The organism is Pseudomonas sp. 10S5, from assembly GCF_035019745.1.
In the GTDB taxonomy this organism is placed as follows: Bacteria; Pseudomonadota; Gammaproteobacteria; order Pseudomonadales; family Pseudomonadaceae; genus Aquipseudomonas.
In genome coordinates, this window is record NZ_JASJVL010000011.1 from 115344 (window position 1) to 172820 (window position 57477).

Here is a 57477-nt window from a genome sequence, read left to right on the forward strand (position 1 = left end):
CCTAAGTTCGAAACCGGCACCGTCGACACCGACAAAGAACTGCTGCGCAACCTGATCGCCTACTACTGCGTACTGGAAGGCATCTTCTTCTACTGCGGCTTCACCCAAATCCTCTCCATGGGCCGCCGCAACAAAATGACCGGCGTCGCCGAGCAGTTCCAATACATCCTGCGCGACGAATCCATGCACCTGAACTTCGGCATCGACGTGATCAACCAGATCAAAATCGAAAACCCACACCTGTGGGACGCTGAGATGAAGGAAGAAGCGTCGCAGATGATTCTGCAGGGCACGCAGCTTGAGATCGAATACGCTCGCGACACCATGCCTCGCGGAGTATTGGGCATGAACGCGGCGATGATGGAAGACTATCTGAAGTTCATCGCGAACCGTCGTTTGAGCCAGATTGGTTTGAAGGAAGAGTATCCAGGGACGACTAACCCGTTCCCTTGGATGAGCGAGATTATGGATTTGAAGAAAGAGAAGAATTTCTTTGAGACTCGGGTTATTGAGTATCAGACGGGTGGGGCGTTGAGCTGGGATTAATTTCTGGGGCTTAATTGCTTAGCTGATGTTTGAAATTGAAAAGCCAGGAGCGTGATGCTTCCTGGCTTTTTTGTTTGGGTTGTCCCGTCCTGATCAGGTGGCTTTGCGGGGACTGTGACCAACATCATAGAGTAGCTCTTAAACTGCTGCCAATAAGGCAGCAGTATTCAAGCACTTCAACTAGTTACCTAGTTCTTCGAAGCTCTTTACCCCGGGCCTCGTTAATAGCCAGACTTATGGAACTACCCTCCCCCGATACCCCTCAATCATCTCCTTCGAAATGTCCTCTTTAAAACAAAGCGGCGCATACCCACCCGGTCGGTTGTAAGCGCTACGTTTACCGCAACGGCTACCATTCTTCGCCGCATTGTAAGGGCACGGACAATTGCCGGGGTACGAAGCGATAGAGTCATTAATAAGAATTTGGACGATGGCTGAATCAGTCAGCCTCGCCTCTTTGCCTGACACAGAAAACGCGCCAAGCAGCGCCAGCATTGCTATGAAACCTATCCCTATTTTTCTCACGGCCTTTCCTTGCGTTCACGGAAGAAATATCAAATCTTCTACCATGATGCCTCAAGGCCATCGTTCAAAGTCGTATTATTATGTAGGCCATGACCTCCCATAGACACCGAATATTCCTACACGTATCGTCACGCTTGTATTCGATATCGGCGGCGTTATGACGAAGAAAGTTTCTGCCTTATGGACTGATGTAGAGCTTGAAGTGGCTGTGGATGCTTACCTCAGCATGCGACAGATGGAGAACGACGGTCGGCCATTTAACAAAACTGAAATCGGCCTGAAGCTGCGGGAAGGCGTGTTGTCTGCTCGAAGCAAATCAGCCATCGAATTGCGGATGCAGAATATTTCCAGTGTGATGGTCGGCTTGGGGCAACAGCGCATCAAAGGCTACGTGCCTGCGAAGAACGTGGGCGTGAACGTCAGCAGTAAGCTTCAAAAAATGCTTAACGATAAAGGTGTTTTCAGAGTAACTGGCGAGGTCGCGACAGCTAGTAATACGTCGATCGGTCAAAAATTCGAAGAATCCACGGCCGACTACCTGGACCCACCGCTGGGAATCAAACATCCAAAGCACTTTAACTCAACAGTCACCACATTTTCCCGTGACGATAAGGTTCGAGAGTGGGTGCTAACGCAAGCGAACGGCACGTGCGAAGGTTGCGGACAAAGTGCGCCGTTTTTAGGTGTGGACGGCAGGCCATTTCTGGAAGTACATCATGTTCATCCGCTCGCGATGGCGGGTAGCGACAGAATCGAGAACGCAGCAGCGCTTTGCCCAAATTGTCATCGTCGCTGCCATTTGGCTGAGGATAAAAATGCCTTTACCGAGTCGCTCTATGCACGGGTCAAGCGCCTCAAAGAAGAACGCCTTGACCTTGTGGTGAAGTGAGCATTTGTTCATTGCTGATGAACGATTTTTTCATTGGGTTTTTCTGGGTTTACAACTGCTGCGCAGTCAATCGCGAACACGTTCGTGCCCTGGTTTTGCGTTTGGCATAAAACCTGTGGAAGCCGCCGAAAGCTGCGATCGGCCGGGAACCGGGCGTCTGCTTTATCGCGACCTTCGGCAGCGCTCACAGGCGCGTTTAGCCTATGGCTACACCATGTGCCTCTGCCAACGGTTTCAAACCGCCGGTGAAGCCTTGTCCAATGGCTTTGAACTTGAACTCTTCGCCGGAACGGTACAGCTCGCCAAAGATCATCGCCGTTTCACTGGAGGCGTCTTCTGAAAGGTCGTAACGAGCGAGTTCTTTGCCGTCGGCTTTGTTCACCACGCGGATGAACGCGTTAGCGACTTGGCCGAAGTTTTGTTTACGCTGATCAGCCGAGTGGATGGTGACGGCGAACACCAGCTTTTTCACCGAAGCGGCCAGGCCACTGAGTTTGACTGTGACTTGTTCATCATCGCCTTCGCCCGCACCGGAGCGGTTGTCGCCCATATGTTCCACTGAACCGTCTGCGCTTTTTTTGTTGTTGTAGAAAATGAAGCTGGCGTCGTCGAGGACTTTTCCACTTTCGCCAACGATGAAGACCGACGCGTCCAGGTCGAACTCGGTGCCGTCGGTAACCCGCGGATCCCAGCCCAAACCTACGACAATCTCCGTAAGCCCAGGGGCTTCTTTGGACAGGGAAACGTTACCGCCTTTGTTCAGACTTACAGCCATCGCTAAATCCTTTTTGCTGATTGAATGTGTAGGTTAGAAGTTCATACCGTAAGAATTTGCCAAGGCTTTAAGGCCTCCGGCAAATCCTTGGCCGACTGCACGAAACTTCCATTCCGAGCCGTTGCGGTAAAGTTCGGCGAAGACCATTGCAGTCTCGACCGATGCATCTTCAGCGAGGTCATAACGAACAATTTCGGTGCTGGAAACGTCATTGACCACGCGGATAAACGAGCCGCTTACTTGACCAAAGTTTTGCTTACGGTCTTCAGCGTCGTGAATGGTAACGATGAACACGACCTTGTCGATATCTACTGAAAGGCGACTAAGATCGACAGTCAGGGACTCATCGTCACCCGCACCTTCGCCTGTGCGGTTATCACCGGTGTGTTCGACCGAACCGTCGACACTTTTCAGTTGATTGTAAAAAACAAAGTCTTTCTCGCTACGGACTTTACCGTTTGCACCCACCAATAGAGCGCTAGCGTCTAAATCAAACTCTTGGCCGTTGGTAGCCCGCGGATCCCAGCCCAACCCAACCAAAATTTTGGTCAAAGTCGGGTCCGTTTTTGATAACGAAAGGTTGCCGCCTTTTTGAAGAGTCAAAGCCATTTTTCATTTACTCCCTTTTTGATGTTTGGGCTTTTTTTTCAACCTGCTCTGCCTTCCCGGGTAAGAGCACACTGGCTAAGAGACCGATAGCCAATACCACCATCACAACGAGCAAACTAGTGTTTGCATCAATGTTGTAGCCGTGGTCGAAAAGATGATTAGTTGCGTTCAGACCCAGCTTGGCTGCGATGAAAAACAGCAGGGCAATGACCGCTTTTTCTAGATGAACCAAATACCGTTTCAGTGCTTCAAGAACGAAGTACAGGGTGCGCAAACCCAGGATGGCGAACAGCATTGCTGAATACACAATCAGCGGTTCGCGGCTGACAGCGATCACAGCGGGTACCGAGTCGAAGGCAAACAAGACGTCTGAAATTTCGGCCACCACTAAGCAAAGGAACAATGGCGTAGCGAACAAGGTGCCCTTCGCTGCCAGCGTCATGCCTTTGTTTTCTGGCTTCTGTAATTCATGCTCAAGTTCATGCCGGCGAACGAAGAAGTTATTGCCGTGAAGTTTTGGCCATACCGGGAACAGTTTTTTCGCAAATCGGTAAGCCATGTGTTCCGAATAGTCCGGCTCTGCTTCTTCATCACCACCGCTTCTGAGCATCATGACCGCTGTCCAACCGACGATGACGGCGAAGGCAACTTCGACCCAAGGTCCAAAGGCGAGGAGCCCGGTACCGATAGCGACGAAGACCAAGCGAAAAATGATAGCGCCGATGATGCCCCAGTAGAGAACCCGGTGACGCAGACCATCAGGTACTTTGAACCATGCAAAAATCGCCATGAACACAAACAGATTGTCGACGCTCAGCACTTTTTCCAAGGCATAACCGGTGACGAATAGGCTGGCGATTGTTGGACCATGTTCGACGTATAGAAACCCTGCAAACCCAAGTGATATGAAGACCCAGAACACCGACCAGACGGCTGCCTGTGTAAGCGAAACAGGTTTGTTGCCTCGGTGAGAGAACATATCAATGAGCATTGCCGAGACAGCCAGACCAACAAAGACGGCTGTCGTCAGGGGTGGAAATCCAAGTGAAACGCTCTCCATCGAACTACATTCCTTACGGCCGAAAATTACAGATTGAAATCGGAGGGGCTCAAGCCCGATTCGTTACAAATGGTCCGACATTGCATATTTTTTAGGCCAATCGAACATGCTGAACCCCTGTGAGCTAGATCATGCGCGCAGCGCTCGGACGGCCAATCCCACCAAGTCATCGGCAGTACGGCCATTGGTGACCTCCCCGATGGTGGTGAAGTCCCAACCGGAAGCGGATCGAGTCAGGCAGGCCATCACCACGCCGGTGTGCTGACCTTTCTCAGAGAGATTGAAGCGCGCCAGTTCTTGCCCGTTTTCGGCGTTGAGAACCCGGCAGGTGGCGTTTTCGATGTTTTCGAAATTCTGTCCCGCGAATGAATTCACGGTGAATACCAGGTACTTTACGGTCGCTGGCAACTTATCTAGGTCCACGGCGATGGATTCATCATCCCCGTCTCCCTCGCCGGTGCGATTGTCGCCTGAGTGCCTGATGGAGCCGTCCTTGGATTGAAGCGCGCGGAACCAAACCAGATCGATGGGTTTTTTGTCCTCGTCAAGCACAATGCAGGACGCGTCCAAGTCGATTTCCTGGCTGGCCGTCCCTAATAGTTTTGAAAAAAACCCGGCTGGTTTCGCCGGATCCCAGCCGAGCCCAAGGGTGACTTGCTTGAGGTTGTTGCCGGCGGCTTTCTCAAGAGAGATGGTTTGATTCTTGTCCAAAGTAAGTGTCATGCGACGTTCCTTGTGATGGATCACTGCCCGTTCGAATCATTGGCTTGCTCCGGATATCCGGCTAGCAACCGCTCAAATATTCATGCTTTTGAGCCCCGGAAAACAGGTCTGAAAATCAGGGAAGTAACTCTCTCAGCGAACGGGTAATCGCGATGCCGGGCAAGTCCTCTTTCGGCCGTAAGATCGCTCCGCTACTTCTGTAGGAAAACAACCCATCCGTTGTAGCGAGCTTTAAAATACATATGCGGGGTTCATATGACGCGGGTCATAGACACCCTCATCCGGCACCCGTATCGTCGTCGACGAACTTCTAATATCAGAGCACCATGTCCAGAAAATCCTCGCTTTTTAATGATCTATTTTTTATCGCCAGTAAGCTTCCATGGTGGGTCAGCGTAGCCGTTGCGGTGAGTTCTTATGGCTACCTTCACTCCGTCGCGGCCGCACCTACGCCTCTTTATTCAGACTTAAAAAATTTAAATTCGATGGTCTTTAATACGGCTTTTAAAACGTTCGCCATGTTCGGCCAATACTTACTGCCGCTAATCTTCCTTGGCGGTGCAACGGCCTCGATTTTTGGCCGCCGTAAACGACGCAATCTACTGGCGGCGATGACCATGGCCGGTGGCAACGGCTTGGCCACTATCACTTGGCAGCAGTTCGAGTTATTGGTAGGTGAAGCGCTTCGGCATCAAGGATTTAGCGTGGTCGAAACCGGGGGAAACGGGCCCGACGGTGGTATTGATCTGATTGCGCACAAAGGTGGCGAAAAATACTTGGTGCAGTGCAAGCAATGGCGCTCATTGCAGGTAGGCGTACCGGTGGTTAGGGAGCTGTATGGAGCGATGGCAGCCGAAGGGGCGACGGGCGGATTTGTGATCACAAGCGGCCGATTTACCGGGCCCGCAAAACAGTTCGCTTCGGGACGAAATCTACGCCTTGTGGACGGGGAACAACTGAATAAATGGATCGCAGCAAGCAAACGTTCTGGACCAAAACCAACGTCGGCAGTGGTAGATGCGCAGCCGGGGCCATCGGGTGAAGCGGTGGTTGCAAGCGCGGCCAACGCTGTTCCGGCATCCAAAGCGCTGGTTACACCTGATGCACCCGCATGCCCACATTGCAAACAAAAGATGGTGACCAGGGTTGCCCGCAGTGGGGCCAATGTCGGCGGCGATTTTTGGGGATGCTCTGCTTATCCGAAGTGCCGCGGCATTCGGCCAATATTTAAGACATTGTGATGCGAAAGTTCGCGTGGTTATCACAAAAAAATGTTGGAGCGGGGCCGCAGCAGATTAGGACCGACAGCCTCACTCCCGACCTCAAATTCTGAATTGACGAACCAGCCCACCGAGGCGACTACCCAGTTCCGTCAGGCTCCTTGAAGTCTGTGCGCCGCTTTGTGCATCGCCCGCTACGACATCTGCTGCTTGGGCGATCTGAGTCATGCTGCGACTCACTTCTTCGGCCACGGCAGTCTGTTCCTCCGATGCACTGGCGATCTGGGCGTTCATGTCATTGATGGTCTCGATCAACGCGCCGATGGCGTCCAGCGACACCCCGGCCTGGTTCGCCAGTTCACCTGTGGTTTTGCCGGTTTCACTTGAGCGACCCATGGCAACCACGGCGTCCAGCGTGCCTTTTTGCAGCAAGCTGATCATCTCGTGAATTTCTTGAGTGCTTTTTTGCGTGCGGCTGGCCAGGGCGCGAACTTCGTCGGCAACGACGGCGAACCCTCGACCGGCGTCGCCCGCGCGTGCGGCTTCAATAGCAGCGTTCAGGGCTAGCAAGTTGGTCTGTTCGGCGATGGATCGAATCACGTCCACTACGCTGGCAATCGACTGCACGTCGTTGCGCAGGTTGTCCAGCGATGAGCTACTTTGCCCGATATCGCCGATCAAGGAGTGGATGCTATGGATACTTTTACTCACGACGTCTTTCGCTTGCGCCCCCACTTCGCTGGTTTTCTTGGCGGCCTGCGAAGCACCCTGTGCGCTGACGGCGACCTGCTGAGCGGCGGCCGACATTTCATGGATGGCCGTGGCGACCTGATCCGTTTCCTGGCGCTGCTGATCCATGGCGTGCTCTGAGCGTTGCGCCTGGGATGACATATTGCCCACCAGCGACGTCAGTTGCTCTGTCATCTCCGCGATCTGGCGCACGAGGCCATGGACCTTTTCGACAAATAGATTAAACGAGTTTGCCAGTGCACCGAGCTCGTCGCTGCTGGTGACCGGCAGGCGGCGGGTCAGGTCACCATCACCTGCGGCGATGTCATCGAGGTTCTTTTTGATCGCGAGGACCGGTTTGACGATGCTGTTGCCTAACCACACGCCAATAACAGCAACCAGTAGCAGCAATCCCGCGGCAATGACCAGAATAAACGCGGTGTATGAGCCAATCCGGCCATGGCGGTCACTGGCAATGGTTTGGACCTGCACGGCGATATCGTCGAGGTTCACTTGGGTGCCAAAAACCAGATCCCACTTGTCCAGGTAAACGGTGTAGCCCAGCTTTGGCACTGGCTTGGCACTGCCTGGCGTCTGCCAGTCATAACGGAAATAATGAGTGCCCGACTTACCCGCCTCCACTAACCCACGGATAACATAAACGCCGTTGGCGTCCTGACTGTCGATAAAACTTTTGCCGATATCGAGGTCTTTGTCGGCCCAAAACACTCGAACACTTGCCGAGTTATAGCCGTAGAAGTAACTCTGCTTGTCATAAATCAACGTCCGAAGAACTTTTACGGCGTTGGCTCGCGCCTCAAGATCGCCGGGTTGCGATGCGTCGTAGATCGGTTGAATCGCCGCCATGGCGATTTCCAAATAATGTTTGAGTGAAACTTTTCGCTCCTCGATCAGCAGCGAGCGCGTCTGCTCAACCTCCTCGGACGCCAGCTTTTGCAGGACCACATAAGTGATGCAACTGATTACCGCGGCCAGTAACAGGCTCGGAATGATCGCAAGAAGGATAACTTTACTGCGTAAATTAAGCGCCACGAGGGGGTTCGCCTCAGTCAGGAGATAGTATTTTATAAGAAGGATTGTCCCCGTTTTTTATGAACGTAAATACGTCCGATACGGTTCTAATAAATAGGGAATTAGACGGGAGGTGAATAATGGTTCCAATCATAAAAGACCGGGTAGATAAGTCAACCAGCCATCATCTTAAGAATGATAAATCGAGCATAAAATTGTTGGAGGGACCCAAGGCCGCGACTCGACGGGAAACGGGGTAGCTAGTTAATGGATAACACCGCCGAAAGTTGCTCGACCAGCCCGTGGACTTTGGGCAACGTTTCGCGGCTGCGCGGCCAAGCCAAATACAGCGTCAACCCTTGCGTCGCGAAGTCGGGGAGAATCTCCACCAGCTCGCCGTTGTGCAACTGTTCTTTTATCAGCCAGGTCGCGAATTGTGCGATTCCGCTGCCCGCCATCACCGCCGAGACCAACGCTTCCGCATTTCCTACAACAATCCGGCCAGCGATGGGCCGAGACAGCGTTTTGCCGGCGCCGTCAGCAAAAAACCAAGGACTGCTACTGCCGTCTGCTTTGCCATATAAGACGCAAGCATGCTCGGCCAAATCCTCAATACTCCGCGGACGGCCACGTTGCGCAATATAAGCAGGAGATGCACAAAAAATGACCCGCTCGGTTCCCAAACCCCGATGGTTCAGCGCTCCGGGCCAAGCATCTGGACCCCCGAGGCGCACCGACAGGTCAATACGCTCTTCAAGCAAATCGACAAAGCGATCCGTAAACGAGATGTGCGCTCGCAGGTTAGGGTAGTGCTCGACGAAGGCCAAAATCAGCGGCATTACATGGAGCCGCCCGTAAGAAGTCGGCAGGTCTATACGTAAGTTGCCAGAAGGTTCGGCACGCTGGGCGGCCAGCTCGGTTTCGGCGTCTTCAAGATCTCCAAGGACTCGCGTGCACACGCTGTAATAAGTCGTTCCCGCTTCTGTCAGCGCCAGACTACGAGTGGTGCGTTCAAACAGGCGCGTGCCAAGCCGCTCTTCTAACCGAGCGATTCCTTTGCTAACGGCCGAGTTGCTGAGGTTCAAACGTTCGGCGGCCCCCGTAAAACTGCCTGCGTTGGCAACCGCGACGAACATGGCGATGCCTTTGAGTCGTTCAGTTGTGGACATGGTGAGGGAGGACTATTAGTGAACTGAATTCAACAGTGTACGGAAAAATGACCAGCGATAAGAATTTTATTCTTCAATAGGCTGTCAGCTCTCAATAAACCGGGTGTGTGACATGTCTTCTTTGGATTCGACCGTTTCGCCCACTGCCTTGAACGCCGCGAGCGAGGGCAGCGGTTTGGCGATCCTTATCCTGGCGCTGGCCGGATTCGTCATTGTGACCACCGAATTTTTAATCATCGGTTTGTTGCCCGGTCTGGCCCGCGACCTGCAAATTTCCATCTCCACGGCGGGGCTGCTGGTCACCCTTTTTGCGTTCACGGTGATGCTGTGCGGGCCACCCCTAACCGCGATGCTGTCGCACCTTGACCGCAAACGCATGTTTGTAGCCATCTTGTTGATATTTGCTGCCTCCAGCGCATTGGCTGCGCTTTCAAGCAATATTTGGGTGCTGGCATTGGCGCGGTTCATTCCGGCGTTAGCGCTTCCAGTGTTTTGGGGCACGGCCAGTGAAACCGCTGGGATGTTGGCCGGCCCAGAGCACGCTGGGCGCGCGGTATCACGCATCTACCTGGGTATTTCAGCCGCCATGTTATTTGGCATTCCATTGGGCACCCTGTTTTCCGAAGCGGTAGGCTGGCGTGGAGCGTTCTGGGGCTTGGCCATCCTTTCACTGGTGATGGCGCTGTTGTTGTGGGCGTACATGCCTAAAACGGCATCGACGCAAAAAGTTCGGCTCGCGGAACAAGTCAAGATTCTGGCCGACCCAACGTTCATTGCCCATCTGCTGCTGTCGATTCTGTTGTTCACTTCAATGTTCACGGCCTACACGTACCTGGCCGACACCTTGGAACGCGTCGCCGGTGTCGCTTCTGCGCAAGTGGGCTGGTGGCTGATGGGCTTCGGCGCGGTCGGGTTGATCGGGAATTGGCTGGGAGGACATTTCGTGGATCGCAGTCCGCTAGGCTCGACCTTGGTGTTTGCGCTGTTATTGGGTTTGGGCATGAGCGCAACCGTTCCGGCAGCAGGTTCGTTACCTTTTCTGGGTGTGGTGTTGCTGGTGTGGGGTATAGCCCATACCGCGCTGTTTCCTATTTGCCAGATTCGCGTTATGAAAGCGGCGCCGCAGGCTCAGGCACTGGCAGGTACGCTGAACGTCTCAGCGGCGAATGCAGGTATCGGGCTTGGTTCGATCATCGGCGGTTTCACCATAGAGCAATGGGGGCTGGGCACGATCGGTTATGTCGCGACGGCTGTCGCGGTGTTAGCGCTGATCATGGTCTGGGTCACGTCGCGACTCAGCGAACCCACTCCTGTTGATTTACCCTTTGTTCGTGGGGCTAGCAGGTTATAAATTGGCGGTTAAGTTATCCGAGCATAAAAACCAGTTGGGCATACTAAGTCGCACCGACAGCCTCACCGGCCTGCTCAACCATGGCACTTGGAAAGATCTGTTGCAGCTTGAGTACGGCACCTGCCAGGCAATGAACCGCTCGACTACTATTGCGCTGATTGATATCGACCATTTCAAAACAATTAATGATACCCACGGCCATATTGTCGGCGACAACGTACTCAAACAACTCAGTACCGAACTGGTTAAAAACCTGCGCGACACTGACCTCGCCCGACGTTATGGCGGCGACGAGTTCTGCATCCTTTTGCCCGACACATCTCTCATCCAAGCCACGGAAATCCTTGAACGCTTGCGCCAAACCGTCAACCACCACCATGACCCACTCACCCCCAGCCTGACCATGAGCTTGAGTATCGGCATCGCCGCCTATAAGCCTCACTTCAGTGATGCCGGCGCATGGCTTAACGAAGCTGACAAAGCCCTGTACGCCGCAAAAAGTACCGGGCGCAACAAGATCAACCTCGCGCCGGTTGAATCGATTGTATTTACGTGTGCCCTCGGCACTGAAATAGGTTGATGCCGCATTCCCGGGACGGGTGCATCATTCCTCATATATCGAGCTCGGATTGACACACTCAATAGTGACTATCTGTTCGGATAAAACCGGGGAATAACCCGAACACTTCCACGCCGTCTGAAGTTGCCTGGCCTATGGACACATCAACCCGTCGAGTTTGTTTCTCGGGAGTGCGTCGGTAGTTGACGAAGTGCTGGCCGTTGTCTTCGCTGAGGGCGTCTGGGGGGACGACGATAGCGCTGGGGTTTTGGTAGGTGATGATCGACAATCGGGCGCTCATGCCCAAACGGATGCGTTGTTGCTGCGGCGCGTTCAGGGGAGGCAAGGCAACGGCGAGTTCGTAAGAGGCTCCACTACCTTGCAGCTCGGACTGCAACACTTGCGACCCAACCGAGGTAATCGTGCCGTTGAGAAGGATGCCTGCAAAGCCGTCTCCGACGATGTCCACCGGCTGGCCTTCGCGCAGTTGGTTAATATCGCCCTCATCGACCTTGGCCACCACTTGCAACCGTTCCAGGTTGGCCAGTGCGAACAGCGGCTGACCCGGACTCACGCGGGCGCCTTGTTGCACGGGGCGGGCGTTGGTTTCAGCATCGTTGCCGGGCACACGAACAATGATTCCGGCGAAGGGGGCGCTGACGTCCCGTTGTGCTTCCAATGCCAGCAACGCTTGATATTTTGCTGACGCATTGGCCAGTTGCATATCGGCGATCTGGCGATTCTCACCGAGGGCCTTTGCGCTCACATCCTTTAGCTCGGCGTGGGCCGCCTTCAGGTCCAGGCGCTGCGTCTGCGCCTGCTGGGTCAGGGCGTCGACTTCCATGCGCGGCACAATTCCGCGATCCAGCAGCACGCGGGTTTCTTTGAGTTTGCGTTCGGTGTCATCCAGGCTCAGTTGGCTGGTACTCACAGCCCTTCGCGCTCGCGCCATGTCCTGACCGTGAGCCCAATGCTGCAAATCCTGTACCGCTCGCCGGGCTTTGAGCTGCTCTGCCAGTGCGTCTCGCAATTGGATTTGCAACAGCGTGGTGTCGAGGCGCAGTAGCACCTGACCACGCTCGACACGCTGCCCCTCGACGACATTTTTCTCTGCCACGGTGCCGTCGAACGGTGCGGAAAGTGTCAGCAGCGACCCCGGCGCTATGCGCCCGACCATACCAATCCTTTGTACCAAAGGCGCTGTTGCAACGGGTAGCCAATGTCCTGTGTTTGCGGTCGCGGGTTGCGCACTTATGTACGCAAACAGGCCTAGGGCACTTATTAGCATGCTGCCAACAAGCCCTGCGGTTTTTAACGACCGATAGCGGTTAACGGGTCGATCAGTCATTCAGGGCTATCTCCCAGCTGTGCAACGTCATGCCCAGGCTTTCATCGAGCTGGGTTTGGGCGTTGAGGTAAGCAATTTGGGCGTTGAGCGTGGCGTTATCAGCCCGGCGCAAGTCCGCCTCGAAACTGAGCACCTGAAAGTTGCTGGAACGGCCGAGTTGCAGCTTGTCGCGCTCAATGTCCAGCTTGCGTTGCGAGAGTTGTCGAACCCGCTGGGCGATTTCGTATTGCCGCCATCGCGTGCTCATGTCGCGTATTCCGTTGCTGACGCTCTGCTCCAGCACTTGCCGAGCCTTGGCCCGCTCAATGGCGTGACTCTCCACCGCAACCTGCGCGGTCACCGCTCGCTGGCGGGCGGTCAGATCGCCGATGGGCATGCTCAACTGAATACCCGCGTAGCTGCGCCACGCCCTGTCAACATAGCGTTGCTTGGTACCTGGTCGATTACTTGACTGGCTCGCACCGCCGATTAGCGAAACGTCCCACAACCGTGAGTTCTGGGCGACGCGCAGGTTAATTTCGGCCTGCTCGCCGGCAATCATTAGTTGCAAGTACTTCGGTTGCTGGGCCTGCGCCACGCGCAGTGCCTGCTGTCGGTCCATCTCCAGGCGTTCGACCTTGAGCACTTCACTGGCTCTTAGCCGAGTGCCTTGGTCCAAGGCCAATAATTCCAGCAAAGCCAACCGACTTTGATCCAGTTGATTCGCGGTCTCTTCAACACCCAACTCTTGGCTGGCCAGATCCGCCTCGGTTTGCACACTTTCAAATTCGGCCATTCGCCCGGACGCAATCAGGGCCTTGTTAACCTCCAGCAATTGTCGAGAACGGGTCAAAGCAGTCTGGGCAATTCGCTGCTGTTCCTGGGCCTTCAATAACTCTCGGTAAGCCGAGACGATCTGGGTGACAGTTTGGGAAACCGTCGCTTTCAAAAGGAGCTGATTGTGCTGCTCGCTCAAGCGCGCCAAGCGAACAGGCGCGGTGACGATCTCGCGCCCCGCCCCCTTTAGCAGCGGTTGAACCACTTCGAATGCCAGGCCGTTATCCCGTTTCCGTCCATGTTGGTTGGCCTGATTGAAATGCTGAGTCCACGACAGACTGAACTGAGTTCCCCACTCATTGAGCAACTTCGCTGAGGGCGTCAGGCTGTAATCGCGATGACGATCCTCATGCCCACGGTTCGTCACGTATTTGCTGATGATCTCCGCTTGCGGTCTGAAAGCGTCTTGTACCACCCGCAGGTCGAATTTTTGAACCACACGCTGTAGATACGCGCTACGAATGCTGCGGTTATCGCGTAAACCCAGGTAAACAGCGTCTGCCAGAGTAAGGTCAACCGATAACGTGGACACTGATGCCGCGCTGACGAATGCCATACTTGGTTGCGCAGCGTGAACCTGGGTTGACCCGCTCACGCTATTGGGAGTCAATAAAGCCGCCAGTGAAACGACATGCACAAGGGCAGCAACAATCCACCAACGTTTGCACCCCAAAGCGCCATTAGTCTTGCACCGCTCACGCCGCCTCTGCCCATGCGAATTTATGAAAGGGAATCTTCCAGTCATTTGCAGGTTTTCATTTGCGCGCTCCCAGACTTGCCAACAGGCTTTCCGGCGTTTGCTCGGTGAAGATCACGCTCAGCGGCTTACTCAGTTTCAATGGACCGTAAAGCTTTTCTTCTCGGTCTAGATAGCTCTGCTGAACGTCGCGATACCCATCCTGATAAATGCTCTGTTCTATGGGCATCAATGCGTCAAAGTGTTCGAGCAAACCCCGAAATACCAATCGCCTTTCAACGGTGTGATAAGTGGTTGCGATCAATTTGATGAAATAGAGACTGTCCAGGGACCGAAGCGCCTCATTAGCCGCGTAACGCTCAGCAAGGTTAGAGCGACCTGAGTCGTCATAGACCAGGCAACACAACGCCTGCCTAGATAGGTCCGTGAACGGGTTTTCCGCGTAGGCCCTGCGATGATGCCTGGCCAGCGCAAATTCAACCGCTTGATCCGTCTGGGTCCGAGGCGTTGCGGGGTCAGGCTCGGGCAATGCCTGAATATAGGGGGCTTGGCGTCCCTGCTCGGCCACTTGGGTCGAGAATGCCGCGAACAGGCCTGCGGGACCGACAAGATCAGTGTGTAATTTGAGCCGTTGTTTTTTTGAAAGCAGTGCTTGTCGTGCAGCTAACTCCGAACAATCTAACGCCTCCCTTACTTCGGCAGTGCAGGGATGAATCTGCGGATGGGCGGCAACGCATACATCGGTATCGAACATTGAAACAGTCACGTGATTACTCCACTTTTTATTAACAAAGACTTCCAGGTCTTGTGTTTCGATTATTCATCCCGCAGCGCTACAACCGGTGATAACCGAGACGCTGAAATCGCGGGGTACAGTCCAAAAAACAAACCTGTGCATAGAGAGCTGCCCATGCCTAGTGGCAAAGACAACAATGAAAGGCTGAATGGCCAACCGGAAAACAGCGTAAAAACATAAGCCGCCGCCACGCCCAGCACCGCGCCGAGGATTGCCCCGGCGATAGACAGCGTGGTGGCTTCAAGCAGGAACAACGTGCGGATATCACGCGGGCGAGCCCCCAAGGCCATGCGCACTCCAATCTCGCGTCGCCGCTCGGAGACGTTCATCAGCATCACGTTCATCACCCCGACCCCGCCCACCAACAACGAGATACTTCCAAGCCCCGCCAGTAGCCAGGCGAAGGTCTCGGCCTGACGCCGAAGTCCCTCCAGCAGTTGTTGTGCAACTTGCACGTCCACCTGGCGACCGCCGAGCTGCGCGCTCAAAAGGGCCTTTAGCGCCTGGGCCGTAGTGTCTAAATCGATGTCAGGCTTGACCTTGGCCACGAGGTTGCCGATCTCGGCCGATGGCCTGAGACGCTGCATACCTTCAATGGGAATGAAAATGGACTCATCCGCAAGGATGGGCATCAGCGGGTTAGCCGTTTGGCTGCGGGCGATACCGATGACTTGATAAAGGTAATGGTCTATTTGCAGCGCGTCTCCCAGCTGCAACGGTTGGCCCTGGGCACGTAAATCTTCAGCAACCCGCGCCCCGACCACGACAAAGGTGCTGCGCTGATCGAAGGCTGAAATGAAACGCCCAACCTGCAATTCCAAACCCAGGATCTCGGCCAGCCCAGCAGTGGTCCCCACCAGACTCGCATCCAAATGCGCCGCGTCTCGCTTAATACGCACTGAATGTTGAATGATCGGTGCAACTTGGGAAATGCCTAGCACGTCCTGACGAATCCGCTGGGTATCCAGGGTTGGCGCAAGCAAGGGCTTCTTTTGCGCGGAAAATGGAAAGGTGACGACCAGCGTGTCGGTGCCCATGTCGTTGAACGTGCGCAAGGCGTCTTCGGCAGCATTGCGGCCGATGTTAAGCAATGCGATAACCGAGGCGCTACCCACTACGATGCCCAGCAGGGCGAGTAACGACCGTCGCCCAAGGGAGCGCAGACTGTCGATGCACTCAGCGAAGGCCTGTCGCCATGAGGTCGAGGAATGCGCTTCAAGATTAACCATGGGCACCATCCTCGTGCAGCTCGCCGTCGATCACTTGAATTCTTCGATCAAATGGTTTGGCCAGTTCAATGTCGTGGGTCACCATAACCAGCGTCACCCCATGCTCGCGATTGAGCCCCAGCAGCAACGCCATGATGTCTTTCGCGGTTTGGCTGTCCAAATTGCCGGTGGGCTCATCGGCCAACACTAAAGCTGGACGGCCCACCAAAGCACGGGCAATCGCAACCCGCTGACGCTGACCCCCGGACAAATCAGCGGGTTTACAGTCCACTCGGTCGGCAAGACCGACCAAGGCCAATTGTTCCCGCGCCAATAACCGGGCTTCACGACGCGGCAGACCGCGATAGCTCAGCGGCAACGCAACGTTATCGATAACGCTGAGCCGGGGTAGCAAATTGAAGGCCTGGAACACAAACCCTATCTCGCGATTTCGCAGGTAAGCCAGACGGTCAGCATCCGCGCTTTGAACGCACAACCCTGTGAAGGTCAACGCTCCGCAAGTAGGTTGTTCGAGTAATCCCAAGATATTCAAGAGTGTACTTTTACCCGATCCCGATGCCCCGACCAGCGCACACGTATGTCCACGCTTTATGACGAGATTAACGTTATTGAGTACTGTAACAACTTCCTGAGCTCGTCGATAACAGTGACTTACGCCGAATAACGAGAGCAACTCTGGCGTCTCCTTTGGAACGGCTTTTTGTATTAACATACTGTGCGAATTCACCAACCCAAGCCTACCCGCTCGCTAAGAATTAACTATGGATACTGAGTTTACCGCCGGCTGTCACCCATCAAAACTTAACCTTCCAAGGCACTAAATACATGACTGTCCCTGATAATAGGAGCAACGCGACTTTAGGCACAATCCTACAGATGTAGGGGGTATTACAATCAGCGCGACTTTTGTTTGCTCATATATTGGGCCATGAGTGCAGCGCGGGTTTTTGCTCCATTCTTTTTTAACAGCGAAGACACATGATCCCGGGCCGTGTAGTCACTAATACTGAGGGTTTCAGCGATTTGTTTGTTTGTTTTTCCGCACAACAACAGTGCCAGCACTTCGCGCTCTCGGCGTGTTAATCGCATAGCTCCATCCTTAATATGATCGATGTCCTACTTCCGTGTAGGAATTCTCTTACATGCCACACTTTTGCCGCTCAAACAGTAAATCGGCAACCACCTCATTTTATTTAGGCGAGAAATAATAATTATTCACCGGCAGATCATCGCGACCGAATACTTGAAACTGTTCTTACGCGACAACAGGCTTATGGTCAGAGCCGGACACCTTTTGCTGAAGAAACTTCCTACAATAAAATATCTTCGCTCTGTAAGCATTAAGAAAGAGCACCTACATGGCACCCACGTTGATGATGACTTTTTGCAGCGGCACCGATAAGCAGCCTTTAACCACTAGTTGTATAGACAGGCGGCACAATAAACTTCGCGAATGAGAATTACAATCATCTGTTACAAATAACGCGGCATCCCGTTCACGCCGTAACGTGTCTAAAAAAAGACTTGCACGCTGTCTATGACTAGCACCCTGTCCGGGCGACAAGCATAGGCCTTGGATTAGGCCGTCGATCAGCGAGGTGAACCGGCTGCCGCATCATCAACCTCCAGTGCCCGACGCAGGCCAAAGAAGCCAGCGGTCGCTAAACCAACTGCGCCCATGACCGCGCTATAGCCAACGCACACCCAAGGGCTCCACGGCATCAATGCAATCAACATCAACGGTGTGGTGCTGGCCCACAACGCATAAGCGATGTTGTAAGTGAAGGAAATACCGGAGACGCGAATGTGCGCCGGGAACAACCCAACCATCACGGATGGCACAACGCCCACTATGCCGCAGGCTAAACCGGCAATTGCATACGCCAGACCTACAGGCAGCCAGTTACCGACCAGGCTGGTGTACAAAACGCCGATGCCGAAGGGCAGCAACAGGCTATAGACGATAACGCTGCACCATGCGCCCAAGCGATCTACCAGCAGACCAGCTAGCACACAACCGATGTTGAGAAACACGATGCCCACAGCACTTAGCGCAAAGGTGTGGCTGGCACTCATGCCAAAGCGTTGCTGCATTACAGTGGGCGTAATCACCACTAACACCACAACCGCCGAGGTCAGTACGCAGGTCAGCAACACCGCTGGCAACAGCGCTTGACGGTGCTCGCGAAGTACGGCGCGCAGGGGAAATTCTCCCAGCGCTTCTCGCTGAGCCTGTAAAGCCATGAACACCGGGGTCTCGCTTAGCCAACGACGCAACCAAACACCGACTACCCCAAATATGCCGCCCAGCAAAAATGGAATGCGCCAGGCGAAATCGAGAATCTCGGCTTGGCTGTAAGCCCGCGCCAACCAGGTCGCGACCAGCGCACCCAGTAAGTAGCCGAAGGTCAGACCTGCTTGCAAGACACCCAGCGCATAACCACGGTGGCCAGTTGGCGCGTGTTCAGCAACAAATACCCAAGCGCTAGGTACTTCGCCACCCACGGCTGCTCCCTGCAAGATACGAAACGCCAGCAAGATTAGCGGCGCCCAATAGCCAATCTGCGCATAGGTCGGCATGAGCCCAATCAATAGGCACGGCAGTGCCATCAACAGAATGCTCAAGCTGAATATTCGCTTGCGACCCAGGCGGTCCGCGAAGTGCGCCATCAGGATACCGCCCAATGGCCGCGCCAGATAACCGGTGACAAATATCCCGAAACTTTGCAGCAGACGCAGCCATTGCGGCATTTGCGGAGGGAAAAACAACTGACTCAGAGTCAGCGCGAAGAAGACAAAAATGATGAAGTCATAGATTTCCAACGCGCCGCCGAGCGCCGCCAAGCCCAGGGTTTTGTAGTCAGCCCTGGACAGCGACTGGGTGCGAGGTTGCTCAATAGCTGTCATGAAAAATCCGAAACAGGGGTACTTGAAACTGTCACAGGCATTGGCATGGGCACCCGGACGCAGACGCCCAGCATACCAAAAGCACAATGCCCGCAAAGCAAGCAGCGGCTAAACCCTTGGCTTCGAGGGAAGTTCTCTGATTAGTGCCTAAGTGGACTGCCTGCGATTGCGCCGCTACCCATCGACCCTCTGAGCCGCCGTTATCGGCCTTTTTATCTTTATTGCACAGTCGTGACAGCGACGACTGTGGCTGGGTCGGCATGATCGGGTTTTCCCATCGGGTGTGTCTTCGAGGTCAGCAATGGCCGAGGAAAGTCTGCGACTTCGTTTTAGCCCAGTGAGGCGCACCTGATAGGCGGCACGCCTTGGGCCCGTGATCAATTGCGTTTAGCGCGACGCTCGGCAACCTGCCCCAACACGGCGAGGTCCATGTGGCCTTCGTCGTGGGCCTGAGCATCCAGCAGGCTTTCGTGGACCAACTCGGCCATGGGCAGTGCAACTGAAACCCGCTCTGCCGCCGCCAATGCCAGCCCGACATCCTTGAGGCCCAGCGACGCTTTAAAGGCGGCGGGTTCATAGCGACGTTCAGCGATCAACGCGCCGTAGCCTTGATAGACCGGGCCGGGAAAAATGCTGCTGGAAATCAGCTCGATCAGCTTTGCCGACTCAATCCCGTATGCGCCCACCAACACCGCCGCTTCACCCATGGACTCGATGGCCGAGGCCAGCATGAAATTGACCGCGAGTTTCATCACATTCGCGCTGGCGGCTTTTTCGCCAAGCGCCCAGGTTTTGCGACCGATCAGGGCGAGCAGCGGTTGTACTTGCTCAATGGCCGACGCGGGGCCCGCCGCCAAAATATTCAGGTTGGCGCTGGCAGCTACATCTGGACGACCCATCACCGGCGCGGCGATATAGGCCACACCTTGGGCCTGGTGCAAAGTCGCCAGCTCTTCGGCAAACGCCACGGCAATGGTGGCCATATTGACGTGAATCAACGGCGCCTTGAGGCTTTTTAGCAGGCCGGAATCCAGCAATACCTCGCGTACGGCCTGGTCGTCTGCGAGCATGCTGAACACGATGTCTACCTCAAACGCCTGTCGCGGCTGACTCGCCGCTTTGGCCCCAAGCTCAACCAACTTTTGTACCGGCGCGGGTGAGCGGTTCCAAACCCATAGTTCGTGACCGCCTTTCAACAGATTGCTGGCCATGGCTTGGCCCATGTTGCCGAGTCCGACAAATCCAATTTTCATGTGTCTGCTCTCCGGTTGAAGAATAAAGTTCTAGTGCGACTAAAAAAATGCGACGAGGGTTGGACACTGGCGCGTAGATTAAACTCCCTGGCGACTTTTCAAGGAATATCGGAATGACCCCTTCCCTGCTGCTAGCTGTTCTTGCCTCCGGCTTCATATACGGCATCACACCCGGTCCAGGAGTATTGGCGGTGTTCGGCATTGGCGCCGCGCAAGGACGACGCGCCGGAGCGGCCTTTCTCAGCGGGCACTTGCTGGGCGATGTGGTCTGGTGCAGCACCGCTTTGGTTGCGATTGTCGGCGCCAAGGTTATCGGCAGTACCGCGTTCGACGTGCTTGGGATACTGAGCGGCATGTACCTGTTCTGGCTCGGCCTTCGTGCCCTTCGTGCCAAACGCAGTCAAAACCATCAGCCTCAAGCCGTGGCGCGTCAGCCGTTCTGGCATGGCGTAACCTTTGGCCTGACCAACCCCAAAGCGTATCCCGTCGCGGTGGCGACCTTTACTGCGTTGATTTCCAGCCGGGCCGAACTGCTGGACTGGTCGATGCTTCCGGGGATGATTCTGCTCAGTTTTGTAGGGGGAATTGCAGCGTACGCCATAGTCGTGGCCATCGTCGGTGCGCGGCATGTGCGAGCCGTGTATGTGCGCCATGAACTAGTAATTACCCGCGTTTGCGGCGTGATGTTCATTGGCTTCGCAATAAATGCGCTGGCGCATTCGGTGCCCGGTTTGCTGTCACGTTTCTCAACCCGATAAATTAAGCATGAGTTAAGCGAAAGAGATCAGTTTGGCTGTCGGAAAAAAATGCCTTCGCAGGCAAGCCTACCCCCGCAGGATTATAGGAGTTGGTTTGCCGATTAAAGTGTCTGTACAGCCAACTCACTGGTTAATCCAATCCAACCTTCAACAGTTCCCCATTCTGCTCGTCCGTCAGCACATACAAGTACCCATCCGGGCTCATCCTCACGTCGCGGATCCGCGCTTTTAATTCGCCTAACAATCGCTCTTCATGAACGATCCTGTCGCCAACGAATTGCAGGCGTATCAGTTCACGCGCCGCTAATGCGCCGATAAACAGGTTGTGATCCCAAGGCTTGAAATGATCCGAATCATAGAATGCCATGCCGCTGATAGCTGGGGATTTCTCCCAAACGTGCCTGGGCGCAACCGTACCCTCTGCTGTTTTACCCTTGGCCTGCGAGATGGGTAAACCGGAGTAATCCACGCCGTCGGTTGCGATAGGCCATCCGTAGTTTTTCCCGGCCTCGATTACATTGACTTCATCCCCACCTTTAGGCCCGTGCTCGTGGGTCCAGAGGGTACCGGTCCATGGGTTCAGTGCCGCGCCCTGTGGATTGCGGTGGCCGTAGGACCAAATTTCAGGCCGAACACCGGCTTGGCCTACGAACGGATTATCGTCCGGCACTCGACCATCCGGAAAAATCCTTACGACCTTGCCTTGCAGCTTGTCCAAGTCCTGAGCCGTTGGGCGGTTGTTATTTTCACCCAAGGTAACGAACAGGTAGCCGTCACGGTCGAAGACCATCCGAGAGCCGAAATGATTGCCTGTGGATAACTTCGGCTCCTGACGAAAGATCACCTTGAAATTCTCAAGCGACGTCATGTCCTGAGAGAGTCGACCACGGCCCACCGCAGTACCAGCTGTTCCCCCTTCGCCACCGCCTTCGGCGTACGACAAATAAACCAGTCGGTCATTGATGAAGTCCGGGGACACCACCACATCAAGCAATCCGCCCTGACCTTGAGCCCAGACTTTGGGCACGCCAGACAGCGGGGGCGAAAGCTTGCCGTCAACTGACACGATTCGCAGATTGCCTGGGCGTTCGGTGACCAAGATCCCTTGGCGGTTTGGCAAGAATGCAAGCGCCCACGGATGGTCTAGGCCCTTGGCTATTTGATCAACAGTGACCGTACCTAACTCGCTGTCAAACGTTTGAATCGGCCCAGCCGAAGCGGTGAGTGTTAACCCTAGCAACGTGCTGGCACAGACGGTGGCGAACAGGGTTTTACGCAATGAAAAAACAGTCGGAAGAACAATACGCAACATGAGCGATTCCTATCTATTCAGGTCTCTGCTTGGGGGGCTCGAAGGCGCCCCGGAAGGTAGCTGGCGAGATTGAGCGCCGTTGCCGATGCCGCCATTTTCAAGGGTTGGCGGCCGAGGGTTAGTCTGCGGGCTGATGCGATTCGACGGAATACTCGACGTAGTGCCCTGTCGACTATTAGGGTTGGCGCGGCGAATGGGGCTGTTGTACGGATTATTGTTGAACGTGCTGTTGCGGTTGGCCCCACCGGCTGGGGTATTTGCGCCAGCCTGAGCTAAACCGACCATGCCCATTCCTAACACCGCGCTGAGCGCAAACCTTGCAATACACCGCTTGAAACTCTCCATCACCTACCTTCTGTTCGAAATGGTAACGACAGAGGTTTGATAACAATTGTCGCGCTAAGTTGCGGCGCTAAGCCATCAACGTTGAGAATGAGCCTGGAAGGCAAACCCAGCCTAGTCCCGCCTGCACCGCAGCGCATTGCTTCACGACCACCCCGTGTTAATTTTTGCCCCGTTGGTGACGAACTCTCGCCACCGCCTCTATTAATTTGAAACACGTGTGCCGTTGTTAAGGCACTCTTTGTCGGTAAGTGCACAATTGTTCCAGACACGCTATTCGGCTACGCGGTAGGTTGTTGCAGGTACGTCCAAACGACGAGTAAAAACAGTTCGGATTGTGTGAGTTGGGCCCGACCCAAAACAGGAGAGATGGCACCCATGACACCGCGTAACTGGATCGATTTGAAGCAGGACGCGGAGTCCGGAATCGAGACTATTCGCGCTCACTTCGAGGGCCACGCCTACGATCCCCATTGGCATGACAGTTATCTGGTCGGTGTTACCGAACAAGGCGTCCAGCAATTCAACTGCCGACGGCAACGGCATCTGAGTACGCCGGGGCGAGTTTTTTTGCTGGAGCCGGGGGAAGTTCACGACGGCGATGCCCCTGCACCGGAAGGTTTCACCTACCGAACCTTATACCTTGACCCGCAATGGCTCGACCGTGAACTGCGCTCGCTGTTCGATGACACGCCTGAACACACCCAGCTAAGCTTCGCCGCCACGTTAGCGGACGATCCGCGTCTGGCTCTTGCCACCGCCAATGCATTCCAAGCCTTACACGGCCAAGAAATACGCATCGTGCGCCAGGCGGGGCTCGATACCCTGCTCGCGAGTCTCACGCACCATTTGCGCTGGCGCACGCAATTGTCCCTCGATCCGCGCCTACCACTAGTAGCCCACAAAGCCCGGGATTACCTGCACAGCCATATGAACCAAGACGTCGGCCTCGACGACTTGGCTCGCGTGGCCGGAGTAGACCGCTTTCGCCTCACCCGCGCGTTTAAGGCAGCGTTCGGATTAGCGCCTCACGCCTACCTGATCCAGCTGCGTCTAGCCAAAGCTCGGCGCCTGTTGGCAGCCGGACAAGCACCGGCCGAGGTTGCCGCAGCCTTGGGATTTGCGGATCAAAGTCACCTTGGTCGCTGGTTTCAGCGGGTCTACCGCATGACTCCGGCCGACTACCGTAAACGTTGCTCAAATCTTCCAGACTGAGGCTTTTAGGAAGGTAATGATTGCTCCACGATCAAACATTTCCGAGCCCCATCATGAGCCCTTTTTTACCCTTTATGCTGTTTGCCTTCGTTGCATCCATTACCCCCGGCCCTACCAATATTCTGGTGCTGACCAACAGTTCACGCTACGGCATGCTAGCGGTACTACCCATTGTATTTGGCGCCTGCACTGGCGCGGCAATGATCGTGATGATTGTGGGCATGGGGTTAGGTGATGTGTTGGTGCGTTACCACGGCGTGCAGACCGCCATGTCTTGGATTGGCATCGCTTGGTTAACGTATTTGGCATGGCAGATTTTCAGCAGCTCAGCGGTCATCGTTGAGTCCCGGGACGCTGCCAACGCCAGCCAACCAAAAGGCCCAAGCCTGGGAATGTTCGGCGGCGCCAGCCTGCAGTTGGTCAACCCCAAGACTTGGATGATGGCACTGGCGGTGGTCAGCGTATTTGCCGGTACCGAGGCTGATCGGACGACGCGGGTGCTCTACCTGTCGTTGGCGTTTTTCCTGATTTCCATTCCCTGCATGAGCGCTTGGGCGTACTTGGGCGCCCGCGCCGCGAGGTTTTGCACATCCGCACGCGCTATGCAGCGCTTCAACCAGACCATGGCCCTGTTGTTGCTGGCCTCAACCTGGTTGACGCTGTGGGTGTGAGTGGCCGCAACTCGGCGCGTTAGACGGGGGATTGCGGAAGGCTAATCGTAAAGGTGGTGCCCACATCTGGTGAGGACACCACGCGAACATCCCCCTGATGGGCGCGAGCGATCTCGCGAACAATGAACAGCCCGAGGCCCACGCTACGCATGTCGTCGCCACCTTTAACGCCGCGAATCATCGGTTCGAACAAATTGCCGAGCAATCGCGCTGGAATTGGCGTACCTCGATTGTGCACGGTAATCGTTACCCGTTCCGCTTCCGACGTAGAGGTGATCGCAACGGTCCCATCAGGGTCGCCATAGGTCATGGCGTTAGCCACCAAGTTGCCGATGGCTTGATACAGGCGATCACCATCAGCGACACACTGCCCTGAGCCGACATGCTGATGGCTCAAGGTGCGGCCGGAAAAGGTCATCGCTAATTCCTCCACGCAGTTGGCAACCACGGCATGCACATCGATGACCTGGGGTTTGACTACAATTCCCCGCCCAACCCGAGCTTGGGTAAAGTCCAGCAAGTCCTCGATCAGACGGTGCGCACGGTCTGCAGATTGGGTGACATGGCCCAAAATGCGAGTGCGCTTTTCATCTTCCTCATTGCAGGCCAGCAAGCCGGCAGCCATCTTTATCGCGGTTAGCGGATTACGCAGATCGTGGCTGACGATGCCCACCATCTGTTCGGCAAACGTCGCACGAATCTCAGCGTCCGCATGCGCCAGACGTAGACGATTTTGTGCCAAAGAAAGCGCCTGCTGCGCCTCAAGCTGTTGCAGTAGCCGCTCTTCGGCAAGCCTGCGTGCGGCGAGCAATTCACGCTCATATCGATTGCGGTCTTCGGCAACAAATATCGCTAGCTCATGAAAGAGCCCTTCGGGATGCTCTCGGCGCAATGCGTTGAGCATGGTGGGGATCGAGTGGCCGTTTTTATGGACCAAATCAAGTTTGACCTCGGCCACCGAACCCTGCATTTGCAACAGAGGCGCCCAATGGGTTTGGTGGAAAATCCGGCCGCCCATGCTCAGCAGCTCTTGAAAGCGCCGCCCGAGCACTTCGTCTCGATCGAAACCCACCCAACTGCAGAACGTTGAGTTCACCCGAACAATTACACCCGCCGTTGTCGTGAGCAGCAACCCGCATGCCGCGGTTTCCCACAACGAATCGCTGTCCGGCAGTGGCCCAAGCCCATCAGACATGGGCACGAGCTTCGAAAGGCATCAGGAATTCGTTCATAGCATCAATGCAAGCGCTGGGAGCACTTAAATGCGGGCAATGACCGACATTCTCGATCACCCGTAAAGTGCTATTGGGTAGAGTATGTTGCAGGTACTCACCGACTAAAAGCGGCGCAATAAAATCATCGCTACATTGAATAATCAGCGTCCGGGTGGTGAGTAGAGCAACGTCTTTACGGTTGTCCGAGGTAAAGGTCACACGGGCAAATTGTTTGGCAATTTCCGGATCGGTTCGGCAGAAGCTATTAGTTAGCTCCACGCCCAACTCAGGTTGCTCGGGCGCGCCCATAATGGCTGGGGCCATGGTGCTAGACCAACCAAGGTAATTGCTTTCCAGGGTGTCGAGCAACGAGTCGATGTCCGAGCGAGTAAAACCACCGGTGTAATCGCCATCGTTGATATAGCAAGGCGACGGGCCGACCATCACATGCCCGACAAAGAGCCCCGGTGCCCGCAGGTCGGCCAGAACCCCAATCATCGCACTCACCGAATGCCCTATATAAATTACGGGGCCGACACCCAGTTCATCAATGATCTCCAGCAGGTCACTCGCATAGCCGTCCAACGAGCTGTATTTATCTTGCCAATACGCCTCCAGTTGCGACGAGCCGCTGCCCACCAGATCGAACAGCACAACCTTGAATCTAGCTGCAAAAATCGGTGCCATAAAACGCCACATGTGCTGGTCACAGCCAAAACCGTGGGCAAAAACCAGTGTCACTGAGCCTTCCCCGGAGACCTGTACGTTATTGCGCTGTTGTACCGACATCCCCACCTCCAGAAAACCACTCTCACTCGACCCTGAAGCACAGAGGAAGTGCCCTTCAGGCGGTGACCAGTACTATTTTTATGAGACTCAAGCGTCATGAAGACGCTCACGTCATCGCACGCAAATGACACCTTAGACCATTTACAAGTATTCGTATGAGTGGATCTGACGAACGAGAAGGCAGTGCCCAGCTACTCGCCGATGTCTTCGTTCCATAGCTGAGGTTTGCTGGCGATAAAATCGCGCATCAGCTCGACACAGCTGTGATTATCTATTACATCGACTTGCACACCTCGTGAACGCAGCAGTTCTTCTTCGCCCATGAACGTTTGATTTTCACCGACCACTACTTTTGGAATCCCGTACAGAAGGATAGCGCCACTGCACATCGCGCAGGGCGACAACGTGGTGTACAGCACTGACTCTCTGTAGGTTTGAGCCGATTGACGACCCGCGTTTTCTAATGCGTCCATTTCACCGTGCTTGATCGCGCTGCCCTCCTGCACGCGCCGATTGTGCCCCCGACCAATAATCTGCCCGTTGTGCACAATAACCGAACCGATAGGAATACCACCCTCGGCCAGCCCTAATTGAGCTTCTTCAAGCGCCGCTTGCATAAATAGATCCATGGAAATCTCCTGACGCTGGAACGATGGCGTGGCTATTGGGATAACTTGGTCTGTGCACTGAGCAGCACTTGGGCGACGAAGGTTTTGAGCAACTCTGCCGATTTGGCTTTCATGCTCATCCCTACGTCTTTCTGTCTCGCCTGAAACTTGGTCGCCAATTCTTTAGGCACATCGTTCTGATTCAAGGTGCGCATCTCGCTGGGGCTAAACGATTCGCGATAGGCCGCCGCCAAGTTACGGTTCCACTGTTCCTGATAGATGGGCTGCAAACGTTGCAGCTCGTTTTGGACTAAGGTTTGCCCCTGAACCTTACCTACTTTCTGCAAAATACCAGCGAAAGTGGCAGTGCGTGAGGCAACTTGAAAGCCCAGCCAAGCGAGGCTATCGCCTAAATGGTGTTGCTGAACAAACACCAAGGCATTGTCATTGCTCTCGGTAGCCAACACGCTGCGCGGCGTATTCATGAGCAACACCGCCAACACCATGAGCATCAGATTAAAGACGCGCAGTACCGCGACTTTACGCGTCCCTGTCATTTCCCCTCCTCAGCCTTGGCAATAAGTGCAACCCAGCGTTGCCGAGTCATGCGGTAAATCTTTACGCCACGTCGATGATACTGACTGTGGATAAATGTGTTGAAACCTAGCTTCTCGATGACATTCACCGAGGCGATATTTTCAGGTTCGACAATTGCGATCAATGAATCGACGCCTAACGTACCGAACGCATAATCTCGGGAGGCCATGGCAGCCTCGGTCGCCAATCCTTTACCCCAGAACTCGCGGCTCAAGCGATAGCCGATCTCTACTTCTTCGGCGCCCTCGACCGGCTCAGCGTTCAGACCGCAGAATCCGATAAAGGTCGTGGTCGCCCTATCAATAACTGCCCATGGGCCAAAATTATTGGCTTGGTAGGAAAAAACGCAACCCGCGACGAACTCTCGCGTTTCCTTTTCACTCATTACACCGCCAACTGAATGTCGCATGACCTGCGCGTCGCCCAAAATTGAGGCAAGCACCGGCACATCCTCGATTTTCAGTTCGCGAATCAGCAGCCTTTCTGTAAGGAGTTCAAACCCTGTCCTGCCCATCTACGCCTCGCTCTAAAAGCATGGGAAGGATTTACGCACAACATGTGCACACAAGCGAGTTTCAGGAAGCATGCGCTGCGGTCATCGATAGTGTTAAAAATAAATCTGTAGGAGCGCGGAGCCGTCCCAATCTACACGGTCGTAAACGGTTTACAGACTACCTCTAACCTTTTGCGCAACATCGGCCGGGACCCATGCAGTCCAGACTTCCGGGTGATCGCGCAGGAACGACTGGGCAACCGCATGCGGTTCCAAGCGTTTTTCGCTCATTTGGCCCAAGGTTTTGTTGAGCAGATCGATCGGCAAATCGACCTTCTGGAAAAACGCGACAAGGTCTGGGTATTTGGCGTGGAACGGCGCGGAGACACCAATGGCTAAATGCGCGTCCAAGGAGCGCGAGCCTTTGGGATTAGGGTTATTGGCATCGGACAAGGTTTTCCAGGCATCAGCATCAAACGGCGGCTCTTCAAGCTTCACCAGTTTGAAGCGACCAAGCAACGGCGTCGGCGACCAGTAATAGAACAGTACCGGTTTTGCGCGACGGATTGATGAGGTAACTTCGGCGTCCAATGCTGCACCGGAACCGGTGCGGAAGTTGACGTAGCTGTCGTTCAGGCCATAAGCCTTGAGCTTTTGAGTGTTGACAATTTCAGAGGTCCAGCCCGTAGGGCTGTTGAGGAAACGGCCTTGGGTTGGTGATTCAGGGTCACGAAAAACGTCTTTGTATTTCGGCAGGTCGGCCACTGATTTCAGGTCAGGCGCGACCGCTTTAATGCCGCGCTCGGCATCTCCCTTAATAACGTACTCCGGCACCCACCAGCCTTCCGTTGCACCTTTGACGGTATCACCAAGACCAAATACCTTGCCTTCAGCTTCCGCCTTGATCCATGCAGGGCTGCGCCCTGCCCATTCTTCACCAATGACCTGAACATCGTCCTTGGCCAACGCCGTTTCGAGACTGACGGTACTGCCCGGCAGGGTGTCGGTGGGGTAGCCGTAACCCTTTTCGACAATGGAGCGCAGGATTTCTGTGATCAAGCTACCGCTTTCCCATGTGATATCACCAAAATGAATAGGGGTCGTTTTTTCAACTGCATGCGCCGGCTGCGAGAGAATTCCCAACGCCAATACGGTGCTGCCCAGTAGATGTTTTATTGAAGTCATGGTCGTCTCTTGGTCATTGGGAGGCAGCGGGTAAATGCTTTGTTCATGCAGTGCTGACAGAACGCTGGCAAATACCCCACTCAACTGTTATCTGCGGATACGTCACGCTATTGATCTGTGACAACAAAAAAGTCGCTTTGACCTTGCTCGTCAGCGGTCAAGCAATACATCGACCCATTGCAGGGTTTTAGTCATTAGTGTGGGATTTTCAAGGGAAAGACTGCGCGGTTCAATGCAGAGTATTACCTTGAAATAATTGTTCCTCACATCCAGTCGACGTCAATTACGTAAGCGCTTACGTATTAATAATCCTGCTCAACTATTTTTTTAATTCTTAACATCATTAAAATCATTCTGAAATCAGACGCCGCAATCCCCATCTCTCGGCTTCGCGCCGGTAATCGAGCAGCACTTGATAATCAGCTTCCGTAGCCGGTAAAACTTCATGAATTGCTAATATGGCGGCGACCTCGGGTAGGTCTTGAAGTGCCAAATTCATCGCATTACGGATGCGCTCAGCCGCAACGGCATCGAGCGAAATAGCACAGATGTAAGGCAAGGTCGGACTGGTCGCGGTTTGGGCAAGTATCCGCAGACCATTAAGTTCGCAGCTGGCATCTCGGGCCAAATAGTCATAGGTCACGCCGTCTATGGCAGCCAGGTCTCCCCGTCCATCGCGCAGCCAACGCATGCTCTCCCGGTGACCGCCCGTCAGTGAAACCATCGAAAAGAAGCGCCCATCACGTTGAAGCGGCGCCAGGCGATGGCGCAGCAGGTTCATCCCGGAATTGGAATCTTGGTTATTGATTAGCCCATGACTGCCGCGAAACTGTTCGAGGTCGGCACGCGGATCATCGTCACGCACTAGCAAGAGGCTGCAATGGTTGCCGTCGGCACTGTGCGCAAGTCTGTAATCCGGGCGCCCAATCAACCGCACCTTGCCCCGTAACGAGGTCATCAGCGGATAGCCACAGGTCTGACTCAGGAGCAAATTGGGCGCCAACCACAATGCAATCTCGTGTTCAGCATCGTCTCCAATGACGTCGAGCCGTTGTAGGATTCTCGACAACCAAGCTTCACTGGCCTCTCGCAGCCGGTCCGGCGCGGTATACATTAACAGTGCTGCAAAGCCATGGGTCATGCTCAGGCCCCTAGTGGGTGCAATGGCGCCGCGAAATAATGTAAACCCATGAGTGATGGACTGAGAGCGGTAAAAAAGAAGCGGAGCCTGGGAGGCTCCGCACTGCTAAATCAAAGGCTGAACAACTGATCTCAGCTATCTTTCTTCGCCTTCTTGTCAGCGCGTTTTTCTACGAGGGTTTTCGCCGGTTTTTTCTTGTCAGCTTTCTTTGAATCCATACCTTTGGCCATGATGTGTACTCCGATGTGGGGAATCTGGGCTCAGTTATACACCTAATCTGACATCGCACCGACCCCCAATGCAGCGGGTTATGATGCAGCGCACACCAAACGGTCATTGCGGCTGAACCCACCTTTTTGATCTGCCACCCCTGCGCTATTGAGTATTATGCCTACTACCCTTTTCTGCGTGCTGCCCGAACCGGCCAGACCGTTACTGAACAAATTCTATCGAGACCACAAATCGCCAATGCGATCGCCCACGCAGGCACAGTTGTGGGTGGCGAAAAAACCCGAGATTGTTGGGGCGCTGTGCCTAACCGCCGTCGCAACCGGGCATTGGCTTACCGGATTGTTCGTAGCGCCGTCGCTGCGCGGGCAAAATATTGCAAGTGACTTAATTCAAGAGGCAGTGGCGCACGCGGTGGGACCGGTCTGGTTGTTTTGCAATCCTGGCCTCCTCAACCTCTATCAACGTGGCGGATTTCAACTCAACCCCTCACTGCCTGGGGCTTTGGCGGACCGTTTCGAGCGCTACTGCAGAACCAAATCTCTTATCGCCATGGGCAGGTCCAGCGGCCCGTTTTAGAAAGCAATCATGCTCATCGTTAAAAAGTGTAGTTGTGAGGCTAAATCTGCGTGTTAGCCTTTCGGCCAGTGGCCCTGAATTGGGCCAAACGACAAGGATTGGTATGAAATTTTCGCTTATCGCTTGCTCCCTCGCTGCTCTCCTGGGGCTTGGGCTCAATCAAGTTCAAGCTCAGACTTACGACATCCATGCCCCAGCCTCCACAGTCACTGCCGCGCAGTTTGCCAAAGTGCTCTCAGGATCTTGGCGCTTGCCAGAAAACAGTGCGCGTGATCAATACCGACACCCACAGCAAACCTTGCAGTTTTTTGGCTTGCGCGCCAATCAAACGCTGATTGAAATTACCCCTGGCAACGGCTGGTACAGTGAACTATTGGCACCGCTCCTCAAAGATAAAGGCCGCTACATTGCCGCTGTGCAATCGACCGCCACCGGGGACAATGCGCGCAAGGCGGCTGACCGACTAAAACAAAAATTTGCCGCAGACCCAACCCATTACCGCAAAGCGCAGATCGTCGAGTTCGATCCCCAGGCCCCGGTGTTTGGCAAGCCGGCTTCCGCCGACGCACTGCTGACATTCCGTAACGTGCACAACTGGGTCATGGCGGACGATGCGCCTGGGATGTTCAAAGGGTTCTATAACGTATTGAAACGGGGGGGCACCTTGGGCGTGGTCGACCACCGGGCCAACGAAGATGCATCGCAAGAATCGATTAAAGACAGTGGCTATTTACCCACCGCATACGTCGTAAAACTGGCTACCGATGCGGGGTTCGTGCTGGCGGGTAGCAGCGAAATCAATGCCAACCCCAAGGATACCAAGGACTATGCGCAGGGTGTCTGGACCTTGCCGCCGACGCTAACCATGGGTGATCAGGATCAGGACAAATATGTGGCCATCGGCGAATCTGACCGTCTTACCCTGCGTTTCATAAAGCCCGCTCACCCAAAAAAATTGACCGGCAGCGCCAAACCCTAGTCATTCGTCGGCATTTGGGTCCATGTCTGGAAACAGAACGTCCATATAGCCGAACTTGCTGAAGTCGGTGATTCTTGATGGATAAAGCCGACCGATCAGGTGATCGCATTCATGCTGCACCACGCGCGCGTGAAAACCGCGGGCGGTGCGCTGGATGGGTTGACCATTGGGGTCAAAGCCCTCGTAACGAATATGCTCGTAACGATCTACCATACCGCGTAAACCCGGCACTGACAGGCACCCTTCCCATCCCTCTTCCACCGTAGGGTTCAGCGGAGTGATCAGCGGATTAAGCAATACCGTTTGCGGTACTGCATCGGCTTCAGGGTAACGCTCGCTGTGTTCAAAACCAAAGATCACCAACTGTAGATCAACCCCAATCTGAGGCGCTGCCAAACCAACGCCGCCGACACTGTCCATCGTTTCGAACATGTCAGTGATCAGGGCGTGGAGTTCGGGCGTACCGAACATTGCCTCGGGAACCGGCGGGGCGATACGCAACAAGCGCTCGTCGCCCATTTTCAGAATTTCGTAAATCATAAAAACCTTATCTCTGGGCCAAGTACGTAATCGTGCCACATCAGGCCGACGATTCGTCAGCCTTCACACTGGCCGGTATCGAATTATGGTGCGCTATACCCGAAATATGTTTGGTCATTGGCCTTCGCTGAACGCCACCCCCGGCTTCTTTTTCTCCGGGGTTTTTGCCTTCCGCATGCATGTGCTCAATCACCGCATTCATCTCCGCGCCGAGTAATAGGACCGCCGCTGAAATATAGAAATACAGCAGTAGAACGATGATTGCTCCAATACTGCCGTACATAGCGTTGTAATCGGAAAACGTTTTCACGTAATACCCAAAGCCTAGCGAAGCAACAATCCAGACCACCACCGCCAATACCGAGCCTGCGGTAATGAACCGAAACTCCTGCTTAACGTCAGGCATAACGAAATACATCAGAGCCACCGCCACCATCAGCAACACGACGATTACCGGCCAGCGAAGGATAGTCCACAGCGTGACGATGAACTCCTGCATGCCGATTTGTCCGGCCAACCAACTCATAACTTGCGGCCCGGTGACCATGAGTCCGGCGGCAGCAAGCAACATCCCGGCGATGCCAATGGTGTACAAGATCGACAGCGGAAAACGCTTCCAGATCGGACGCCCTTCGGGAACGTCGTAGGCAGCGTTCATGGCGCTCATCATCAAGCGAACACCGGCCGACGCGGTCCATAATGCGATTACGATACCGATCGATAACAGTCCGCCCTTCGATTGCTGTAACTGATCGATCACGGGATTAACTTGATCAAGGGCTTGCGGTGGCAACACCAACTCTGATTGCAGTCGCAGCCAAGAGAAAAAATCCGGTAAATGCAGGAAACCAATCAGGGCAATCAAAAACAACAAGAATGGGAACAGCGAGAACAGCATCTGATAAGCCAGTGCCGACGCATAGGTCGACATTTCGTCATCCATGAACTCGTTGACGGTTCGCATTAACACCTTCCTCATGGGAAGGTCGCCGAGCTTTGGAAAAATCATGGTGTCTCCTTACGACTTATATCAAGCTGACTTCGCTATTGATCGACAAGCGCTTCAACTTCAAGCTTCCGTTCGAGGGCTGGCGTTTTACTTTAACGTAGCCTGGTTGGCGACCGTAAAGAGGTATCAAAATCTGTCAGCATTCACCTGACCCACATCTCAAGCACAAAAAACAACGGCCATACAAGATGGCCGTCGCGCTTAACAGTATCTAAAGCCCGAGATTTGCTTAGGCTTTATCGACACCCTTCTTCACGGCATCTTTAGCTTTGCCCACGGCTTGCTGGGTATCACCCTTGATTTCCTGGGCTTTTCCTTCAGATTTAAGTTTCGAATTGTCAGTGGCTTTGCCTACGCTTTGTTTGACGTTACCAACTGCTTCGTTGGCCATACCTTTGAATTTATCGCCCGTGCTGCTCATGGTAATTCTCCTTAAACCGAAAATAGGTGTCGTACGCTCGACATAACGATTGACGCGCTCTTTCTGACAGAGTTTCAAAAAAAATCTCGTCTGGGGGCTCCGTTCGTCGCCAGATTAATCAGGGCAAAACAACATCTTTTGCTCTCTGCCTGAAGGTTTAACTTTAAGTTTGCGCGGCAACCCCCGAGAATGCGCCACGCAGTTAGGCTATGGTCGTAAAGGTCATAGCGCTGAACACACGGATACACAGGAACGTTATGAAACTCGACAAAAAACTGGCCATCGCTCGCAGAAACCAAGAGCTGGGCGGTGCCGTGCTCGGTACTAACAACAGCCACTTCACCGCGCTCAACGCCAATAAAAACATCTGGTGGTTCGACCTGCGGATGAGTCGGCTACAAATCGGTCAGTACGAGTGGGTGCATTTACTGTTGCACACTCCAAGCACTGATCAGCTGCTGCACTTAAAAGTGCCGACGGTGTTTCTGCGCGACCACATGCACGGCTTGGTCGTTCGTAACAAAGATAAGCGCAACTGCACCGTTAGCCTGGAGCTCAGCGCGGACAAAGACTCGTTTTTAAAAGACGTGCGCCCTGATGGCGCAAACGTTCAGTTCGCGTCCTTCCTTCAAAAGTAACCCGCTCTCGGCCCGCAATTGGCGTGACGGACTCCAATCTTTCTCGCTGCGCTGCCCAGTTTAGATATACCCGCGCATTTGCAGCTTGCGGGTTATCAGGTAGCCGCCCGTCCCTGCAAGCCCCGATGCAACCACCCCCCAGGCCAGATCCACTAGGGCCAACTGTGCTGGCCAACCTTGTAATGTGGCCCAATTAGTCAGGTCGTAAGTTGCGTACGCCATCAGCCCTAAAAACGCACTGCCGGCCGCTGCCCTGCCTGCCCGCTCGCGTTGCAAAGCGGGCAGGACTCCGAACACCACGATGCCCACCGCGTAAAGCAGATAAAAAGCCAGTGCAGGGCCTAATACGGGTGTGTCGACCATTAAAGCGCCTAACCAAATTCGGTACTTCGGCCCCATGAGCAAGCCGAGCCAAATTCCATCGCACACAAGGAATACCAATAACGTGCTGACATAGGCGGTGAGGTATTTTTTCATTGAGGGTACCTGGACGGTTGGAGCGGCTGGGCGGGCAGATTATACCTGCAGAGTTAAGTAGACCTGTTCTGTCCTGAATTGATCCTCCCAACGGTAGGACTTTTCTTTCGATGCCAGAGTCATTGTTAGATAGCAGTCATGGAGAATTGGATATGAACAGCGACCAACCTTTGAAAGTCGACATCTGGAGCGACTATGTTTGTCCCTTTTGCTACCTGCAACTGTCGATAGTCGATCAGTTGCAGCAGGAATACGGGTCACGTATTACGGTGCAATGGCATGCGTTCGAGCTGCGTCCGGAACCGCTTGCAACACTCGATCCAGGCGCCGACTATCTGCGCGCCACGTGGCTGCAAGCCGTGTATCCAATGGCGCAAAAACGCAAGATATTGATGAAGTTACCTCCCGTTCAACCGCGTAGCCGCAACGTTTTGGAAGCAGCAGCGTTCGCCAAAGCTCACGGTAAGTTCGAGAGTTTTCACAGAGAAGCGTTTCGAGCATTCTTCGAATTCGGGCGTAACATTGGCGACATTCCGGAGCTGCTTGACGTGGGCAGCCGTGCGGGTCTAGACCCTCAAGCGTTAGGTAGCGCTTTGTCGAATCATCATTACACCGATCAGATAGTCGCTGACGAAGGACTTGCCGATGAATTGGGGTTGCGCGCGGTGCCGGCTTTTTTGATTCGTCGAGCTGATCAGCCCTTAAGCGAGGCGGTGGTGCTGAACGGAACGATGAGTCTCGGCCCGTTCAAACGGGAGATCGACCGGCTTTGCGCGTAATCGATACCCGCTTGATTCGATGGGACGTACCGCACGCCGTCAGCTCATGGAGCCTTATATCAGTTCGATGCGATCCGCATGAATAACGATAAGACCCTGTTTGTACAATGCGCCAATCGCTTTCTTGAAGTTGCCTTTGCTGACGCCGAACAAACTGCTGATGACCTGTGGATCGCTTTTATCGCTGACAGGGAGCACGCCATTGTTGTCGCGCAACTTGGACAGGATCTTCGAATTCAAGCTACCGGCAGCTTCTTCACCGACCGGTTGCAGGCTCAGACTGATGTTGCCATCGGCGCGAATTTCTTTGATGAAGCCTTTTTCTTCTTTGCCGGGACGCAAAAACTTGAACACTTCGTTTTTGTGGATCAGGCCCCAGTGCTTGTTATTGATAATGGCCTTGAAGCCCATATCAGTCGCTTCAGCCACCAGCAAATTAACTTCCTGACCGACCTTGTAATCACCCGGCGTCTTGTCCAGGTAACGGTCTAGCCGAGCGGTTGCAGTGATGCGGCGTGTGTGTTTGTCCAGATAGACGTGGACCACGCAATACTCGCCAGCCTGCATCGTGCGTTTTTCTTCGGAATAAGGCAGCAGCAAATCCTTCGACAGACCCCAATCAAGGAAGATACCAATGCTGTTCACCTCTAGCACTTTCAAGCTGGCAAATTCACCGACTTGAACTTTAGGTTTTTCAGTGGTGGCAATCAGCTTATCGTCGCTGTCCAGATAAACGAAAACATTGAGCCAATCCTCATCTTCACTAGGGATATCTTTTGGGATGTAGCGGTTGGGCAGCAAAATTTCGCCGTCCTGTGCGCCGTCTAGATAGAGGCCAAAGTTGGTGTGTTTAACCACTTGCAGAGTGTTGTAGCGCCCGACTAAAGCCATATCCAAATACCCTAATTACGTGGACAGTATTCTACCCGACTTTGTCGGCTGTGTTCGGGGCGTCAGGAAAATCAAGGTTTTACCCATGGAGACCCAGACAATGGAAATCGAAACTTCATTCCACTCGTCAGGTCAGCCCAGGACGGTTGAGATTTGCGAATGATGTCTGGCGCGCGGCAGTGCATCAACTTCGTTGCAGAACAGCGGGTTAGCCGCTCAACACAACCGTAAAAAATTCAAGAAAAGACGGCAAAATTCACATTATTTTAGCGCTATATTTACCAAGCAATTGTCAAGCAATTCATATACAATTGCTGGCCGTATTAAATTTATATAGGTCCTTGGCAGCCATGCGTGTAAAAGCATCCAATTCAAAACCAAAGGCAGCTCCAGCCGTTGAGACCAGCGAGTCGATCAACGCACAGATTGCAGCTTTCTTGAAAACCGGTGGCGAAATCCAGCAGATCGCCAAAGGCGTCAGCGGCCAAACCTTCGGCCCCTCCAAGCAGATCACCCTCGGTAAAAAGTGATTTTTCTGCGCTTCAGATGTCGATCTCTAGGCGCTTTGACCTCAAAGCGCTAGGGCCATCGATCCCGCGTCACCCGACTCGCCCGTTTATGTTTGTCCCTCAGTGGAATCCAAAATGACTAAATGGATGATGTTCGGCGCGCTGCTATTTTTGGGTGGTTGCACACACCGCTGCGACAACACCACTAATTTCAATTCAAACAGTGATGACTCCCTGAGTGCCAGCCCCTGCCGAGCTCAATATTTGCTGTATCAAAACGATATGATCCAAGCGAAGTTGCTGGTCAGCGCAAGGGGAAATGAAAACACCGAGTTGGCCAAAGCATTGCTGCAACGCGCCGCCCATCAAGATCAAAGTGGTGAGGCTGAATTTTATCAGGCCGTATTATTGATCCGCGCAGAGCACAACCCTTCCGAGTCCAACGACTTGCTTGAGCAAGCAGCCCGGCGCAAACACCCCTTGGCGATTGCGTTGCTTGCACAACGGCTGACCCTCACCGATCCAAAACAAGCGGAACGATTGCGCGCGGAATATGCCGAACTGGATGTCGCCACCAGCGGTTACCCGTCATTCGAGCAAGCCCAGTTCGTCGCTAACGGCTTGATTGCGAAGACGGCAAGGTCAATGCCGTAAAAAAACGCCTGACTCACCTTAACGCAAGTCTGGCAGCGAGGAGCCCCTACTCATGCGTACGCCATCCCAGGTCGTCATCACACTCTTGATAACGGGTTTTCTGATGATGTCTGGATGCACTCGTGTCGGATTAGCCTATCGCCATTTGGACATCATTATTCCCTGGTCGATTAATGACTATTTAGGAATGACCTCGACTCAGAAACGCTGGCTAGATGATCGCCTTAAAGAGCACTTGCGCTGGCACTGCACTACTCAAATCCCCGATTATCTGATTTGGCTGGACCGCTTGCAGAAGATGGTCGAAACCAGACAGATAACCGAGCTCACGCTTAAGGCGCGTGCTGCCGAAGGCCGATTGGCAATAGAACATATCTCCAAGCAGGTTACGCCAACGGCAATTGAACTGCTTAGTCAGTTAGAAGACAAACAGGTACAAACTCTGCAAGAGGCGTTTGCCAACGACCTGCGTGAGCACAAAAAAGAGTTTGTGGACCTGCCGCTAGACAAGCAGATTATTGATCGGACGAAGAGAATGGAAAATCGCCTTGGCCCATGGATGGGTACGTTGACCGCCCCTCAGCACCAACGCGTAGTCGACTGGTCAGTGACGCTCGGCGAGCAGAATCAATTGTGGATCGATAACCGCACACATTGGCAAGGGCTGTTCATCGCAGCCGTTCAGCAACGAAAATCACCCGACTTCTCACAACGCGTCACGCCCTTGTTGCAGGATCGGGAGAGCTTCTGGACACCACAGTACCGCCAGGCATATGAGCATACCGAGCAAGCAGCAATCAGCTTACTGGTTGACCTCATGGCTCAAAGCACCCCCGATCAGCGCCAGCGCCTGACCGAGAAAATCTCTGACGTGCGCAACGACTTCGCCAATTTGAGTTGTCTGAAAGAGGCACCACAGCTAACGCAGTAGCCCATCACCTACCCCGTGGGGGCGCGCTTATCCGCGAGAAATGGCGATGCGGTGCAGGAATGTAAGACGGCCAGGCAACGGGTCGTGAGACAAGCGCGCCTACTCAAGCGATCTGAGCTTTAGATGCCACACTGTCGAAAGTATCCGGATCCAGCGCGTCGGCCTGTTCGTCCAGCACCTGACGCGGGTGGTCATTACCCGGAATGCTACTGTCCAGCAGGGCCAAAAGACTGGCACCACGCGGGGTCAGGATGAAATTTTCACCGCTACCACCCTCTTCTTCTGGGCGGGTTTCGATAAAGCCTCGCTTGAACAACAGTGACTCGTAATCAGCCGCCAACGCTTTGAGCTCATCCAGATTGCCGACCGGCGAGCCTTCCGCGTCCAGTGCAGCAGCGTGTTGCTCCGCATAAGCGCGCGGGGCGAAACTTTTGCCTGAACCATTTTGTACTTCGTGGAGCAGGCGCTCGATAAGACCCCAGTTATAGTCCGTCATGATTTTTTACCTCCATCCGCATGGGTAATGACCCGTGACCACTGGCCATCGGGTTGTGCACTCATGGGTGTGACTCGCTCCTGCGACGGCCGTTCAGCATCAACGACGTATGCGCGCGCTGAACTTTTGTCAGATCAAAACCCTCAATCTGATAAGCACCCAGAACAGAGGCAGACCATGAAGACCCTGCTGAGCATCACCACCGCTCTCGCGTTGCTGTCAGCCATTCCGGCATTGGCGTGCACGCCCGAGGAGGCCACAGCCAAACGTGCGCAACTGGCCGAGGAGATCCATAAACTAACGGAGCAAAACCCTGAGAAGGCTAAGGAAATGAATCAACAGCTTCAGGACATGAATTTGGACACCGCCAGCAAAGACCTGCCGGACAAATGCCAATTGATCGATCAGCGGCTCAAAGACCTGGAGACCGCAGCGAAGAAAGCGGACGGTTGACCTGCCATTCGCTTATAAAAAAACCGGCGCATTTTAAACGCGCCGGTTTTTTAGTCGCGAATTACTTATTCCGCAGCAGGCTCTTGCGGCTTACGTTTCTTCAACGGTGCTTTACCGTCTGCACTGACCAACGACAACGCATCGGTTTTTGGCCGGTTAGTGATCTTGCGTTTGGTCGGCGACTTGGCGCTGCCTTTTTTATCAGCCTTCTTGTCGCCGGCTTTAACCTTCTTCTTGACGCCAACAGCCTTGCCCGATGCCTTGACCTTCTTAGGTCCGCCGTAAGTGCCTTTGACTTCCTTGATGGTGCGACGCTCGAAGCTCTGCTTCAGGTAACGTTCGACGCTGGACATCAGGTTCCAGTCGCCATGGCAGATCAGGGAAATCGCCAGACCTTCGCCACCGGCACGACCGGTACGACCGATACGGTGTACATAATCGTCACCGCTGCGGGGCATGTCGAAGTTGATGACCATGTCCAGACCATCAACGTCCAGACCACGGGCTGCAACATCAGTCGCGACCAGGATCTTCACGCCGCCCTGCTTCAGACGATCGATGGCCAATTTGCGGTCTTTCTGGTCCTTGTCGCCGTGTAGCACGAACGCTTTATATTCCAGCGCCACCAGACGACCGTAAAGGCGATCGGCCATGGCACGGGTATTGGTGAAAATGATCGCTTTCTGGTAAGTCTCATTAGCCAAGAGCCAATGGACGATTTTTTCTTTATGACTATTGTGGTCAGCGGTGATGATTTGCTGACGGGTACCTGGGGCTAATTCACTGATGCTGTTGACCTGCAAGTGCTGCGGATCAGTCAGCACCCGACCAATCATTTCACGCAGACCGGCGCCACCGGTGGTCGCCGAGAACAGCAGGGTTTGCTGACGGTTTTTACATTCACCAGCCAAGCGTTCAACGTCTTCGGCAAACCCCATGTCCAGCATGCGATCCGCTTCGTCGAGAATCAGCAACTCGACTTGGGACAGATCCAGATTACCGGCATTGAGCTGCTCAAGCAGACGCCCCGGGGTACCGATCAAAATGTCCGGTACCTTACGCAGCATAGCGGCCTGGACTTTAAAGTCCTCACCGCCAGTGATCAGGCCGGATTTGATGAAAGTGAACTGAGAGAAACGCTCAACTTCCTTTAGGGTCTGCTGCGCGAGCTCGCGGGTGGGCAACAGGATCACGGCGCGGATATCTACGCGAACCTTGGCCGGGCCCATCAGGCGGTTAAGCATTGGCAATACGAAAGCCGCGGTTTTACCACTACCCGTTTGCGCAGTCACCCGCAGGTCACGCCCTTCGAGTGCCAGCGGAATGGCCGCTGCTTGCACAGGCGTGGGCTCGATAAAATTAAGCTCGGCCACGGCTTTAAGCAGGCGTTCGTGCAGGGCGAATTGGGAAAACACGGGTGTTACCTCGACGAAAAACAAAAAAACAGTCGCATAGATTAACGGTTTCGAGCGACGAGGCCGAGTTTCTTTACTGAAAGAACACTTCTTTGTTGCTAAACGAACCGTCTCGGCCACAAAAATGGGCGCTTAACCGTTCAAAACATCATGCCAAGCAATGCCCCTAAGAGAGCGTGATGCCGGGGAGGAGAAAGGTAGACATGATCACATCGATTAAAAACCGTGAATATTCGCTCCGAATCATCAAAAAATTGTTTTATTAAAAAGGGGGCATTACTCTCGTTAAAGCACCAAACATGCCCCGAACGTGGTTTATTTTGCTACGCAAGTCAGATTAATCCGGAGCTTTATAATACTGCGGGTGAATTTCGCCGAAGCGTCTACGCTCGCTTTCGCGGGGAGTTGCACCCGACGAGTGCGCGGCGACTCCGGGCCGTTGATGAACACCACGGTGCACTCGGCAGCGTTGTCGCCGTAGTTGTTCAGCTTAATGGAGCCCAAGTTGTAATCCGTGTCGTAGCTGGTGTAATCGATACTGACACCCGTGAGGTGTTTTTCTACGTCTATCGGGTACGCAAATGCAGTGATGGGCAGCAGTGCCAACAAAACACAACAGAACTTCTTCATTGGGCATTCTCCGTTTTTGAGGTGCCACTTTAGGGCAATAGGATCGAATCATGAAAGCGCCCCGCGTGACCCTTGATCAATGGCGCATATTACAAGCGGTGGTTGACCATGGCGGCTTCGCTCAAGCCGCCGAAGCCTTGCATCGTTCCCAGTCATCGGTGAGCTACACCGTAGCGCGTATGCAGGATCAGCTTGGCGTTCCGCTATTGCGCATCGAAGGCCGTAAAGCCGTGCTCACAGATGCAGGCGGGGTGCTGCTTCGCCGCTCCCGACAACTGGTCAAACAGGCCAGTCAGCTAGAAGACCTTGCACATCATATGGAGCAGGGCTGGGAAGCAGAAGTGCGACTGGTGGTCGACGCCGCTTACCCCAACGCGCGGTTGGTGCGTGCGCTAACGGCGTTCATGCCGCAAAGTCGGGGCTGCCGCGTGCGGTTGCGTGAGGAAGTGCTGTCCGGCGTGGAAGAAGTGCTACTTGAAGGGGTTGCTGACCTGGCCATCAGTGGCTTTAGTATTCCTGGAAATCTGGGCAGCGAGTTGAGCGCCGTGGAATTCGTCGCGGTAGCCCACCCGGAACATCCGTTGCACCAAATGCACCGCGAGCTGACATTTCAGGACTTGGAGAGCCAACTGCAAGTCGTGATTCGTGACTCCGGCCGCTCTCAACCCCGCGATGTTGGCTGGCTCGGGGCCGAACAACGCTGGACAGTCGGCAGCCTGGCAACCGCCGCAACATTCGTCAGCAGCGGTCTCGGATTTGCCTGGTTGCCACGGCACCTGATCGAACGTGAGCTTAAAGACAGTCTGCTCAAAGCCCTTCCACTCGACCAAGGCGGTAGTCGTCACCCAGTCTTTTACCTTTACGCGAACAAGGACAAACCATCAGGACCAGCGACGCAGATCCTCATTGATCTAATTCGTAATTTCGACACGGGGCCGCTGACTGCGGGGTTCCCCACACCGCTACAGGGTTGACCAGGAGATCACCATGGCCTTTTTTGAGCATGACGGTTGTTCGTTGCACTACGAAGAGTATGGCCAAGGTTCGCCACTGCTGTTGGTGCATGGACTGGGTTCCAGCTGCCTGGACTGGGAATACCAGATCCCGGTACTGTCCGCGCGTTACCGGGTCATCGCAATGGACGTACGCGGTCACGGGCGCTCGGACAAACCCAACGAGCGCTACAGCATCCCCGGCTTTAGCGCTGATCTAGAAGCGTTGATCGAGCATTTGCAGTTGGGACCGGTGCACTTGGTCGGACTGTCCATGGGCGCGATGATCGGTTTTCAACTGGCCGTCGATCAGCCGCAAATGCTCAAAAGCCTGTGTATCGTCAATAGTGGTCCGCAAGTCAAAATCAAATACGCCTCAGACCTGCTGCAATGGGCCAAGCGCTGGGGCTTGGGTCGCTTGCTGAGCATGCGGGTCATCGGCATAGGCCTGGGTAAGAACCTGTTTCCCAACCCCGAACAGGCTGATCTACGACGCAAAATTTCCGAGCGGTGGGCCAAAAACGACAAACGCGCTTACCTGGCGAGCTTTGATGCGATCGTCGGTTGGGGGGTAATGAGCAAGTTATCGCGCATCACTTGCCCGACGTTGGTCATCAGTGCCGATCACGACTACACACCCGTCGCCCTTAAGAAAATCTACGTTCGTTTAATCCGAGGCGCTCGATTGGTTGTGATCAACGATTCGCGCCATGCGACGCCACTGGATCAACCCGAGGTATTTAACCAAACGCTGCTCGAATTTCTCGACGCCGCAGAGGCTCCTTCCCACCCCTGATCACGCTATGGATAGGCGTCGTCATGCACCTATCCGTTACGACTAGCCGCCCGGCACTGTCCAAAAAAAACGAAACGTGCTTACCTTGTGCGCCTGATAACACCCCTGTGCATCGCTGTTGCCCAGTCAAAACCACTACCCGGGATTACTGACACATGTTGAAAAAAATCGCCTTTGCCGCTTGTTCGCTACTGTTTGCCGCCAACTTGATGGCTGCACAACCGACCGGCAAGCCTACTCATGTATTGCTGACCACCGACATGGGGCAGATCGAAATTGAGCTTGAAGACACTAAAGCGCCAATCAGCACCCGGAATTTCCTTGGCTACGTCGACAGCGGCTTCTACAGCAACACCATCTTTCACCGGGTCATCCCAGGGTTCATGATTCAGGGCGGTGGCTTTACCTCATCGATGATGCAAAAGCCGACCAAAGACCCGATTCAAAACGAAGCGGGTAACGGTCTGCATAATGTGCGGGGCACGATTGCCATGGCGCGTACATCGGATGTGAACTCGGCCACTAGCCAGTTTTTTATTAACCACCGTGACAACGATTCCCTGGACAGCACTCCAGGTCGTATCGGTTACGCCGTATTTGGCAAGGTGGTCAAGGGCATGGATGTGGTCGACATGATTGCGCAAACGCCAACTGGCACCAAACAAGGCATGCAGAACGTGCCTAACGTGCCAATACTGATCAAATCCGCTAAACGCATCGACTGAACAAATCCGCATCGAGCTGTGTGAAACCCGCGTGAGTAGACGTGGTTTCATTCGGTTGGATGAGGGCGTTTTCTACCTGTAAGGAGAGCCCGCTGCGGTGGGCGTCAGCCCCAATGTTTTATCGCCGCTTCGAGCAACTAATCGATATTTTCCGTGACGCCCCTACGGTGGCTCCTCCGAGTAAAGTCTTCTCGTTCTATGTCTACTACCTGCGACAGGTCTGGCCCAGCTTTGCGGCATTGCTTATCGTCGGGCTCATTGGTGCGCTGATCGAAGTGGCATTGTTCAGTTACCTGAGTCGCATTATCGACCTGGCCCAAGGCGTACCGGACCCAAACTTCTTTAGCGTGCACCGTAGTGAACTGATCTGGATGATGGTCGTGACGCTCTTGTTCCGTCCGATTTTTGTCGGCCTACACGACCTATTGGTTCATCAAACCATCAGCCCTGGCATGACCAGCATGATTCGCTGGCAAAACCACAGTTACGTTCTCAAGCAGAGCATCAACTTTTTCCAGAACGATTTCGCCGGACGCATTGCCCAGCGGATCATGCAGACTGGCAACTCGTTACGTGACTCGGCGGTGCAAGCGGTGGACGCGTTGTGGCATGTGTTGATCTACGCCATCGGCTCGCTGGTGCTATTCGCCGAAGCTGATTGGAGACTGATGATTCCGTTGCTGACGTGGATCGTTTTGTACATTCTGGCGTTGTGGTACTTCGTACCTCGGGTCAAAGAACGCTCGGTGGTGTCTTCAGAGGCGCGCTCCAAGCTAATGGGGCGCATTGTCGACGGCTACACCAACATCGCGACCCTCAAGCTGTTCGCGCACACCAATTTCGAGCAGCAATACGCCCGCGAAGCAATAAGCGAACAAACGGAAAAAACCCAACTCGCTGGCCGCGTAGTCACAGAGATGGACACGGTGATCACCAGTCTGAACGGCGTCTTGATTGTCACCACCACGGGGCTGGCTCTGTGGTTATGGACGCAATCCTCGATCACCGTAGGCGCCATCGCTTTGGCTACTGGGCTGGCGATTCGTATCGTCAACATGTCGGGATGGATCATGTGGGTGGTCAACGGCATTTTTGAAAACATCGGTATGGTACAGGACGGTCTAAAAACCATCGCCCAGCCCGTCAGTGTGACTGACCGCGATAAAGCGCCAAATCTGAATGTGGAGCGCGGCGGTGTGAAATTTGAAAACGTCGATTTCCACTACGGTAAAAGCAGCGGGATCATTGGCGGCTTGAATTTAAACATCAAGCCTGGGGAAAAAATTGGTTTGATTGGTCCGTCCGGGGCGGGGAAGTCAACACTGGTTAACCTGCTACTGCGTCTGTATGACCTGCAAGGTGGGCGAATCCTGATTGATGGGCAGGATATTTCGCACGTCGCACAGGAAAGCCTCCGTGAACGCGTCGGCATGATTACTCAGGACACCTCGTTGTTGCATCGATCAATCCGCGACAACTTGCTGTATGGCAAACCGGACGCCACCGATGCCGAGTTATGGGAGGCCGCTCGCAAAGCCCGGGCCGATGAATTTATTCCACTGCTGTCCGACGCCGAAGGCCGCACCGGCTTTGATGCCCATGTCGGCGAGCGCGGAGTGAAGCTGTCTGGCGGACAACGTCAGCGCATCGCCATCGCCCGGGTGTTGCTTAAGGACGCGCCGATTCTGATCATGGACGAGGCGACGTCAGCGCTGGACTCGGAAGTTGAAGCAGCGATCCAAGAGAGCCTTGAAACCTTAATGCAGGGCAAGACCGTCATCGCCATTGCGCACCGCCTGTCGACCATCGCCCGAATGGACCGCCTAGTGGTGTTGGAGATGGGACATATTGCTGAAAGCGGCACCCACGCTGAGCTGCTGGCCCACGGCGGTTTGTACGCACGACTGTGGCAACACCAGACGGGTGGGTTTGTCGGGATTGATTGATGCAGGAGCGTTTGCTTCCCGAATAAATTCGGTCCCACAGCAAAACAGCCGTGGGACCGAATTTATTCGGGAAAGCGTCTGACCAGACTCCCTACAAGCCTAAACCTGCCGATAGGGCAATGCCGCCCGAGCCTCTTCTGCGTAGGCCAAAATGCCAACCCGCTCTTGCTTGAGAAAGTCGCTAACCGCCGACTTCAATCCCGGATGCGCCAAATAATGCCAGGAGTGAGTGATAACCGGTTCAAACCCGCGAATCAGCTTGTGCTCACCCTGCGCCCCGGCATCAAAGCGCTGAAAGCCCTTGTCTATGGCGTACTCCATACCTTGGTAGAAACAGGTCTCGAAATGCAGGCGGTCGAATTCCGCCAAGCATCCCCAATACCGCCCGTAAAAGCTGTCACCGCCCACCAGGCTGAAGGCCATCGCCACCGGACGCGTGCCTTGTTTGGCAAGTACCACGCGAATCGCCTCGGGCATGCGTTGCGCCAATAGACTGAAGAATTCTCGGGTCAGGTATGGTGACTGCCGACGAACCGCATAGGTATTGGCATAGCAGGCGTAGATAAAATCCCACTGCACCTCGCTTAGTTGATGGCCTTCGAGCCATTCAAACTCAATACCCTGCCCCGCCACCTGTTCGCGCTCCTTGCGCATTTGCTTGCGCTTACGCGAACTCAAGGCATCCAGAAAATCCTGAAAGTCCCGGTACCCACGGTTTTGCCAATGAAACTGACAGCCCAAACGCTGCATCCAGCCGGGCTCCTGCGCCAGCAACGCGTCAGCCACCGGATCGGTGAAGTTGATGTGAACGCTTGAGAGTTCTTCAATTTCGATGTAGCCAGGCAAGCTCTGCAACAGATCTATCGCGGCTTCAGGCGTAGCCGACAGTAATCGTGGCCCGCTCACCGGGCTGAACGGCACCGCCACCAACAGCTTGGGGTAATACGCGATGCCCGCACGCTCACAGGCTTCAGCCCAGCCATGATCGAACACGTACTCACCGTAGGAGTGCCACTTTCGATAGCCGGGCAACGCTGCAATCAGTTGCCCATCTTCGTAATGCAACAGATGCTCTGCACTCCAGCCCGAACGTGGCCCAAGGCTGCCGCTGTCTTCCAGGGCACTGAGAAACGCGTGCCGCAAAAAAGGTTGGCCGTTGGGCACCAAGGCGTCCCATAACGCCGGAGCCAGCGCCGATAAACTGTCCAAACGTTGTAACGGCATTAGCACTCTCCAAACATTATTGCCCGCACGCACAGCGAGTATCGCGCATTGACGCACCAAGCCGAAATAAACCGGGCACAAAAAAGTATGGTGCCGTCGCCGGATTAAAGCGTTGGGCTTACAACCCCTGCGGCATGACGCCTCGCGATCTCCTGAGTCAATTGACGCGCCAATTGGTTAATAGCTTCGGTACGTTCCTTTTGGATCAATTCTATTTGCTGCATATATTCACCAGTACGTAAGGTTGCCGACGCCCGCTCGTCTAGATCGTTAAGACGCTCGTGGAAGGGCGTCTGCACCGGTTCAAAGCGTGTGGCGTAACGCCTCTCCAAATACGCCATCCAAAAGTCTCGGGCTACCATCGCTTGCAAAAACCCCGGTCTCCTCTCCCAATACAAGACACGTTGTTCGGCAGCGTTGATCGCTTCCTCGGTGACCCCAGCCAGACTACTAAACAGCATGCCCCGTGGTTGAAGGGGTAAGTTCAGCCGTCGGGCCAATCCGACTCGATAAGCCAACCGGACCTCCGCCTCATCGAGCAGCGGATTGCTTGCCGACCTTATCTTAATATCGGAAAGAGCAAATCTCTCGACCTCGTCCAGTCGTTCCAGCCCCCTGGCCAGTTCGAATAATTCGGTTTCTTGCGCGCCGACCTGTGCCGACAACATAGCCTTGAAGACCAGCACCCGGATTTCCAGATTGTTGAACACTAACATCGAGCCATCGCTACAGGTTTCCGGGTGTGCCGCCAGGGCAAACAACTCATCACGCAAGGCGCCATGGGCAGTGGCCGCTTGCATGACAGTCCAGACACGTTGAGTCAGCCCTTGCTGGTCGCTGCCATAGTCGGCAGACGCGGTTAGATCAAATAACACTCTAAAAAAATCGTAACTTTCTGGCTCAGCTTGTAACTCATTCCAAATCAAAAACCTGGCGCTCCGGTCGGCACCCGGTAATTCCGCTAACCAGAAGGCTATCGGTGATACCTCACGTTCGACATGAATCCGCTCGTTGCTGAGCCCCATTATCCTTATAGCCTCGTCGCTGAATACACGCCGAGCTCGTTCACGGGTTTGTTCATTGATGGGATTATCGTGCAACTGAATTCGACTGAATATCTCATGCGAGTCATAAAATAAGTTCTCTGGAATATCAACGATTCGATTGTTCCGCGCATCTACAGCGGTTAAATAACCGCAGTCAACTAAACCTACGGGTAATGCGTCGACGCCGGTTCCTCGGATATTGAGTCTGGCCAGACGACGCATCCTACCCACTTCCAACAGGGGTCCAATCGGGCAGTGGTTTAAATCCAGGTTTCTCAAGTGGGTGAGACGTTGCAGCCGCATAACTGAAGCGGCATCCAGGATCAGGGGGTTATCGCGCAAAGACAAATGGTTCAGGCTAGTATTCAAGGTTATCGCTTCTGGAACCGACGTCAGCTCATTACCATGCATGTACAACTCGCGCAGGGTGCTGAATTGCCCTAGGAAGGCATTAGCCTCGCTGGTAGTGAGACCAAGACTGTTTACAAATAATGAACTGACATGATCGAAGCGCGCGGTTAATTGAGGAAGTACTCCCAACGACAGATGACTTAGGTACATCGTGTAACCGACAAACACTCCTTGCTCGGAGAAACGGTTTTCCGTCATCCGTTTCCAACAAAGTTTTATATGCCTGGCGGCGACACGCTTATCTTCCTCCACCGCAGCCTGAACGGTGCGGCCCCTGACACGCGATTCACTGGGCATCTCTACCCATTGATCAAGGGTAGTTTCTAGCTTTTGATATTCCGCTTCAAGTTCACGAATTTTTCCTTGGACATAGGCAGAACGCTCACTGTTAAGCCCCGTGAATTCCAAGCGTAATTCATCGATAAACGTTCGGACCTCAATGTCTGTCATTGCAGGAAACAGAGTTTTGACCGCCAATTGCGCCGAGTGATTTCTCGCACCGCATCCGAGCCTGGAAAACAATTGCCTAATTCTCCCGCTCATGGGATATCCAATGCGGCCGTCAGGTAGTTTATGCGGCCATTTGAGGCCGGGCTTAATGGCTTGCATACCCAAAGTGACAGCCACCTCGTCACGATGGGCAACTGCAACAGCGCCCAAAGCTTCGCGCAGCTCCGACTCTTCGTCCGCACTCGACAAGCCAATAGCCCTGCGCGAATCCGCGGGCAGCGCTTGCAGCAGGGCGCGATAAAAGGAGTCACCGCCACTTTGCGTAGCATTGCCCACACTGTCGAAGGCTTGATAACGCTCCCCGGATTTCACCAGTACCCAACGCAACGTCGCGGATGGGTCTCCCACGCTGTCGAGTAATTCACCGGAGAACGTGCTTTCGCGGATCTCAAGCGCCACATTTGCAGGCCAGCCAGGCAAACGTGAGAGCAAACGTAAGCCGACTGTATTGATGTCCGGGTGATCGACACCCTTGAAGTAAAACCCCTCGTTGACACGATTCAAGCGCACCTGCTGCTGATACTCGCGCGCCTGCTCTGCAATACGCAGTGGCAACCGCGACGAGGTATTCATTTGAGAAACTTCTTGGGCGCTGGCCGACTCGATAATTTCATTGGCCACGAGCGTAGGTATGGCTGGAAAATCTCGTTGGATCAGCTTTACTGGCGCGGCGTCAGAAAGTGACTGATGTCGGTAAACACTTTCATGCAAAGAGCGCCTTCGCTGGCCTGCGAGTTCGGCGAGTTGCCGGGCCAACCGGCTGCTTTGACTTTGTTCGCGGGTGTTGTATTCGCCTAATAGTGTCTCGATTTCTTCTGATTTGAGAGCCGTCAGAATAGACGTGATGACATCGTCGATTTGCCCTGGCAAATACCTAAGGTCAATCGAAGGCAACGCAGTCTCGGCGCTGCCAAAAACCTTGAGAACGGCGCCCTGTGCATCGAGCAAACGTACCGACCGCTGTTCAGGCCAGCCGGACAATATCGTCAGTAGTTCCACATAAGGATCAATGTGTGGGCACCTGATGTCATGGAGGTTGCCGCTGTTCATAGCCTCTGTAAAACCATCGATTTGATTCTCAATCTGGAATCTAAGGATTGAATCACTCAACAAGGCAGGCGGCTTGAGGCTTTCCACATGAATCTGACGTAACAGCGCTTCATCCACTTGGGTGACCGCAAGAATACGGTCGATAGTGAGCTCGGACATTCCATCCAAAGCCGGATGCAATCGTTTGAATGCAGTGTGCACGTCCCAGCCCATTGGGTTCTCACCCTCATGGCGCCAAGCGCCAGTGTTGTTATGGCTGAGAACAGGCGAATAGGCGTTGGCGTCGATAGGGTGATGCAGACGCCATTTGTTTAACGCGGTATCGAATTTGACTTGATAAAGTTTGCCTGCCAAAGGCAAATAGTTTTTGCCATTGACCTCAACCCGCGCTTCCGCATTCGCCATCACCCAATTAGGTAAGGTTACGTCTTGCTGAAACGGGGCCAGATCGGGTTTCCACAGTCGAGTTTGGCCATTTTTCAGCTTTATTGGCACAAGGTGTTCTATAAATGCTGAAGGAACGCTTGCAACGGAGGCCGCGTTAGCACCAACCGCCATCGCACCCGCAAATGCAATATTTTCAGCGGCCTCGAAGAGATGAGTAAGGGCTTCATCAATTTCGCCGTCTTGCCAGTCGATAACTCCGACGAAGATATCGGACAATACTTGCTCTACCGCCACTACGGCCATCGCAGCACCCAGCACCGGAATAAAAAACGAGGCGATATTGAGCAAATCCATACCTGACGACTCAAAGGCCTGCAGCCTTCGCATGCGAGTTTTTTGATCCTCGTCATTGGTGGGAACTGCCAGTACCCGTGAATCTCCATACGTTTTGGTCAGCAGATGTTCATACAACATTTGGAACGGCGCCCCAGAGTGCGCAAACTTTTCCAGCGACATTTTGGCTTGCGGGTCGAATACTCGCTCGCGCAGACCGCTACTCAGGAGATTGCCATCCAATGGACGCAGCGGCTTAAGGCGCTCGTTAAGCCGTTGAAAAAACCGCTGGCTTTCGCCCAAACTGATGAAGCGCCTAAAATACTCCTGATAGGCTTCGCCCGAGAGTTTGCGGCGTAGCGCGTCAGTGAATGCCCTGAACGACACATACTCTTTGAGCGGATGGTCAGGCTCCCCTGGCATGTACACCACGCATGGCAAGGTGCCATCGTCTTTTTTGTCAGGCTCAATCAACAGGGCGCCAAATAACATACTCCCATGCTCGTCAATCGACTCCAGCAATCGCAACCAACAATGGCGCACCGGTTCCGCACCCCACATTGGCGTGCTTCCCGACGTGGTCAATGCCAACATCATTTCGTAGGCGGACTGAGAAATCTGGTTTTTCATCCGTGCGATATGAGCCAGAACTTGAACATTGTCTTGTTCGTTGCATTGAAACTTGCTTGCAACCTCAGACGCCAACTCCTCAGCCGATTGGCCTGGCAAAGCCGCCGGCTTGAAAATGCTGTCTAGATGGCGTTGATAACGGGCGCCTAAATCAAGGGTGCGGCACATCTGGGCAAATTTCGCGGCCTTGATATCGATAACTCCGGAATAGGTATAACGAAACCGTGGATAGCTGCCATTCACGCCGGTGCCCGTAACCAATTGCATTTGCAAGCCGTCATGAGGGAGTAACGCGGCACCGCGCTCAAATCCACCCTCTTGTACTTCGAACAACTCAAAGTTCTGCAGCGCGGCTTGAAGCAAACTTTGCCTGAACGGGCGACGTCGATCCACACCCAAGAACGTTTGACTGTGTACCGTTACCAAATCGTTCTCGTGCAGATCCAGACGAAGATCGAAGGTATCAATCAATGCCTTTTCCAGCAACGGCTCGGCAAAGGCTTTAACGGAAGATATTTTTTGTCGCAGTGGCTTAAGGTCGCGCCGTGAAAACAGGCTGAACAACTGACTTTTGCGCAATGCCGCCCTAAGTTCCGTAGAAGCGGCGCTGTACCAAACAGGCAGGCGACTTTTTACCAATGCATGGTTGGCTCGATGCTGCTTCCACGGTTCAAAAACATCATCGTCATGAGAAGTTGCAGGAGTAATGCTGGAGGTATCTGACATCGAAAATAGCCTTATTACAACTTAGGAAGTCGTTAAGGTTATGTTTTCGAAAGTGTGAACAAGCTATAACAAGATAGCACCCGGGCTTTTTATGTCCGGGTGCCGCTCAGCAGATTTTAATTAGTGTTTGCGCAAAATGACGCTGCCGATGGAGTACCCCGCGCCAAACGAACTGAGTACCGCCAGTGCGCCAGTCGGCAGGTCGTCTTGGTAGGTGTGAAACGCGATGACTGAACCCGCCGAACTGGTGTTGGCGTAAGTGTCGAGAATCACCGGCGCCTCTTGCACCGTAGCTTCGCGGCCCAGCAGCTTCTTCACGATCAAGTGATTCATGCTGAGGTTGGCCTGATGCAGCCAAAAACGCTTGATATCACCAACGTTCAGATTGTTTTCCTGCAGATGGGTAGCGATCAGCTCAGCGACCATGGGGCACACGTCGCGGAACACTTTGCGGCCTTCCTGCACAAACAGCTTGTCTGGCGCACCAATCCCTTCTTCCGCTGCCCGGTTGAGGAAGCCAAAGTTGTTGCGAATGGTGTTGGAGAATTTGGTCAACAGTTTGGTGCTGACAATATCGAACTGGTGGGGCGAAGTTGCCAGATCGGCTCGCTCAACCAGTACGGCAGTCGACCCATCGCCAAAAATAAAGTGGCTGTCGCGGTCGCGAAAATTCAAATGACCTGTGCAGATTTCCGGGCTGATCACCAATATTGCACGGGCCTGACCCAGTTGCACGGTGTTGCACGCTTGTTGGATGCCGAACGTAGCTGAGGAACAGGCCACGTTCATATCGAAGCCGAAACCGTGAACACCCAGCGCTTCCTGAATTTCGATGGAGATCGCCGGGTAAGCACGTTGCAGGTTGGAGCAAGCAACGATCACACCGTCGATATCAGCAGCGGTCTTGCCAGCGCGCTGGAGCGCTTGTTCGGCGGCAGCGACACCCATCTGACAGAGGATTGACCACTCGTCATTGGAGCGTTCCGGCAATCGCGGGGCCATACGTTTTGGGTCGAGAATACCTTCCTTGTCCATAACGAAGCGACTTTTGATACCGGACGCCTTCTCGATGAAGGCCGCGTTAGACTCAGTCAAGGCTTGCAAGTCGCCACTTTCGATTGCGGCCGCGTTCTCGGAATTAAACAGTGCAACATAGGCATTAAACGACTGCACCAGCTCATCGTTGGAAATGCTGTTGGCTGGGGTAAAAAGACCAGTGCCACTGATGACGACGTTATACACGGTCGTTCCTCTCTTATTTGATCGTCGCGGACAACGACCTGCGGGTCATGAGCACTGGCACCAACGTACCAATGCAGAAATTAGGCGCGAAGTGTGCCATAACGGGCCGATTTCCGCGCTATCGAGGCGCATTAATGGCACAAAGTCCCCGACACCTATCAACTGTCGACCTGGCCCCACTGCTTGCTCAGTCGCTTATCGGAGATCGGCACTTTAGTGCCCAGTTGCTGAGCGAACAGCGACACCCGATATTCCTCCATCCACCAGCGATAGATCACCAACTCATCGTCACGTTTACCTTCCTGTGCATGCTTTCTGGCGCGGGTTTGATACTGGTCCCATAGCCCTGCGAGCTCGCCACTCCAGACGCGGTCTTTCTGCGCCTGAGTGGAAAGTTTTTCCAGGCGCATTTCGACGGACTTCAAATAACGCGGCAATTCCTTTAGCCACTGCATAGGGGTCTCGCGGACAAAGCCTGGATACACCAGATGACTCAGCTGGGATTTGATGTCATTGAGCGCCACGGCTTGGGCCAAGTCGATCTTGCCCTTGAAGCGCTTCTGCAAACCGTGCCACAGGGTCAGGATCTCCAGCGTCAGCTTCGCCAAACGCTCGGCGTGCTCGGTCCAGCCGCCGCGTTTGCGTTCTGCCAACCCTGCCAGCCCGGCACCATCGCGGGGCAGGTTGGCTTCGCCGTCAAGAATGCAGCTGTCGAGACTGGCGAGCAGAATGTCCTCAATCAAGCCATCGACCCGGCCTAGATCCCGATGCAGCAGCGCCAACTCGGTTTGTCCCGGCAACTTGCCGCGCAGAAATTTGGCCGGTTCGGCGAGCTGCTGTAGCAACAACCGCTGCAGGGCGCGGCGGTGTTGGAATTCGGCTTCGGCAGGTGTTGAGAACCGCCCTTCTTTGACCGTGCCCGACTCTTCAACCAACGCGGGGTAGACCGTCATCGACAGCCCGGCAATGTTCTGCTGAGTTTTTTGCGCTACCGGGGCGAAGACCTTGGCTTCCACCGGGAGCTGACTTTTGGCTGTCTGCGGCACGGCAAGCGCGGCTTGGCTGGCTTCGGCGAAGCGTGCCGTCAAGGCATCCAGTTCACGCCCTTCACCGAGGAATTTACCGTTGCCGTCGAGGATTTCCAGATTCATCTTCAGATGGTTTTCGAGCTGCTGAGCCGCCTCGCCCCACGCTTCGTCCGCCACCCGTGCGCCAGTCATGCGCAGCAATTCGCGGCCTAACGCTTGGGGCAACGAACCTTCGCCGAAGGTAATGCGCTCCAGCGCAGCCTTAATGAAGTCCGGCACCGGCACGAAATTTTTGCGGGTGGCTTTGGGCAGGTTGCGCACCAGTGCAATGCACTTGGTTTCCAGCAACCCCGGCACCAACCACTCCAGCCGCTCGGCGGGCAACATCGGCAGTAGCGGCGCAGGAACGCGCAACGTTACGCCGTCTCGGGGGTGGTTCGGCTCAAAGTGGTAACTCAACGCCAGTGTCAGGTCACCCAACCGCAGCGTGTCCGGGTAATACGCCGCTGTGATTTCGCTGGCTTCGCGGGCCAGCACGTCTTCCTCGCGCATGATCAATAGCTGAGGATTTTTTTGGCTTTCAACCTTGTACCAACTGTCGAAGGTCGCGGTTTGATGAATCTCTGCTGGAACACGCGCCTCGTAGAAGCTGAACAGCGTGTCTTCGTCGGCCAAGATGTCACGGCGACGGGCCTTGGCTTCCAACTCGTCAAGGGTCTCCAGCAGTCTGGTGTTGGCGGTCAGGCACTTGGCGCGAGATAGAATTTCACCGCGCACCAGGCCTTCGCGAATGAACAATTCCCGTGAAACCGCAGGGTCGATCGGGCCGTAGTGCACCGGCCGCCGAGCGACCACGATCAGGCCGAACAAGGTAATTTGCTCGAACGCGACCACCTGCCCGCGCTTTTTCTCCCAATGCGGCTCGAAATGATTTTTCTTGATCAAATGCCCGGCCAGCGGCTCGATCCAGTCCGCATCGATCTTGGCTACCATGCGCGCATACAACTTGGTGGTCTCGACCAACTCAGCGGCCATCAGCCATTGCGGGCGCTTCTTGCCCAACCCGGACGAGGGGTGAATCCAGAAACGCCGTTGCCGGGCGCCAAGGTAGTCACCCTCTTCGGCTTTCTGCCCGATCTGACTGAGCAAACCGGAGAGCACTGCCTTGTGCAGCTTGGCGTAATCGGCCGGTTCTTTGTTGACCGTGAGCTGCAAGTCGCGGCAGATCAGGCTCAACTGCCGATGAGAGTCGCGCCACTCGCGCAGGCGCAAGTAGTTCAGGAAGTTTTTTCGGCACCAGTTGCGTAGCGGGCTGGCGGTCAAGGCCAGGCGCTGCTCTTCAAAGCCGCGCCATAGATTGACCAGCCCGGCAAAGTCGGAATCGATGTCTTTCCATTGCGCATGGGCCTGATCGGCCGCCTGCTGCCGCTCAGGCGGACGTTCGCGGACGTCTTGCACGGACATAGCGCTGGCGACGATCAATATCTCTTGCAAGCTGCCTTGGTGGGCGGCTTCGAGCAACATGCGACCCATGCGCGGGTCCACCGGCAACCGCGCCAACTGGCGACCCAGCGGCGTCAGCTGGTTGTCGCGGTTGACCGCTGACAGCTCTTGCAGCAGGTTGAAACCGTCGGCAATGGCTTTGCCGTCAGGGGGTTCAATGAACGGGAAGTCGGTGATCTCGCCCAGACGCAAATGCAGCATTTGCAGGATCACGGCGGCGAGGTTGGTCCGCAAGATTTCCGGATCGGTGAATTGCGGCCGACCGTTGAAATCTTCTTCGCTGTACAAGCGTACGCACAAACCCGGCTCGACCCGGCCGCAACGGCCTTTGCGCTGGTTGGCGCTGGCCTGGGAAACGGCCTCGATCGGCAAGCGCTGAACTTTGGAGCGATAGCTGTAGCGACTGATCCGCGCTGTACCGCTGTCAATCACGTAACGAATGCCTGGCACGGTCAGCGAAGTTTCGGCCACGTTGGTCGCCAACACCACACGACGCCCCGGATGGGACTGAAATATTCGCTGTTGCTCGGCCGGCGACAGGCGTGCGTACAACGGCAAAATCTCGGTGTGGCGCAGTTGCGCCTTGCGCAGCATTTCTGCCGCGTCGCGGATTTCTCGCTCTCCGGGCAAAAATACCAGTACGTCGCCGGGACTTTTGCGCTCGCTGCGTTCGAAGTCTGCCAGCTCTTCCAGAGTCGCCAGAATCGCCTGATCGACAGTCAGGTCATCTTCAATCGCATT

The 57477-nt window shown here is 54.4% G+C and carries 53 protein-coding genes and 4 pseudogenes (2 of these 57 running past the window's edge); 20 read left to right on the forward strand and 37 right to left on the reverse strand.

The window, feature by feature from the left end:
- Positions 1–546: the final stretch of a ribonucleotide-diphosphate reductase subunit beta gene (locus QN378_RS14085; RefSeq protein ID WP_322205040.1), read on the forward strand. The gene continues 702 nt to the left of window position 1, outside the view; only the last 546 of its 1248 coding nucleotides appear in the window; its start codon lies beyond the left edge, outside the window; its stop codon occupies positions 544–546.
- A gap of 234 nt (positions 547–780) precedes the next feature.
- Here QN378_RS14085 and QN378_RS14090 read toward each other — a convergent pair whose 3' ends face one another.
- The gene (locus QN378_RS14090) at positions 781–1071 is read right to left on the reverse strand and encodes a hypothetical protein (protein WP_322205041.1); all 291 of its coding nucleotides are present in this window, start codon (positions 1069–1071) and stop codon (positions 781–783) included.
- A gap of 235 nt (positions 1072–1306) precedes the next feature.
- Between QN378_RS14090 and QN378_RS14095 the strand changes: the two genes are divergently transcribed.
- On the forward strand, positions 1307–1960 hold the full coding sequence (locus QN378_RS14095; RefSeq protein WP_322205042.1) for an HNH endonuclease: 654 nt from the start codon (positions 1307–1309) through the stop codon (positions 1958–1960).
- A gap of 196 nt (positions 1961–2156) precedes the next feature.
- Here the strand turns inward: QN378_RS14095 and QN378_RS14100 are convergent, their stop codons facing one another.
- The 4 genes from QN378_RS14100 to QN378_RS14115 form a co-directional block, all read right to left on the reverse strand.
- Positions 2157–2735: a TerD family protein gene (locus QN378_RS14100; protein ID WP_322205043.1), complete on the reverse strand. Its 579-nt coding sequence runs from the start codon at positions 2733–2735 to the stop codon at positions 2157–2159.
- 33 nt (positions 2736–2768) lie between these two features.
- Positions 2769–3344: a TerD family protein gene (locus QN378_RS14105; protein WP_322205044.1), complete on the reverse strand. Its 576-nt coding sequence runs from the start codon at positions 3342–3344 to the stop codon at positions 2769–2771.
- A 7-nt stretch (positions 3345–3351) separates the two neighbouring features.
- Entirely contained in the window at positions 3352–4404 is a 1053-nt protein-coding gene (locus QN378_RS14110; RefSeq protein WP_323547080.1) for a TerC/Alx family metal homeostasis membrane protein, read from the reverse strand.
- Positions 4405–4533: 129 nt separating this feature from the next.
- Positions 4534–5127, reverse strand: coding sequence for a TerD family protein (locus QN378_RS14115; RefSeq protein WP_322205046.1), 594 nt, complete (start codon positions 5125–5127; stop codon positions 4534–4536).
- 326 nt (positions 5128–5453) lie between these two features.
- On the opposite strand from QN378_RS14115, the gene QN378_RS14120 reads away from it, so the two are divergent.
- Positions 5454–6368, forward strand: a complete 915-nt coding sequence (locus QN378_RS14120; protein WP_322205047.1) for a restriction endonuclease — start codon at positions 5454–5456, stop codon at positions 6366–6368.
- A gap of 81 nt (positions 6369–6449) precedes the next feature.
- Here the strand turns inward: QN378_RS14120 and QN378_RS23615 are convergent.
- The 3 genes and pseudogenes from QN378_RS23615 to QN378_RS14130 form a co-directional block, all read right to left on the reverse strand.
- Positions 6450–6956: pseudogene (locus tag QN378_RS23615) on the reverse strand (methyl-accepting chemotaxis protein); the annotation flags it as partial.
- A gap of 351 nt (positions 6957–7307) precedes the next feature.
- Positions 7308–8129: pseudogene (locus QN378_RS23620) on the reverse strand (cache domain-containing protein); the annotation flags it as partial.
- A gap of 239 nt (positions 8130–8368) precedes the next feature.
- Positions 8369–9277, reverse strand: coding sequence for a LysR family transcriptional regulator (locus QN378_RS14130; protein WP_323547077.1), 909 nt, complete (start codon positions 9275–9277; stop codon positions 8369–8371).
- 112 nt (positions 9278–9389) lie between these two features.
- On the opposite strand from QN378_RS14130, the gene QN378_RS14135 reads away from it, so the two are divergent.
- Both QN378_RS14135 and QN378_RS14140 read left to right on the forward strand, forming a co-directional pair.
- Entirely contained in the window at positions 9390–10628 is a 1239-nt protein-coding gene (locus QN378_RS14135; RefSeq protein ID WP_323547076.1) for an MFS transporter, read from the forward strand.
- A pseudogene (locus tag QN378_RS14140) lies at positions 10582–11208 on the forward strand (GGDEF domain-containing protein); the annotation flags it as partial. The gene QN378_RS14135 and the pseudogene QN378_RS14140, both read left to right, overlap by 47 nt.
- A 58-nt stretch (positions 11209–11266) precedes the next feature.
- Here the strand turns inward: QN378_RS14140 and QN378_RS14145 are convergent.
- The 8 genes and pseudogenes from QN378_RS14145 to QN378_RS14180 form a co-directional block, all read right to left on the reverse strand.
- The gene (locus tag QN378_RS14145) at positions 11267–12535 is read right to left on the reverse strand and encodes an efflux RND transporter periplasmic adaptor subunit (RefSeq protein WP_322205051.1); all 1269 of its coding nucleotides are present in this window, start codon (positions 12533–12535) and stop codon (positions 11267–11269) included.
- Positions 12528–13907 (reverse strand): TolC family protein, encoded by a 1380-nt coding sequence (locus QN378_RS14150; protein ID WP_322205052.1) that lies wholly within the window; start codon positions 13905–13907, stop codon positions 12528–12530. The genes QN378_RS14145 and QN378_RS14150 overlap by 8 nt, the downstream gene beginning before the upstream one ends.
- A 199-nt stretch (positions 13908–14106) precedes the next feature.
- Positions 14107–14814 carry a hypothetical protein gene (locus QN378_RS14155; RefSeq protein WP_322205053.1) on the reverse strand — a complete coding sequence of 236 codons (708 nt, stop codon included), beginning with the start codon at positions 14812–14814 and terminating at the stop codon, positions 14107–14109.
- A 50-nt stretch (positions 14815–14864) separates the two neighbouring features.
- Positions 14865–16073: an ABC transporter permease gene (locus QN378_RS14160; protein ID WP_323547074.1), complete on the reverse strand. Its 1209-nt coding sequence runs from the start codon at positions 16071–16073 to the stop codon at positions 14865–14867.
- A complete protein-coding gene (locus QN378_RS14165; protein ID WP_322205055.1) occupies positions 16066–16785 on the reverse strand; it encodes an ABC transporter ATP-binding protein in 720 nt (239 codons plus the stop codon). The genes QN378_RS14160 and QN378_RS14165 overlap by 8 nt, the downstream gene beginning before the upstream one ends.
- 105 nt (positions 16786–16890) lie before the next feature.
- A pseudogene (locus QN378_RS14170) lies at positions 16891–17162 on the reverse strand (LuxR C-terminal-related transcriptional regulator).
- Between the two features lie 501 nt (positions 17163–17663).
- A complete protein-coding gene (locus QN378_RS14175) occupies positions 17664–18980 on the reverse strand; it encodes an MFS transporter (protein ID WP_322205057.1) in 1317 nt (438 codons plus the stop codon).
- Between the two features lie 377 nt (positions 18981–19357).
- A complete protein-coding gene (locus tag QN378_RS14180; protein WP_322206915.1) occupies positions 19358–20257 on the reverse strand; it encodes an NAD(P)-dependent oxidoreductase in 900 nt (299 codons plus the stop codon).
- Positions 20258–20346: 89 nt separating this feature from the next.
- Here QN378_RS14180 and QN378_RS14185 point away from each other — a divergent pair, with 89 nt between their 5' ends.
- Complete coding sequence (locus QN378_RS14185; RefSeq protein ID WP_322205058.1) at positions 20347–20991, forward strand: LysE family translocator; 645 nt, start codon at positions 20347–20349, stop codon at positions 20989–20991.
- Positions 20992–21121: 130 nt separating this feature from the next.
- Here the strand turns inward: QN378_RS14185 and QN378_RS14190 are convergent, their stop codons facing one another.
- Positions 21122–22303 carry a PQQ-dependent sugar dehydrogenase gene (locus QN378_RS14190; RefSeq protein WP_322205059.1) on the reverse strand — a complete coding sequence of 394 codons (1182 nt, stop codon included), beginning with the start codon at positions 22301–22303 and terminating at the stop codon, positions 21122–21124.
- A gap of 9 nt (positions 22304–22312) precedes the next feature.
- On the reverse strand, positions 22313–22648 hold the full coding sequence (locus QN378_RS14195) for a hypothetical protein (RefSeq protein WP_407074052.1): 336 nt from the start codon (positions 22646–22648) through the stop codon (positions 22313–22315).
- Positions 22649–23023: 375 nt separating this feature from the next.
- Between QN378_RS14195 and QN378_RS14200 the strand changes: the two genes are divergently transcribed.
- Both QN378_RS14200 and QN378_RS14205 read left to right on the forward strand, forming a co-directional pair.
- Entirely contained in the window at positions 23024–23860 is an 837-nt protein-coding gene (locus QN378_RS14200; protein ID WP_322205060.1) for an AraC family transcriptional regulator, read from the forward strand.
- A gap of 53 nt (positions 23861–23913) precedes the next feature.
- Complete coding sequence (locus QN378_RS14205) at positions 23914–24531, forward strand: LysE family translocator (RefSeq protein ID WP_322205061.1); 618 nt, start codon at positions 23914–23916, stop codon at positions 24529–24531.
- 19 nt (positions 24532–24550) lie between these two features.
- Here the strand turns inward: QN378_RS14205 and QN378_RS14210 are convergent, their stop codons facing one another.
- From QN378_RS14210 to QN378_RS14245, 7 genes are all read right to left on the reverse strand, one after another.
- Positions 24551–25726 carry a PAS domain-containing sensor histidine kinase gene (locus tag QN378_RS14210; protein WP_322205062.1) on the reverse strand — a complete coding sequence of 392 codons (1176 nt, stop codon included), beginning with the start codon at positions 25724–25726 and terminating at the stop codon, positions 24551–24553.
- Positions 25719–26534 (reverse strand): alpha/beta hydrolase, encoded by an 816-nt coding sequence (locus tag QN378_RS14215; RefSeq protein ID WP_322205063.1) that lies wholly within the window; start codon positions 26532–26534, stop codon positions 25719–25721. Before QN378_RS14215 ends, QN378_RS14210 begins: the two co-directional genes overlap by 8 nt.
- 191 nt (positions 26535–26725) lie before the next feature.
- A complete protein-coding gene (locus tag QN378_RS14220) occupies positions 26726–27163 on the reverse strand; it encodes a nucleoside deaminase (RefSeq protein ID WP_322205064.1) in 438 nt (145 codons plus the stop codon).
- Positions 27164–27195: 32 nt separating this feature from the next.
- Complete coding sequence (locus tag QN378_RS14225; protein ID WP_322205065.1) at positions 27196–27699, reverse strand: hypothetical protein; 504 nt, start codon at positions 27697–27699, stop codon at positions 27196–27198.
- Entirely contained in the window at positions 27696–28253 is a 558-nt protein-coding gene (locus QN378_RS14230; protein WP_323550834.1) for a GNAT family N-acetyltransferase, read from the reverse strand. Before QN378_RS14230 ends, QN378_RS14225 begins: the two co-directional genes overlap by 4 nt.
- A 150-nt stretch (positions 28254–28403) precedes the next feature.
- Positions 28404–29417 carry an ABC transporter substrate-binding protein gene (locus tag QN378_RS14235; protein WP_322205067.1) on the reverse strand — a complete coding sequence of 338 codons (1014 nt, stop codon included), beginning with the start codon at positions 29415–29417 and terminating at the stop codon, positions 28404–28406.
- 349 nt (positions 29418–29766) lie between these two features.
- Positions 29767–30558, reverse strand: coding sequence for a phosphate/phosphite/phosphonate ABC transporter substrate-binding protein (locus QN378_RS14245; RefSeq protein ID WP_322205068.1), 792 nt, complete (start codon positions 30556–30558; stop codon positions 29767–29769).
- A gap of 468 nt (positions 30559–31026) precedes the next feature.
- Between QN378_RS14245 and QN378_RS14250 the strand changes: the two genes are divergently transcribed.
- A complete protein-coding gene (locus tag QN378_RS14250) occupies positions 31027–31365 on the forward strand; it encodes a GNAT family N-acetyltransferase (RefSeq protein WP_407074053.1) in 339 nt (112 codons plus the stop codon).
- A 103-nt stretch (positions 31366–31468) separates the two neighbouring features.
- Positions 31469–32344 (forward strand): methyltransferase, encoded by an 876-nt coding sequence (locus tag QN378_RS14255; RefSeq protein WP_322205070.1) that lies wholly within the window; start codon positions 31469–31471, stop codon positions 32342–32344.
- Here QN378_RS14255 and def read toward each other — a convergent pair whose 3' ends face one another.
- From def to QN378_RS14270, 3 genes are all read right to left on the reverse strand, one after another.
- A complete protein-coding gene (gene def / locus QN378_RS14260; RefSeq protein ID WP_322205071.1) occupies positions 32345–32884 on the reverse strand; it encodes a peptide deformylase in 540 nt (179 codons plus the stop codon).
- 40 nt (positions 32885–32924) lie between these two features.
- A complete protein-coding gene (locus QN378_RS14265; protein WP_322205072.1) occupies positions 32925–33893 on the reverse strand; it encodes a YihY/virulence factor BrkB family protein in 969 nt (322 codons plus the stop codon).
- Between the two features lie 229 nt (positions 33894–34122).
- Positions 34123–34314, reverse strand: coding sequence for a CsbD family protein (locus tag QN378_RS14270; RefSeq protein ID WP_322205073.1), 192 nt, complete (start codon positions 34312–34314; stop codon positions 34123–34125).
- A 257-nt stretch (positions 34315–34571) separates the two neighbouring features.
- Between QN378_RS14270 and QN378_RS14275 the strand changes: the two genes are divergently transcribed.
- Complete coding sequence (locus tag QN378_RS14275) at positions 34572–34952, forward strand: hypothetical protein (protein WP_322205074.1); 381 nt, start codon at positions 34572–34574, stop codon at positions 34950–34952.
- A gap of 60 nt (positions 34953–35012) precedes the next feature.
- On the opposite strand, the gene QN378_RS14280 is transcribed toward QN378_RS14275, so the two are convergent.
- Positions 35013–35429, reverse strand: coding sequence for a DUF2177 family protein (locus tag QN378_RS14280; protein ID WP_323550833.1), 417 nt, complete (start codon positions 35427–35429; stop codon positions 35013–35015).
- A 152-nt stretch (positions 35430–35581) separates the two neighbouring features.
- Between QN378_RS14280 and QN378_RS14285 the strand changes: the two genes are divergently transcribed.
- A complete protein-coding gene (locus QN378_RS14285; RefSeq protein ID WP_323550832.1) occupies positions 35582–36208 on the forward strand; it encodes a DsbA family oxidoreductase in 627 nt (208 codons plus the stop codon).
- Between the two features lie 54 nt (positions 36209–36262).
- On the opposite strand, the gene QN378_RS14290 is transcribed toward QN378_RS14285, so the two are convergent.
- Entirely contained in the window at positions 36263–37099 is an 837-nt protein-coding gene (locus tag QN378_RS14290; RefSeq protein ID WP_322205077.1) for a S1 RNA-binding domain-containing protein, read from the reverse strand.
- 350 nt (positions 37100–37449) lie between these two features.
- Here QN378_RS14290 and QN378_RS14295 point away from each other — a divergent pair, with 350 nt between their 5' ends.
- The 3 genes from QN378_RS14295 (at position 37450) to QN378_RS14305 (ending at position 39193) form a co-directional block, all read left to right on the forward strand.
- On the forward strand, positions 37450–37629 hold the full coding sequence (locus QN378_RS14295) for a hypothetical protein (protein WP_297833192.1): 180 nt from the start codon (positions 37450–37452) through the stop codon (positions 37627–37629).
- Positions 37630–37743: 114 nt separating this feature from the next.
- On the forward strand, positions 37744–38262 hold the full coding sequence (locus QN378_RS14300) for a hypothetical protein (protein ID WP_322205078.1): 519 nt from the start codon (positions 37744–37746) through the stop codon (positions 38260–38262).
- Positions 38263–38314: 52 nt separating this feature from the next.
- On the forward strand, positions 38315–39193 hold the full coding sequence (locus QN378_RS14305; RefSeq protein ID WP_322205079.1) for a DUF6279 family lipoprotein: 879 nt from the start codon (positions 38315–38317) through the stop codon (positions 39191–39193).
- Between the two features lie 103 nt (positions 39194–39296).
- Here the strand turns inward: QN378_RS14305 and QN378_RS14310 are convergent, their stop codons facing one another.
- Positions 39297–39689 (reverse strand): transcriptional regulator, encoded by a 393-nt coding sequence (locus tag QN378_RS14310; RefSeq protein ID WP_322205080.1) that lies wholly within the window; start codon positions 39687–39689, stop codon positions 39297–39299.
- 177 nt (positions 39690–39866) lie between these two features.
- Here QN378_RS14310 and QN378_RS14315 point away from each other — a divergent pair, with 177 nt between their 5' ends.
- Complete coding sequence (locus QN378_RS14315; RefSeq protein ID WP_322205081.1) at positions 39867–40142, forward strand: hypothetical protein; 276 nt, start codon at positions 39867–39869, stop codon at positions 40140–40142.
- Between the two features lie 65 nt (positions 40143–40207).
- Here the strand turns inward: QN378_RS14315 and QN378_RS14320 are convergent, their stop codons facing one another.
- Both QN378_RS14320 and QN378_RS14325 read right to left on the reverse strand, forming a co-directional pair.
- Complete coding sequence (locus QN378_RS14320) at positions 40208–41557, reverse strand: DEAD/DEAH box helicase (RefSeq protein WP_322205082.1); 1350 nt, start codon at positions 41555–41557, stop codon at positions 40208–40210.
- A gap of 315 nt (positions 41558–41872) precedes the next feature.
- Positions 41873–42187, reverse strand: a complete 315-nt coding sequence (locus tag QN378_RS14325; RefSeq protein ID WP_322205083.1) for a 3-phosphoglycerate kinase — start codon at positions 42185–42187, stop codon at positions 41873–41875.
- A gap of 50 nt (positions 42188–42237) precedes the next feature.
- On the opposite strand from QN378_RS14325, the gene QN378_RS14330 reads away from it, so the two are divergent.
- The 4 genes from QN378_RS14330 (at position 42238) to QN378_RS14345 (ending at position 46646) form a co-directional block, all read left to right on the forward strand.
- The gene (locus QN378_RS14330; protein WP_322205084.1) at positions 42238–43161 is read left to right on the forward strand and encodes a LysR family transcriptional regulator; all 924 of its coding nucleotides are present in this window, start codon (positions 42238–42240) and stop codon (positions 43159–43161) included.
- 13 nt (positions 43162–43174) lie between these two features.
- Positions 43175–43975 carry an alpha/beta hydrolase gene (locus tag QN378_RS14335; protein ID WP_322205085.1) on the forward strand — a complete coding sequence of 267 codons (801 nt, stop codon included), beginning with the start codon at positions 43175–43177 and terminating at the stop codon, positions 43973–43975.
- A 155-nt stretch (positions 43976–44130) separates the two neighbouring features.
- A complete protein-coding gene (locus tag QN378_RS14340) occupies positions 44131–44700 on the forward strand; it encodes a peptidylprolyl isomerase (RefSeq protein ID WP_322205086.1) in 570 nt (189 codons plus the stop codon).
- A gap of 113 nt (positions 44701–44813) precedes the next feature.
- Positions 44814–46646: an ABC transporter ATP-binding protein gene (locus QN378_RS14345; protein WP_322205087.1), complete on the forward strand. Its 1833-nt coding sequence runs from the start codon at positions 44814–44816 to the stop codon at positions 46644–46646.
- 99 nt (positions 46647–46745) lie between these two features.
- Here the strand turns inward: QN378_RS14345 and QN378_RS14350 are convergent, their stop codons facing one another.
- The 4 genes from QN378_RS14350 to hrpA all read right to left on the reverse strand — a co-directional run.
- Positions 46746–47870, reverse strand: a complete 1125-nt coding sequence (locus QN378_RS14350) for a GNAT family N-acetyltransferase (RefSeq protein ID WP_322205088.1) — start codon at positions 47868–47870, stop codon at positions 46746–46748.
- Positions 47871–47974: 104 nt separating this feature from the next.
- Positions 47975–52963, reverse strand: coding sequence for an NEL-type E3 ubiquitin ligase domain-containing protein (locus QN378_RS14355; protein ID WP_323550831.1), 4989 nt, complete (start codon positions 52961–52963; stop codon positions 47975–47977).
- Between the two features lie 120 nt (positions 52964–53083).
- Positions 53084–54205 (reverse strand): beta-ketoacyl-ACP synthase III, encoded by a 1122-nt coding sequence (locus tag QN378_RS14360; RefSeq protein WP_323550830.1) that lies wholly within the window; start codon positions 54203–54205, stop codon positions 53084–53086.
- 158 nt (positions 54206–54363) lie between these two features.
- Positions 54364–57477, reverse strand: partial view of an ATP-dependent RNA helicase HrpA gene (hrpA, locus tag QN378_RS14365; RefSeq protein WP_323550829.1) — the 3' portion only. 798 nt of this gene lie beyond the right edge of the window; only the last 3114 of its 3912 coding nucleotides appear in the window; the start codon falls outside the window, past its right edge — the gene reads right to left on this strand; its stop codon occupies positions 54364–54366.

What these genes read in the sequence shown, in the direction of transcription:
- QN378_RS14095 (WP_322205042.1), top strand. Translation starts at nt 1,307, where the DNA reads ATGGAGAACGACGGTCGGCCATTTAACAAAACTGAAATCGGCCTGAAG.
- QN378_RS14100 (WP_322205043.1), bottom strand. Translation starts at nt 2,735, where the DNA reads ATGGCTGTAAGTCTGAACAAAGGCGGTAACGTTTCCCTGTCCAAAGAA.
- QN378_RS14105 (WP_322205044.1), bottom strand. Translation starts at nt 3,344, where the DNA reads ATGGCTTTGACTCTTCAAAAAGGCGGCAACCTTTCGTTATCAAAAACG.
- QN378_RS14110 (WP_323547080.1), bottom strand. Translation starts at nt 4,404, where the DNA reads ATGGAGAGCGTTTCACTTGGATTTCCACCCCTGACGACAGCCGTCTTT.
- QN378_RS14115 (WP_322205046.1), bottom strand. Translation starts at nt 5,127, where the DNA reads ATGACACTTACTTTGGACAAGAATCAAACCATCTCTCTTGAGAAAGCC.
- QN378_RS14120 (WP_322205047.1), top strand. Translation starts at nt 5,454, where the DNA reads ATGTCCAGAAAATCCTCGCTTTTTAATGATCTATTTTTTATCGCCAGT.
- QN378_RS14130 (WP_323547077.1), bottom strand. Translation starts at nt 9,277, where the DNA reads ATGTCCACAACTGAACGACTCAAAGGCATCGCCATGTTCGTCGCGGTT.
- QN378_RS14135 (WP_323547076.1), top strand. Translation starts at nt 9,390, where the DNA reads ATGTCTTCTTTGGATTCGACCGTTTCGCCCACTGCCTTGAACGCCGCG.
- QN378_RS14145 (WP_322205051.1), bottom strand. Translation starts at nt 12,535, where the DNA reads ATGACTGATCGACCCGTTAACCGCTATCGGTCGTTAAAAACCGCAGGG.
- QN378_RS14150 (WP_322205052.1), bottom strand. Translation starts at nt 13,907, where the DNA reads ATGGCATTCGTCAGCGCGGCATCAGTGTCCACGTTATCGGTTGACCTT.
- QN378_RS14160 (WP_323547074.1), bottom strand. Translation starts at nt 16,073, where the DNA reads ATGGTTAATCTTGAAGCGCATTCCTCGACCTCATGGCGACAGGCCTTC.
- QN378_RS14165 (WP_322205055.1), bottom strand. Translation starts at nt 16,785, where the DNA reads ATGTTAATACAAAAAGCCGTTCCAAAGGAGACGCCAGAGTTGCTCTCG.
- QN378_RS14175 (WP_322205057.1), bottom strand. Translation starts at nt 18,980, where the DNA reads ATGACAGCTATTGAGCAACCTCGCACCCAGTCGCTGTCCAGGGCTGAC.
- QN378_RS14185 (WP_322205058.1), top strand. Translation starts at nt 20,347, where the DNA reads ATGACCCCTTCCCTGCTGCTAGCTGTTCTTGCCTCCGGCTTCATATAC.
- QN378_RS14190 (WP_322205059.1), bottom strand. Translation starts at nt 22,303, where the DNA reads ATGTTGCGTATTGTTCTTCCGACTGTTTTTTCATTGCGTAAAACCCTG.
- QN378_RS14195 (WP_407074052.1), bottom strand. Translation starts at nt 22,648, where the DNA reads ATGGAGAGTTTCAAGCGGTGTATTGCAAGGTTTGCGCTCAGCGCGGTG.
- QN378_RS14200 (WP_322205060.1), top strand. Translation starts at nt 23,024, where the DNA reads ATGACACCGCGTAACTGGATCGATTTGAAGCAGGACGCGGAGTCCGGA.
- QN378_RS14205 (WP_322205061.1), top strand. Translation starts at nt 23,914, where the DNA reads ATGAGCCCTTTTTTACCCTTTATGCTGTTTGCCTTCGTTGCATCCATT.
- QN378_RS14210 (WP_322205062.1), bottom strand. Translation starts at nt 25,726, where the DNA reads ATGTCTGATGGGCTTGGGCCACTGCCGGACAGCGATTCGTTGTGGGAA.
- QN378_RS14215 (WP_322205063.1), bottom strand. Translation starts at nt 26,534, where the DNA reads ATGTCGGTACAACAGCGCAATAACGTACAGGTCTCCGGGGAAGGCTCA.
- QN378_RS14220 (WP_322205064.1), bottom strand. Translation starts at nt 27,163, where the DNA reads ATGGATCTATTTATGCAAGCGGCGCTTGAAGAAGCTCAATTAGGGCTG.
- QN378_RS14225 (WP_322205065.1), bottom strand. Translation starts at nt 27,699, where the DNA reads ATGACAGGGACGCGTAAAGTCGCGGTACTGCGCGTCTTTAATCTGATG.
- QN378_RS14230 (WP_323550834.1), bottom strand. Translation starts at nt 28,253, where the DNA reads ATGGGCAGGACAGGGTTTGAACTCCTTACAGAAAGGCTGCTGATTCGC.
- QN378_RS14235 (WP_322205067.1), bottom strand. Translation starts at nt 29,417, where the DNA reads ATGACTTCAATAAAACATCTACTGGGCAGCACCGTATTGGCGTTGGGA.
- QN378_RS14245 (WP_322205068.1), bottom strand. Translation starts at nt 30,558, where the DNA reads ATGACCCATGGCTTTGCAGCACTGTTAATGTATACCGCGCCGGACCGG.
- QN378_RS14250 (WP_407074053.1), top strand. Translation starts at nt 31,027, where the DNA reads ATGCGATCGCCCACGCAGGCACAGTTGTGGGTGGCGAAAAAACCCGAG.
- QN378_RS14255 (WP_322205070.1), top strand. Translation starts at nt 31,469, where the DNA reads ATGAAATTTTCGCTTATCGCTTGCTCCCTCGCTGCTCTCCTGGGGCTT.
- def (WP_322205071.1), bottom strand. Translation starts at nt 32,884, where the DNA reads ATGATTTACGAAATTCTGAAAATGGGCGACGAGCGCTTGTTGCGTATC.
- QN378_RS14265 (WP_322205072.1), bottom strand. Translation starts at nt 33,893, where the DNA reads ATGATTTTTCCAAAGCTCGGCGACCTTCCCATGAGGAAGGTGTTAATG.
- QN378_RS14270 (WP_322205073.1), bottom strand. Translation starts at nt 34,314, where the DNA reads ATGAGCAGCACGGGCGATAAATTCAAAGGTATGGCCAACGAAGCAGTT.
- QN378_RS14275 (WP_322205074.1), top strand. Translation starts at nt 34,572, where the DNA reads ATGAAACTCGACAAAAAACTGGCCATCGCTCGCAGAAACCAAGAGCTG.
- QN378_RS14280 (WP_323550833.1), bottom strand. Translation starts at nt 35,429, where the DNA reads ATGAAAAAATACCTCACCGCCTATGTCAGCACGTTATTGGTATTCCTT.
- QN378_RS14285 (WP_323550832.1), top strand. Translation starts at nt 35,582, where the DNA reads ATGAACAGCGACCAACCTTTGAAAGTCGACATCTGGAGCGACTATGTT.
- QN378_RS14290 (WP_322205077.1), bottom strand. Translation starts at nt 37,099, where the DNA reads ATGGCTTTAGTCGGGCGCTACAACACTCTGCAAGTGGTTAAACACACC.
- QN378_RS14295 (WP_297833192.1), top strand. Translation starts at nt 37,450, where the DNA reads ATGCGTGTAAAAGCATCCAATTCAAAACCAAAGGCAGCTCCAGCCGTT.
- QN378_RS14300 (WP_322205078.1), top strand. Translation starts at nt 37,744, where the DNA reads ATGACTAAATGGATGATGTTCGGCGCGCTGCTATTTTTGGGTGGTTGC.
- QN378_RS14305 (WP_322205079.1), top strand. Translation starts at nt 38,315, where the DNA reads ATGCGTACGCCATCCCAGGTCGTCATCACACTCTTGATAACGGGTTTT.
- QN378_RS14310 (WP_322205080.1), bottom strand. Translation starts at nt 39,689, where the DNA reads ATGACGGACTATAACTGGGGTCTTATCGAGCGCCTGCTCCACGAAGTA.
- QN378_RS14315 (WP_322205081.1), top strand. Translation starts at nt 39,867, where the DNA reads ATGAAGACCCTGCTGAGCATCACCACCGCTCTCGCGTTGCTGTCAGCC.
- QN378_RS14325 (WP_322205083.1), bottom strand. Translation starts at nt 42,187, where the DNA reads ATGAAGAAGTTCTGTTGTGTTTTGTTGGCACTGCTGCCCATCACTGCA.
- QN378_RS14330 (WP_322205084.1), top strand. Translation starts at nt 42,238, where the DNA reads ATGAAAGCGCCCCGCGTGACCCTTGATCAATGGCGCATATTACAAGCG.
- QN378_RS14335 (WP_322205085.1), top strand. Translation starts at nt 43,175, where the DNA reads ATGGCCTTTTTTGAGCATGACGGTTGTTCGTTGCACTACGAAGAGTAT.
- QN378_RS14340 (WP_322205086.1), top strand. Translation starts at nt 44,131, where the DNA reads ATGTTGAAAAAAATCGCCTTTGCCGCTTGTTCGCTACTGTTTGCCGCC.
- QN378_RS14345 (WP_322205087.1), top strand. Translation starts at nt 44,814, where the DNA reads ATGTTTTATCGCCGCTTCGAGCAACTAATCGATATTTTCCGTGACGCC.
- QN378_RS14350 (WP_322205088.1), bottom strand. Translation starts at nt 47,870, where the DNA reads ATGCCGTTACAACGTTTGGACAGTTTATCGGCGCTGGCTCCGGCGTTA.
- QN378_RS14355 (WP_323550831.1), bottom strand. Translation starts at nt 52,963, where the DNA reads ATGTCAGATACCTCCAGCATTACTCCTGCAACTTCTCATGACGATGAT.